This window comes from Haematobacter missouriensis (assembly GCF_000740775.1).
Lineage (GTDB): Bacteria > Pseudomonadota > Alphaproteobacteria > Rhodobacterales > Rhodobacteraceae > Haematobacter > Haematobacter missouriensis.
The window spans coordinates 1-51,078 of sequence record NZ_JFGS01000030.1; the positions used below are offsets into that span (position 1 = coordinate 1).

The window sequence follows — 51,078 nt, forward strand, 5'->3', positions numbered from 1 at the left end:
ACCGTCGCGCGCTTGCGCCACTTCGCAACCGTCTCGGGATTGATGCCCAGTTCCCGGCTCGGCTGCGCGAGCGAAGCTTGCGAGCATTCGGGCCTGCCCTCGGACCGATGGCGGGCTGGCCCCCCTTATTGCTGCTCCGACAGCGTGCGTGGTTGTGGCGTTGCCGTGACGAACTTGTCCCATAGGGCACCGTCCATTCCGAAGAGTGCATCGCACCATCAAACCGGGGGAGCAAACAGATAGGCGTTTTCGGGCCGATTTACCGATTTCCGGCGCATAGGCATGACACTTCAGGACTTTTTCGGCAGCCCGCTCAGGGATTGCGGAGGGCGATCTCCATGGGTTGCGGTTCCCGCGCGGCTCGGCCAATCTCACGCCATTGTCAGGGGAAAAGCGCGTCATGGAAGCCACGGGGACCGATATCGACATCGGCAAGTTCTGGAAAACGCTGGGAGAGCGGGCGACAGGGGCCACGCTGGTCACGGCGGATGGCGCAGAGGGCTGGACCGGTTTTCTCGGGCTGTCAGCCTCCCATGTCTCTGCCGCGCCTCCGGTGATGCTGGTCTCCATCGACCGCAAGACCTCTGCGCTGAGCGGGGTACTGGAAAAGGGACACTTCGCGGTGAACTTCCTGCCTGTGGGGGAGGCGGCGCTGGCGCAGGCCTTCGGCGGCAAGGGGGAGAAGCTTTTCGAGGAGGGCCGCTGGGAAACCTTCGTCACAGGCGCACCCGTGTTCCGTGAGGCGCTCGGCGTGTTCGACTGCCGCGTGTCGCAGGTGGTGGAAGAGGGCGATGTCTCCATCGTGATAGGCAGGGTGCAGGGGGTGCGGGCGCGGGGCGAGGGGGCGCCGCTCCTCTTCTTTCGCGGCAGGTTCGAGGGCTAGCCCGCGAGCCTTGTCAGCGCGGGGCCGACCAGCGCTGCGCCCGAGCAGAACAGCAAGCCCACGGCAAGCTGCCGCATGCGGGCGGGGGTAAGCGGTGGCGGCCAGCGCCGCGCGGCAAAGGTGCCGAGCGCAACCGCGGGGATCGCGCCCGCTGCGACGGCGAGGGTCGGCAGCGCCACCCCGTCCGTCGCAATCACCAGACCGAGCCGGAAGGTCTGGTTCAGCACGAATATCGCGACGAGGGTGGAGCGGATCGCCGTCTGGGCGATCGGCTGACGATAGATGTGGTAGATGATCGGCGGCCCGGCGGTGGAGAACAGCCCGCCCATGATGCCGCCTGCCGCACCGAAGGCGATGAAGCTGGCGGGCGGGGAGCGGTGCTCCTGCGGTCTGGGCCGGAAACCGAGCTGGATGCTCGACCCGACGATGACCAGCCCGAGCAGAAGTTGCAGCAGCCAGAGTGCCGTTCCAGCAAGATAATGGAGCAGCGCATAGCCGATGATGAGCGTCGGCAGCGTCCCGATGAGGAACAGGCGCAAGGCCGCCCCGTCCACTTCCCGCCAGCCGCGGCGGAGCACGATGACACCGTTCGTCACCACGAGGATCGACGTGACCACGGCCGCCTCCGGCAGTGGCATGAGACCGAGGAGACCCACCCCACCCATCAGGATCAGTCCGAGGGCGAAGCCGGTCAGCGTCTGCACCCACGCGGCAAGGCAGGCGATCAGCCAGAAGGCGAGCGTGGCGGTGGTAAGCATCTCAGTCTCGCAGCGACGTCATGCCGCACATTCGTGAATGCGACAATATCCTGCGGGATGAAACCCTGAGCGGCGAATTATTCGGTGTCGTGTAAAATTCAGGACTGATTTCCCACATCTGCGCATCCATGCGGACAGTGGTCCTGCGAAGATGTCGTATCAGCTCGACAGCACGAGAGGCTGCCCAGCCGCCTTCCGGCTGAAGGGGGTCGGCCTGAAGCGCGGTCTCGTGACCCGCGTTGCGGGAAGGCTGGCTCGCGCGCAGAGCGGACCCGGGTGATGCGCGACCAGAACCGCAGGTGAAGGCCAAGCTGTGGCATGCGGGCAGGGGTGTGCGCCAGGGCTGCCAGCGGCAGAGATACTGAGCACAAACTCGGGGACAGCGCCCGCCGCTGCGGTGAGGGTTGCCATCGCCGCCCCCATCCTAACCACCAGCCCTCCGCGCCGGAAGGTCTGTTTCCGCGTGACTATGGCGGCGAGGGCGGGGCGGATCCCCGCCTGCCTGATCGGCTGACGAGGGATGAGCCGGGGGATCCGCGGGCCGTGGAACGTGGAACGTGGCGCTACGCGGCATTGCGCTGGTTTCAGTGATCCGTCCCGGTCTCATCCTCTGGCAATATTGCGCAAGCTCTGCCAGCGCCGGCAACGCCGCGTCTCACCCCTGCGCGGGCCGCGTGGAGGGCCGGTGCGTCGCCGTGGGCGCCCGTCGACGATGGGGCACGATGTTTGATTGGTCGTGAGCGAGTGGACGTGGGGGGAGGCATGACCCTGTCTCCCCGTTGCCAAATCTCTTGCATGGGCCGCGCGTCTCGGCTTCGATGATTCCTCATCGGGAGAATGGGTTGCATGGCAAAACTGACGGGTATGTTCGGCGAAGCGAGCGGGGAGACCCTGTTCGATCTGCCCCGCTGCGACGATTTGGAGCAGATGCCGGAAGCGGCGAGAGTGGTTATTCTGGGAGCGGCCACAGCCACGCCCTATGCCTCCGTGGGCGCCTATTGCGCGGGGGCGCCCCGCGCGATCCGTGAGGCATCGGCGGCCTATGGAACGACGCTGCCGCATGTGAACTTCGACCTTGGTGCACCGACGCTGCCGGACGGGGTTCTGGCGGTGGACGCCGGCGATCTGCCGATAGGGGAGGAAGCCGCTGCCAATCGCGCCTGCATCCGTGCGGCGGTGGAGCGGGTCCGCACGGCAGGGGCCGTGCCACTTCTGATCGGCGGCGACGATTCAGTCCCGCTGCCGATGATCGCGGCGTTCGAGGGTCAGGGGCCGGTCTGGATCCTGCAGATCGACGCGCATATCGACTGGCGCGACAGCGTGGAGGGGGAAAGGTTCGGCCTGTCCTCGACCATGCGGCGGGCGTCCGAGATGGCGCATGTTGCGGGGATCGTTCAGGTGGGCCAGCGTGGTATCGGCTCCGCACGGGCGGCCGACATGGCGGAGGCGATTGCGGCGGGCGTGACGTTCGTGCCCGCGCGGGAGGTGTGCGGCGGCGATGGTATCGCCCGCGCGGTGACGGCGATCCCTGCGGGGGCACGGGTCATCATCTGCTTCGACTGTGACGGGCTCGACCCTGCGATCATGCCGGCGGTGATCGCGCCCACGGCAGGGGGGCTTGGCTACTGGCAGGCGATGGAGTTGATCGCGGGGGTGGCGGAGCGGGCGGAGATCGTCGCCTTCGACCTTGTGGAACTGATGCCGGAGCGGGATATCGACGGCCGGGGGGCGCTTCTCGCGGCGCAGCTTCTGGCGACGGTCATGGGCATCGTCGCCCGGCAGGGCAGGTGATCAGCGCCGCTCGAAATGCTGTGCGGCCTTCACCACCAGATCCGGGAGCGAGCTCGCGCCCAGTTTCGATCTGAGCGCGTGACCCGCGTTGAGGACCGTCTTGTAGCTCAGGAATGACTGCTCCGCGATCTCCCGGTAGGACCTGCCTGCGGCGATGAGGGCGAGGATCTCCGTCTCTCTCCGGCTGAGGCTGGGGAGCGGCGGTGCGTCCGGGTCCAGCATGTCGAGGAAGGCCAGCCGCTGCGCCATGTCGGCCGCGAGGTAGCGTCCACCCCGCAGCACGCTCAGGAAGGCGGTCTGGATTTCCTCCGGGGCAGCGTCCTTGTTGACAAAGCCGTTTGCCCCGGCTTGCAACGCCTGCCGTACAATGACCGGACCGCGGTGCATGGAGAAGACCAGAATCGGCAGGCGCCTGTCATGCCGCCTGACGCGTGAGATGAATTTCACTCCGGCCAGGCGATCCTCGCCGAAGGAGATGTCGGCCACCAGCATCTGCGGCATCGCCTTGCGGCTTTCGCGCAGCGCGGCGAGCGGAGTGGCGGCGAACACGACCTCGCTGCCGGACACGCAACGAACGATGCGGTTCCAACCTTCTGCCACCACGGGATGATCGTCCACGACGAGAATGCGTGTCATGCTGCGGCCTCCTTGCAGTCGCGGTGGGGCAGGGTCAGGGCGGTGCGGGTCATGCAGCCGTCGCGAACGGGACGTTCGTAGGTGCCGCCGAGCGCCTCCGCCCGATCCTGTATCCCCGCCTGCCCATGGCTCGGGCCGCGGTCTGGGTCCGGGCCGCGACCATCGTCGCGCATTTCCACCCGCAGACCGCCGGGCGCCGTGCTCACGTTGAGGTCGATCCGCGCCGCTCCGCCATGACGGACGGCATTCAGCGCGCTTTCCTGCACGAACCGCAGGATCGCCAGCGTCTCGCTCTCCCCAATGGGTACGCGCGCGACCGGCGCCATATCGAGCCGCATGCAGACGCCCGGGGTGAGTTCGGAAAATGCGGCGGCACAGTCGTTCAGCACATCCGCGAGCGAGGTTCCTGCGTCCACCATCGGGCGCAACCGGTAGATGATAGAGCGCAGGATGAGCTGCACGCCCTCCACGTTCCGGCGGATCACTGCCATCTTCGCCGCCATTTCCGCCGTCAGCCCATCCGGCGCCTGCGCCGCGCGTGCCAGCATATCCTCCGCCGTCGCCACCGACATGCGGAGGGAGAAGAGCAGCGGGCCAAGACCGTCATGCAGGTCGCTCGCAACGTCGCGCCGCTCGGATTCGGAAAGGGTCATGAGACGCTGCTGGAGGAGCCGGTTCTCCGCGCGTCGCCGCCCCAGATCGGAGCCGAGCGCATGTATTCCCCTGCGCAGCGTTTCTATCTCCCGCAGCGGTTGAGGTGGAAGATCGCTGTTTAGGTCCCCCTGCCGGATCGCGTCCAGCGTCCTGTTGCAGGCCTTGAGGCGACGCTGCACGAGATGGAGCACGAGGAATGTGGTCAGCACGGCGACGCCGCTCATGGCGAGGATGGCGGCGAGGATCGCGCGGAAATCCTGCCAGACTTCAGCCGCCTCATCCCGCATGTCGCTGCGCAGGATGAGCCTGCCGAGGATGTTGGGATAGTTGGTCACATAGGCGGTCGTTTCCTGCTCCGTCTGCCCAAGCAGCACAAGGAACCAGCCGGGCGGCCCATCACTCTCCGCGCCCTGCGGGGCGCTGAGCAGTTTGCCGTCGGGGGCGCGGACTTCGGCATGGACATGGCGGAGCATGTCGAACTGCCGCGACAGGTTGAGCGCCTCCTCCATCGCCTGCGGGCCGGTGAGCCTGCCGCGGAACTGATCCAGATAAGCTGTGGCGAGTTCATAGGCGGTGTCGATTTCGTTGCGCGTGGCGATGCGGGCATTCACGATCAGGATCGCGGAAACGCTGAGGCTGAGCACGAAGCTCATGGCGAAGGCCAGAAGGACACCCAGCCGCCTGAGCGGGACCGGCTTCATCGGCGGCGGCTTCATTTCCCTTCCGCATAGGCCACGTGCAAGGCCTCCAGCGCCCCGCCATGGTCCATCCCCTGCCGGCGGAGTACCAGATAATGCTGCGCCACGGTGCCGAAGGAGCGGGTCTGCGCCGGATCCCAGGCGAAGTCTCGCAGGAGTTGTCCCGCATCCGCATCCGTCACCTCGGCATCTATCTGTGCGATGCGGTTGGCGATCATGCGTGGCGACTCTTCGTAGTGGCGCGCCGCCTCCGCCAGAAGCCCGGCGTATTCACGGGCATTTCCCGGAGGCTCGGCGCGCGCGGCAAGCCACCCGCCGGGGTCGCGATCATCCTCCATCGCGAGCCAGTCGCCGCCCTTCGGGGCCATCCCGAGCGTCGCTGATACTAAAGTATTGTCGTCCTGCCGATGGTCCCCAAGCAGGGGCCAGATCAGGGCGGTCCCCGTGGAAAACAGGGCAAGCGCGGCAACGGGAAAAACAATTAAATATTTGTTTTTCATAGATCTTTCCTCCTCCTCCGGTCCGATCCATGTGGTCCGGCATTCTGGCAACTGGCGGCTGACGTGGCAATCCCCTGTGACGTTTGCAGCTGAAATTCGGGATATTTATCCCGGTCGTTTGGGGAAGAAGTGCCGCTGACAGAACGCCCGCTCCCGCGCTTAATCGCCCATGTCGGAGCGGCGCCGGGAGCGCGGCCCCGGTATCGGTGAATCGCCGGGAAGGAGGCTGGCCTGCGAGGCAGGACAGACCCGGCGCGCCGCCAGAGGGAGGCTTATATATGATACGCCATACAGGGCTCGCCGGAGCCCCATCGAGACTTGCTCTCATCGTCGCAACGGCGGCAGTGGGATTTGCGGCCGGGCCAGCGCTCTCCAACGACAAGCTCGTGGAGCTTGCAAAGGATCCGGCCAACTGGGTGATGACCGGGCGTGACTACAACGCTCAGAACTACTCCGCCATGACTGAGGTCAACAAGGAGACGGTCAAGCGGCTTCGCCCGGCGTGGTCATTCTCCACCGGGGTGCTGAACGGGCACGAGGGAACGCCGCTCGTAGTCGGGGACGTGATGTATGTGCACGCTCCTTTCCCGAACACGACCTTCGCGCTCGACCTGAACGAGCCGGGGCATATCCTGTGGCAGAACAAGCCCAAGCAGAACCCGACGGCCCGCGCGGTGGCCTGTTGCGACGTGGTGAACCGGGGGCTGGCCTACTGGCCGGGCGACAGCGAGGTCGAGCCTCTGATCCTGCGCACGCAGCTCGACGGCCATATTGTCGCGCTGGACGCAAAGACCGGCGAGACCCGCTGGTCGATGGAGAACTCCGACATCAAGGTCGGCTCCACGCTCACCATCGCGCCCTATGTCGTCAAGGATCTGGTGCTCGTCGGCTCCTCGGGTGCGGAACTCGGGGTGCGGGGCTATGTCACCGCCTATGACGTGAAGACCGGCGAGCAAAAATGGCGCGCCTTCTCCACCGGACCGGACGAGGATGTGCGGCTCGCGGCGGACTTCAACGACGCCAACCCGCATTACGGCCAGAAGGGTCTCGGCATTTCGACCTGGGAGGGCGACGCCTGGAAGATCGGCGGCGGGACGAACTGGGGCTGGTATGCCTATGACCCGACCGTGGACCTGTTCTACTACGGCTCCGGCAACCCGGCCCCGTGGAACGAGACGATGCGCCCGGGCGACAACAAGTGGACCATGACGATCTGGGGCCGCAAGCCCGAGGACGGCATGGCCAAGTTCGGCTACCAGAAGACGCCGCATGACGAATGGGACTATGCGGGCGTCAACGTGATGATGCTCTCCGACCAGAAGGATAAGGACGGCAAGGAGCGCAAGCTTCTCACCCATCCCGACCGGAACGGCATCGTCTATACGCTCGACCGTACGAACGGCGATCTCGTCTCTGCCGACAAGATCGACGACACGGTGAACTGGACGACCGGGGTGCAGCTAGACACCGGCCTGCCTGTCCGCGACCCGGAATTCGGCACGCGGATGGACCACAAGGCCACGGACATCTGCCCCTCCGCCATGGGCTATCACAACCAGGGCCATGACAGCTACGACCCGGAGCGCCGGCTGTTCTTCATGGGCATCAACCACATCTGCATGGACTGGGAACCGTTCATGCTTCCCTATCGCGCGGGCCAGTTCTTCGTCGGCGCGACGCTGTCCATGTATCCGGGCCCGAAGGGCGACCGGGAGAACGCGCTCGGTCTGGGCCAGATGAAGGCCTACGACGCGATCACGGGCGAGTTCAAATGGGAGGTGATGGAGCGCTTCGCGGTCTGGGGCGGGACGATGGCAACGGCGGGCGGCGTGACCTTCTACGGCACGCTCGACGGCTTCATCAAAGCGCGGGACAGCGACACGGGCGATCTGCTGTGGAAGTACAAGCTGCCTTCTGGCGTGATCGGCCATCCGATGACCTACCAGCATGACGGTCGCCAGTATGTCGCCATCTACTACGGCGTCGGCGGCTGGCCGGGTGTGGGTCTAGTCTTCGACCTTGCCGACCCGACGGCCGGTCTCGGCTCCGTGGGCGCGTTCCGGCGGCTGCAGGAGTACACCCAGCAGGGCGGCGGCGTGATGGTGTTCTCCCTCGACGGCCAGAGCCCGTATTCCGACGATGTGCATCTGGGCGAATACGAAGTCATCCAGTCCGGCCAGAAGCTCTGACAGGCGACATCTCCGCGTCCGGCTTCTCCGGGCGCGGGCATCCCGAAAGGAGTGTCACATGAATACCAGATCCGTGATCGCCGGTCTTGCCATCGCCCTCGCCACCGGCGGAATGGGCGCGGCGGAGACGGCAAGTGAGCCGCTTCGCGTCTGCGCTTCCACCAAGGACGCCCCGTTTTCACAGCAGGACGGCAGCGGCTTCGAGAACCGCCTGGCCCAGGTCATGGCCGATGCCATCAAGCGGCCACTTGAACTCGTATGGGTCAACAAGGAGGCGATCTATCTTGTCCGGGACGGAGTGGATACCGGCCAGTGCGACGTGATGATGGGTGTCGATACCGGCGATCCCCGCCTTCTGACGACCCAGCCCTACTACCGGTCCGGCTACGTGTTCGTCACACGTCAGGACACACCGCTGGAGAGCGACCACTGGGAAGCCTTGGGCGACCAGAAGCTCGACACCATCGCCTACCGGCTGCACGGCCCGGCGGAGGTGCTGGTGAAATACGCGGGCAAGTATGAGAACAACCTCATCTACGTCACCAGCCTGACGAATTTCGAGGACAAGCGGAACAAGTACACCAACGTGGAAGCCGCGCGCGTCGTCTCTGAGGTCGCCAAGGGCGATGCGGATGTCGGTGTGGCCTTTGGACCGGAGATCGCGCGATACGTGAAATCGTCTCGCACGCCGCTGAAAGTCACGGTGATCTCCAACCATCTGACGCGGTCGAACGGTGTCGAAGTGCCGCTTCAGTTCAACCAGTCGATGGGCGTCGTCAAGTCGAAGCCTGAACTGCGCGATGCCTTGGACAAGGCCATCGTCGAGAAACGCGCTGAGATCGAGGCCATCCTCACGGATGAGGGCATCCCCCTTCTTCCGCCCAGCAGCTGATACCATCGGAGCCATAGCCCATGCCAAAACCGCTCACCCACGCCCTCTGGCTCGCCGCGGCGCTCGCCGCGCTGGGGACCGCCGCCTCCGCAATAGGGAGCATGACCTTCTACAATACCGTTGAAGGTACGCCCCTCAGTCTGAGCGATGCACCGGAGGAGGGGCGCGATACCGAAGCCGTCAAGACCTTTCTCGACACGGGCGTCAACATCTACAACGAAAACCCGGAAGCGCTGAAGGAAGGCGAGACGCTGTATCTTGGCATGTGCTCTGGCTGCCATGGTCACTACGGAGAAGGCAAGATCGGCCCCGGCCTGAACGACGACTACTGGACCTACGACGTCAACCGCGAGGATACGGGTCTGTTCTCCACGATCTTCGGGGGCGCGCGCGGGCAGATGGGGCCGATGTACGGCGCCCTCAATCTCGACGAGATGCTGCATACGATGGCCTGGGTCCGGCACCTCTATACCGGGCCTGTCGATACAGCGACCTGGTTCACCGAGGAACAGCGGGCCAACTTCAAGCCGTTCACCCACGAAAAGACCAGCAACTGACCTGTCACCGCGGCCTTGCCGGCCGCGGAGGCACATGCCGGGCGGGGAGGCCCGGACATCCCAAGGGGAGGAACCCATGAAGACCATTCTCACAGCCGCCACTTTTGCCGTGATCGCCGCAGGTGCGGCCAACGCCTACGACGGTACCAACTGCCGCGCGCCCGGCAACTGCTGGGAGCCAAAGCCGGGGTATCCAGAAAGGATCGAGGGAACCGAGTTCGACCCGCTGCACGATCCCAAGGAGGTGTCGAAACAGGGCGAGTCGCTTCAGGCCATGGATGAGCGCAATGCCAAGCGGGTCGCGCATTTCAAGAAAACCGGCGAGTTCATCTACGACGTCACCAAGATCCCCGCGGAGTAGCGCCGCGAGGGGCCGGCGCAGGGCGCATGCGCGCGGCCCGGAGTTCCCGGCTTCGGCCGGGGCGTAACCGGCAGGCAGGCTGACAGCGCCTGCCGGTCTCCCCGCGTCCCGTGGCCATCGTGCCGCGGGACGCTCCCGTCTCTGCCGGAAGGCGGGCGGGCACCGAGGTGAGGCGATGACAGACGGACTTGACCAATGGCGGGGGCGCGCACTGGCCGCGGAGGCCGCGCTGAACGAAACGATCATCGGGCAGGCGGTGGCGGTCCGTCTTGTCCTGATCTCCATTCTGGCGCGCGGCCATGTGTTGCTGGAGGGTGACGTGGGGGTGGGCAAGACGACGCTGCTGCGCGCCTTTGCCCGCGCGCTTGGCGGCCCTTTCGCGCGCATGGAGGGTGCGATCGATCTGATGCCTGCCGATCTGCTCTATTCCCCATGGATCGGGGAAGACGGCCGCCCGCGCGTCGATGCCGGTCCGGTCTTGTCGCAGGGGGCCGATCTGGCGGTATTCTTCTTCAACGAGATCAACCGCGCGCGACCGCAGGTGCATTCCCTGCTGCTGCGGCTGATGGCCGAACGGAGCGTGACCGCCTTTCGCGGGGAGCATGCCTTTCCGCATCTGACCGTCTTCGCCGATCGCAATCAGATCGAGCGGGACGAGACGTTCGAGCTGCCCGCCGCCGCACGGGACCGCTTCCTGATGGAAGTCTCCATGAGCGCCCCTACCACGCGGGAGGCGCGGATGGCGCTGGCCTTCGACACGCGGTTCCATGACGCGGATCGTCTGGTCGCCGGCGTGGAAGAGGGCATCATGCCGTTCCGTGAGGTGACGGCGCTGGCGCCCCGGATACAGGAGGCGATCACGGTTTCCCCTCTGCTGCAGGACTTCGTGATGACGCTGTGGGAGGGGTTCCGTGACCCTGCGGCGCTAGGGGTCAGCCTGACGGGTGTTCAGAGGGGTCGGATCGTGCGCGGTGGGGCCAGTCCGCGCGGCACTTCCGCACTGGTCCGGGCCGCGCGGGTGGAGGCCTGGCTTCAGGGCCGGGCGATGGTGCTGCCCGATGATGTGCGCACCGTTCTGGCGCCGGTCATGGCGCACCGCGTGTTCCTCGAACCCGTGTACGAGGCGCGGCGGGATGAGGTCATGCCGGAGCTTGTCGCCGGTGTGCTGGCCCGCGCCCCGGCCCCGGCCGCTGCATGACCGCTTCCCCGCTCATCGAGGAGGAACCTGCTTTCCTGGAGCTTTGCGAGGCGCTGGCCTGGCGGCTTTCACGGCGGGTTTCAGGTGCGCGGCCCGGCCAGCATCGGGGGCGGCATGCGGGGGTGGAGGGCACGTTCAACGACCTATCCCCTCTGTTCCGCCACCCCGACCCGCGCCGCATGGATATCCGGCGGACGGTGGCCGATCCCTTCGGGGAAACGTGGGTACGCCGCTTCGCCATGCCAAGCACGGTGACGCTGCACCTGATCGTCGATCTCTCTTCCTCCATCGCCGCATCGGGGGCGACCGACCGGCACCGCCTTGCGGGGCTGCTGGCCGGCGCCTTTGCCGGGGCTGTGCGGCTTTCAGGCGATGCCTGCGCGCTTGCGATCGCGCAGGGAGATGCGGCGGAGGTCGTGCTTTCGCCAGGGCGCGACAGGGGAAGGGTGCAAGCGGCGCGGGACGCGGTGGAGGCGGCCCGGCCTTCGGGGCGAGGCGTGGAGGGTCTTGTCAGGCTCGCCCATCTGACGCCGCTGCACAGGACGCTGGTCGTGCTCATTTCGGATTTCGAGATCACCGGAGAGGAGGCCGAACGGCTTCTCGCCGCCTTCGGGAGCCATGCGTTGCTGCCGCTCTGGCTGCGAGACAGCGCGCTGGAGGCGGAGGAGTTGCAGCATCCCGGCCGCGTCCCCCGCCTGCTGCGCCTCACCGACCCCGAGACGGGACAGGCCCGCACGTCGGTCGTGACGCCTGCGCGCTGGGACAGATGGCGACGGCAGCGGGAGTTGCAGCGGGAGGAGGTCGCGGTCGCCTTTCATCGCCACGGGAGGGATCCGGTGGAGATCCGCGACAGGATCGCGCCCATCGACCTCGCCGCCGAACTGGCGCGGAGGGCGCTGTGAGGAAGTTCGCACTTCTGTGGGTGCTGTGGCTCTCCGGGCTCCCGGGCATTGCCGGAGCGGCCGTCGATTACAGTGTGGAGCCGCCGCGGGGCTATGGATGGTGGCTGGGCGACAGGCTGGTGCATAGCGCCCTTCTGCTGCCGCCCGACGGGTTCGAGATCGACCGGGCAAGCCTGCCCGCGCCGCGCGCTGCCGACTACTGGCTCGACCTTGTCGATGTGACGGTGGACGAGGTGAGGGTGAACGGTCACGCCGCCTGGCGCGTCACGACGGAATGGCAGAATTTCTACGCGGCGCTCGAGCCGTCGCGGCAGCGGGTTCCGGGCTATCGCTTGCGGTTTCTGGCCCGCGACGGAAGCGGTCGCGTGGAGGAGGCCGAGATCCCGAGCTGGGACTTTGTCACCTCGCCCATCCGGCCGATCCTTGCCCCGTCCGCCATCGCCGCCATGCAGCCGGACGTGGGGGTTCGGCCGCTGGCGACGCTGCCACTCTTCCGCGGCGCGGCGGGATTCGGCCTGTTCGCGCTTCTGGCGCTGAGCGGCATGGCCTGGCAACAGGGGTGGTGGCCCTTCCATCAACGGGCGGAGCGGCCCCTGACGCGTGCACTGCGGCAGGTACGGCGCGCGCGAGACGCGCGAACGCAGGCCCTCGCGCTGCATCGCGGGCTGAATGCCGCGAATGGCGGGCCGCTTCTCGCAAGCGATCTGGACGGGTTTCTGAGCCGTCACCCCGAATTCGACGACTTGCGCGCAGAGTTGCGGGGATTTTTCGACGCCTCCGCTCGGATGTTCTACGGCGACGGCACGGGCGGGGGGGCGGAAGCGCTGCCGCTGGCGCGGCACCTCGCGCGGAGAGAGGGGGGCCGGGCCTGATGGGGTGGGTTCGGTTCAGCCGCGCCATGCAGGGCGCCTTCGCCGTTTCGCAGCGCGCTGAGCGGGGAGGGCGCGGGTCATGATCGGCTTCGTCTCTCCGCTCTGGCTGTTGGCCCTGCCGCTGGCGGCGGTACCGCTTGTGCTGCCGCTGCTGGTTGCGCGGGCGCAACCGGCGCTTGAAGGGGGACCGCCGGGGGGGGCGTGGCTGGAGGCGTTGCTCCGGCTGCTCGGCGCGCTTGCTGTTGCGGGTTTGGTGGTCGGGCTTGCCGGCCCCTATGCCGGCGGCGGAACCCAAGCGCGGATCGGCACAGGAGCGCATCTGGTCCTGCTGATCGACCGGTCCATGAGCATGAACGACAGTTTCGCGGGTCGCAGACCCGATGGCTCGAACGAGGCAAAGGCGGCAGCGGCCAAGCGGCTTCTGGCCGAATTCGCTGCCTCCCGACCGCATGACCGGATCGCGGTCGCCGCCTTTTCCACCGCCCCGATGCTGATCCTGCCCATGACCGACAGCCGCGACGCCGTGGCCGCAGCCATTGCCGCCATCGACGAACCGGGCCTTTCCAAGACGGATGTCGGGCGTGGGCTGGCGCTGGCGTTTTCGCTTTTTGACGACACGGCGGAGAATGCCTCCCGCGCCGTCATCATGGTATCCGACGGGGCGGGGATCATCCCCCGCGAGGTGCAGGACATGCTGACGGCGGAGGCGGTGCGGCAGGGGGCGCGGCTTTACTGGCTCTATCTCCGCACCGCCAACAGCCGCGGCCTGTTCGACAAGCCCTCACCCGGAGAACCGGACACCGCACAGGCGCGGCCCGAACGCCACCTGAACCTGTTTCTGGAACGTCTCGGCATTCCCTATCGCGCCTTCGAGGCGGAGAACCCCGAGGCGGTGGCGCGGGCGATTGCCGAAATCGACCGGCTGGAGGCGCGACCGCTGCTTTATCGCGAACCGGTGCCGCGGCGCGATCTGACCCGTTTCGCATGGGCGGTGGCGTTTGCCGCAACAGCCCTGCTGACGCTGGCGCGGTTGCTGGAAAGAGCAGAGCGGCCACGGCCCGTCGGTCCCTACATTCTGGAACCGGGAGAGGAGCGGAGATGAGACGGCCTGCCAGACTGCGGCGGGTGCCGTTTCTGCTTCTATCGTTTCTGGTGATGCTGGCCTTTGCCGGGGCCGCGGTCTGTGCCTATCGCGGTTGGCAGGCGACGCGGGTCAATGCCGCGCTGACGGCCTTGTCCGAAGGCCGCGATGTGCCTGTTCATCCCGGGGATGCCCTCCGGCTGATCGAGGCGCGGGCCTCCTGGCTTCTCGCACGCGACCGGCTGGAGGAGGCGGAGGCGCTCGGCCCGTTGATCGCGGCGGCGGGCGACCTGCGGGCGGAGGCGGCGTGGCACTACAACCGTGGCAATGCGCGGCTCAGGCAGGCGTTCGAGCTCATCGAGATCCGCAAGCTCGACGATGCCACCCCACAGGTCAATCTGGCCAAGATCGCCTATCGGTCGGCGCTCCGGGCCGATCCCGGCTTCTACGATGCGAAGGTCAATCTCGACCTTGCCATGCGCCTTGTCCGCGATCTGCCGCGCGAGGAGCAGGACGGGGAGGAGCCCGATGTGCCGCCAAAGGCGCTCTGGACCGACCTGCCGGGCATTCCGGGTGGATTGCCGTGACCATGCGCAGGGACAGGCGCGTGGCCTCGGGGTTGCTGGCGCTGGCCTTGCTTCTGACCGGCGTGGCGTTGGCCGATCCAAGGGTGTCACGGCAGGTCGCCTTGCGGGATCTGCTGCTGACGGTGGACATCACCCGCAGCATGAACGCCCGCGACATGGACGGGCAGAGCAGGCTCGACGCGGTGAAGCGAATTCTGCCGGAGGTGCTCGCCCGGCTACCGTGCGGCTCCCGCGCAGGACTTGCGGTGTTCACCGAGCGGCGGACGCTCACCTTTATGGAACCGGTGGAGATCTGCGCGAACTACGCTGCCCTGACCGGGTCCATACATGCGCTGGACTGGCGGATGGCGTGGGAGGGCGACAGCATGATCGCTCGTGGTCTGCTACATGCGCGTGACCGCGCCGAAGCGCTTGGCGCGGATCTCGTTTTCGTGACCGACGGGCAGGAAGCGCCACCGTTGCCCTATGCGGGCCCTCCGCCCTTCCGGGCAGAACCGGGGCGGGTCGGCGGAGTGATCGTCGGGGCGGGAAGGACGACGCCCGTTCCCATACCGCGCTTTGACCGCGACGGGCGGGAGATCGGGTTCTACCGCCCGGAAGACGTTCAGCAGGCGCCAGCGCGCATTGGGGAACCGCCCCCCGATGCAGCGGAACGCCCGGGCTATCACCCGCGCAACAATCCCTATGGCGAGGCCGATCTGACGGGGGAGGAGCATCTTTCCGGCCTACGGGCCGATTATCTCCAGGACCGCGCGAGGATTATGGGCCTGGGCTATGCGGCGCTCACCGATGGTCCGCAGCGACTGACAGAGGAAATCCTGGCATCGACCCACGCAAGGGAGGAGGTGCGCCCGGTATCGGTCGCCGTCGTTCCCGCGGCTCTGGCAGTGATCTGTCTGATCGCGTCGTATCTGACCGGACTGTTAGGGCGGCGATGACAAAAGCGGGGGGCAGAATGCAGAGGACCGGCGCTGATCGCGCCGGTCCCTTTGGTCATGGGTTCGTTCGTCCCGTCAGCGGTTGTAGGACAGACCGCCCCAGATGCGCCCTTCGTCCCGGTGACGACCGCCATGCACGGCACCGATATAGGCAGCGGCACCGGCAACGAGAGAGGCCGCGGCAAGCAGGAAAGCCGTGAGGATGGTGGCTTTACGAGCCTTCTCGGCTGCCTCGGCCGCCTGTTGCTTCGCTTCCTCGAAGCGTTGCTCTGCCTCGGCGCGGAGTTGCTCGGCCTGTTGCTGCGCTTCCTGAAGGCGTTGCTCGGCCTGAGCGCGAATCTCGTTGGCACGATCGACAGCCTGATCGACGCGCGCTTCGACTTCCTGTTCCGACAGACCTGTGCGCGAAGCAACCTGCTGACGCAGGAACGCGCGATCCTGATCCGAAATCTCGCCGGTTTCAACGAGGTTCACGAGGATACGTCCGATCTGACGCTGCATGGCTTCGGGATCGTCGGTTGCTCCAGGCATGCCGGGCATGCCCGGTTGCTGCTGGCCAGGACGGAGCAGCGTATCCGTGATGTAGTCAACCGGGTTGGATTGCAGACCCTCCGGGAGCATGTCCTGCAGCGCCGGAGCTACAGCTTCGCCGGCCCCCTGCACAAGACCGCCGACCGCTTGACCCGCGCCGGAAACGACACCGCCAGCGAGTTGACCCGCGCCTTGGGCAAGACCGCCGACCGCAGTCCCCGCCGCTTCCGTCACGGTGCTGGCCGCGCTGCCCACGGCCTTTGCGCCGCCGGAAATCGCGCCGGCCGCGAGCATGCCCCCGACCAGCATTCCGAGGCCCCATACCGCAAGACCGTGGATGCCGTCGCGCGCGGTTACTTCATCACGCACGGCGCCATCGACCCGCCGCCGCATACGACCGGCGATATAACCGCCGAGCATGTAGATCGCCACCATCGCGATCACGGTGAAGAGAGCGGTGACAACCAGCCACCACAGGCTGATCCCGCCACCATCGCCGTCATCGACGGAGATGGAGCCGAGCCCAAGGCCCGCCGCGAATGTGGTCATCACGACGGTTGCACCGCCTGCGACAACAGTCCCCGCAAAGATCGCAGCCCAGTCCACGTAGCTCCGACCGGGATCGCGGGTGTCCGTCACACGGACCTGTTCCACCGGGGCGGCCATCAGCGCAGCCCCAGGAAGGAAAGGATGAACAACACGATGACCACCAAACCGACAAGATAGACAATGGAATTCATGACCGCCTCCGTAATTTCTGGTACGCCTCACGTACCGCTGCGGTAGAACTTGGCTGCCAACGGGATGTTCCGCAGAAATTAGTCGAATTCATATACGTTGTGGCATGAGACATTTCTGCCGCGCTCTTTCGCGGGTCTTTGCCGGAAAGCAGCGCCGGGCGTAAGGGAAATGCGGAGGGGGTCGACAGCGCTGAGAGAACTATATTACCGCTCGCGACAAGATCATTCGAGGAACCAGACAATGACCGAGACGCTGCCCTTTCCTGCCGCCCTCCCCCGGATCACCGCGGCACTGGTGGCTGCGCTTCTGACCGGGACCGCGCCCGGAGCGTTGCTGGCTGCGGGCGATTCTGCGGCGGTCATCCGGGTGGGGTCGCTCTATGAGCCGCAGAACCTCGACAATACCGCGGGGGCGGGACAGGGGATCAGCGAGGCATTCAACGACAATGTCTATGAGGCGCTCTACCGGCTGGCGGATGACGGCTCGGTGGAGGCGGTTCTGGCGTCCGGCCATGAGGTGAGCGACGACGGCCTGACCCATACCTTCACGTTGCGGGAAGGGGTGCATTTCCATTCCGGCGATCTGATGACTGCGGCGGATGTGAAATATTCCATCGAGCGGGTGAAGGCCGAAGGCTCCCGCAGCTCCCGCAAGTCGAGCCTCGCCACCATCGACAGCGTGGAGGCTCCGGATGACCAGACGGTCGTGGTGCGGCTGAAGTCGAAGTCGATTTCTCTGCCTTACAACCTCAGCTATGTCTGGGTGGTCAACGATGCGGCGGGCGACATCACCCAGAAGGAGGACGGCACCGGCCCCTACCGGCTGGCAGGCTGGCGGCGGGGCACGGCGCTGTCGCTGGAGGCCTTCGACGGCTACTGGGGCAACGCGCCGAAGAACGCGGGTGCGACGTTCAGCTATTTCACCGATGCCTCGGCGCTCAACAACGCGCTGCTGACGGATGCGGTGGACATCATCACCTCCGTTCAAAGCCCGGATGCACTGGCGCTGTTCGCCGATCCGTCGGCCTTCACCATCTCGGAGGGACGCTCCACCACCAAGCAGATCATGGCCTACAACGACCGCGTGGCACCCTTCGACAACGTGAAGGTGAGGAAGGCACTGGCCCGCGCGGTGGACAAGAAGCGGCTTCTGGAAGCGATCTGGGGAGACCGGGGAATGGTCATCGGCTCCTTCGTGCCGCCGACGGATGCGTGGTACGAGGATCTCACCGGCGTGGACCCCTACGACCCGGAAAGCGCGAAAACCCTTCTGGGAGAGGCCGGATTGGCGGACGGATTCACCTTCACGCTGGAGACGCCGAACTACGACCCCCACCCGATCACCGCGGAGTTCCTGAAGGCGGAACTGGCGAAGATCGGGGTGACGGTGAACATCCACCTCATCACGGCGAACGAATGGTACACCAAGGTCTATCAGGCGCATGACTTTCAGGCGACCTTGCAGGAGCATGTGAACCACCGCGACATCGTGTTCTACGGCAATCCGAACTTCTACTGGGGTTATGACAATCCCGAGGTCACACGCCTGATCGCGGAAGCCGAGGCGAGCGACACGGAAGCCGGGCAGGCGGAGAAGCTCCGGCAGGCCAACGAGATAATTGTGGCGGATGCAGCCTCCAACTGGCTTTTCCTCTATCCGCAGATCGTCGTCTCCAACACCCGCACAACGGGCTATCCGGTGAACGGGCTGAACGCGCAGTTCTTCCTCCGCGGGGTCGAGAAGGCGGAGTGACCTAACGGGGCAGGCGGCATGGCACGCTATCTCCTTCGCCGGACGTTGATCCTGTTCGCGTCGCTGCTGGTGGCCGGGCTGGTCCTGTTCGTGCTGCTGCGCCTGCTTCCGGGGGATCCTGCGGCGGCGCTCCTCTCGGTCGGCGCGGATGCGGAGCAGATCGCGGCCGCGCAGGCGGAGGTGGGAAGCGATCAGCCGCTGGTGGTGCAGCTTGGACGTTTTCTGTCGGACATGGCGCGCTTTGACCTGGGCCGGTCCTTTGTGAGTGGGGCGGAGGTTCTGCCCGAAATCCGGGCGCGCCTGGCCGTGACGCTTCCACTGACCTTTGCGGCCTTTGTTCTGGCGCTGGTGCTGGCTGTGCCGCTTGGCATCGTGGCCGCCATGCGCGGGGACCGCTGGTACGGCGCCCTGATCTCCGCCGTGTCGCAGTTCGGGCTGGCTGTGCCGGTGTTCTGGATCGGTATCCTTCTGGTCTGGATTGTGGCGGTGAAGTGGCGCCTGCTTCCGGCCAGCGGCTTTCCCGTGCGTGGCTGGGCTGATCCGCTGGCCGCGATGCGGGCGCTCCTTCTGCCCGTCGTGACCATCGCGGTGGTGATGAGCGCCTCCCTGATCCGCTACGTGCGCTCTGCCACGCTGGATGTGCTGGGATCGGACTATATGCGTAATGCGCGTGCGCTGGGGCAAAGCCTGCCGGAAGCGATGATACGGCACGGTATCCGCAACGCTTCCCTTCCCGTCATCTCCATCCTCGGGATCGAGCTTGCCTCCACCCTGCTCGGCGCGGTGGTGGTTGAGCGGGTATTTGCCCTGCCGGGGCTCGGGTCCATGCTGCTGCTCGGCATCGAGCAGCGCGATTATCCCAGCGTGCAGGGGGTATTGTTCGTCTCCACGCTCCTTGTGCTGCTGATCGGCTTTGCCGCCGACATCCTGCAACGCCTTGTCGATCCGCGGCTGCGCGACACGGGAGCACGGCGTTGAGGCGGGTGGTACTGCTGATCGGATGTCTGCTCGTCGGGCTGCATGTCGCGGTGGCGCTGCTGACGCTCGTCTGGACGCCCTATGATCCGACCGCGATGGTGGGGGGCAGGCTTTCTCCCCCCTCCTGGGCGCATTGGGCGGGGACGGACCGGCTCGGGCGCGACTATTTCACGCAGGTGATGATCGGCTCGCGCATCGCGCTGACGGTGGGGGCCGGCGCGGTGCTGATTGGTGGCCTGATCGGCACGGTGCTGGGTATCCTTGCAGCTTTTGCGCAGGGTGCGGCGGATGACGGGCTGGCCGCGACATTTGACATCCTCATCGCCTTTCCGACACTGCTGCTGGCCATGCTGATCGTCGCCGCGAGTGAGGGGGCGAGCCTTTCGACGGCGATCATCGCCATCGGCATCGCGCTGTCCGCCATCGTGGCGCGCCTGGTGCGCATCCTGACGAAACGGGTGCTGACGCAGGATTACATCACTGCCGCACGCTGCTCCGGCGCAGGCTGGCCGCGCATCGTGCTGGCCCATGTGTTGCCGAACATCCTGCCCACGCTCATGGTGGCGCTGGCCTTGCAGTTCGGGCTGGCGGTGATCGCCGAAGCCTCGCTTTCCTATCTGGGGCTGGGGGCACCGCCGCCGAATGCATCCTGGGGTCAGCTTCTGCAACAGGCGCAGTCCACGGTATTCACGGCTCCCATAGGAGTGATCGTGCCAGGGGTGGCCCTGCTGACGCTGGTGCTCGGGATCAACTTCCTGGCCGATGGACTGCGCGATCTGTTCGACCCGGAACGGGAGGATGGCGAATGACCCTTGTGGAGATCGAAGGGTTGACGGTGGGAACGGCCGGGCGGCAACTGGTTCACGGCATCACGTTCTCGATTGCGCCGGGAGAACGGCTTGGACTGGTGGGAGAGAGCGGCTCGGGCAAGTCGCTGACCGCCATGTCCGTCATGGGCCTGCTGCCACCCGGGCTCCGGGCCGGCGGGTCCATCCGGCTTGGCGGGCAGGAGGTCGTGGGGCAGCCGGAGCGCGTGCTGAACGATCTTCGCGGGCGGGTAGCGGCGGTGGTGTTTCAGGATCCGCGTTCGGCGCTCGACCCGCTGATGCGGCTTGGCGATCAGCTCGCGCTGCCACTGCGCCGCCAGGCGCGCCGCTCTGGGATAACGCTCGACCGCAGAGCGCTTCGGTCGGAGCAGCTCGCCGCGCTGGCGCGTGTCTCCATTGCCGAGCCGGAGCGCATCCTCGCCGCCTGGCCGCATGAGGTGTCGGGCGGACAGCGCCAGCGGGTGGCAATCGCGATGGCGCTGGCCTGCCGGCCGCAGCTCCTCATCGCGGATGAGCCGACGACCGCGCTCGACGTGACGACGCAGGCGGAAGTGCTGGACCTGATCGACCGGCTGGCACGGGAGGAGGGGCTGGCGCTCCTGTTCATCAGCCACGACCTTCCCGTGGTCGCACGCATCACCGACCGGATCGTCGTTATGGAAAAGGGGCGGGCGGTGGAGGAAGGCTCAGTCGATCAGGTTTTCACCCGACCGTCCCATCCTTATACCCGTGGACTGATCGCTGCTGCCCGGCGGCTAGAGGCGGCGCTGGAGGGGCGGACATGACGCTTCTGTCGCTCCGCCATGTGAGCCATGCCTATCATGCGGGTGCGCCCGTGCTGGAGGATGTCTCTCTCGACCTGCGGCAGGGGGAGAACCTCGGCATTCTGGGAGAGAGCGGATCGGGCAAGACCACGCTCATGCGGGTGATGCTGGGGCTGATCGCGCCGGATGCGGGTGTGGTGGAGGCGGAGGGTAGCCTGCTCGACACCCGCTCCGCCGCGCGGATGCGGGCGCATCGCCGGATGGTGCAGCCGGTTTTCCAGGATCCCTACACCTCGCTGGATCCCCGTATGCGGGTGGCGCGGATATTGTCCGAGCCGGTGCAGGGGCTTTCCCTTCCCGTCAATGCGCGGGAGGAGGCTTTGCGTGTGCTGGCCGCCGTCGGCCTGCCCCCCGACAGCCTGGAGCGGTTCCCGCGCGCCTTCTCCGGTGGCCAACGCCAGCGTATCGCCATCGCCCGGGCGCTGATCGCGCGGCCCAAGGTTCTGCTGGCCGATGAGCCGGTGAGTGCGCTCGATCTTTCCACCCGCGTGCGGATCGTCGATCTGCTGCGCGATCTGTCGCGGGAAACCACCATGGTTCTCGTCTCGCACGATATCGCCATCGTCGCGGCGCTTTGTCAGCATATGCTGGTGCTCGAACGCGGGCGGGTGGTCGAGGCGGGCGAGACGCGCGCCATCCTTGACGCCCCCCGCCATCCCTATACCCAGCGGCTGCTCGCGAGCCTGCCGCGTCTGCCGGAAGGAACGACCGATGACCGATGATGCCTATCGTGCCGAGATCGATGCATGGCGCAGCCAGCGTCTTGCCGCGCTGACAGCGCCGGATGGCTGGCTGAACCTGACCGACCGGGTGGAGATCGCGCCGGGCACCTATCAGGTGGGTAGCGGGCCGGAAAGCGACGTGCCTCTCTCCGTCGGGCCGTCGCGGCTCGGAGTTCTGGCGCTTGGCGCGGACGGGACGGCGACCTTTGATGACGGCACGGGTGCGCGCGCTTTCGTTGCCGCTGGGGACAACCCGCCCCGGCTTGAGACCGGCGGCCTGCTGCTCGAGGTGACGGAGATCGAGGGGCAGCACGCCCTGCGGGTCCGTCAGATCGACGCGCCCTCGCGAATGGAATTTGCGGGTATCGAGAGCTTCCCGCTGGATCCCGCGTGGCGTGTGGAGGCGGAGTGGAAGGCGCTTGCCGCGCCGGAGCGTCTGGGGATCGACACGGTGAAGGGTATTCCCACCTCGGTCAGCATCACACATGAGGCGCGGTTCTCTCATGACGGCGCGGAGGTGCTGCTGCTGCCGACACATTGGAAGGGCGGCAAGCCGATGTTCGTGATCCGCGACCGCACCTCGGGGCCGGAAACCTATGGCGCGGCGCGGTTCCTGATCGGTGACGTGCGGGGCGACAGCGTGATCCTCGACTTCAACAAGGCGTTCAACCCGCCCTGTGCCTTCACCGACTTCGCCGTCTGCCCGCTGCCTCCGGCGCAGAATGTGCTGCCGTTTCCGGTCAGGGCGGGAGAAAAGAAGCCGCACTGAGCGAGGGTGATGCCGACTTCGGCCGAGCAGGAAAGTTTGGCGGCAGGCACAGGAATCCGGCGACCGTGTATGCCTTGAGGGCAACACACCGCGCTGGTCCGCGCCGGAATGATGACCGCACCGGATTGCTGTTGGCCCCGTCGTTTTTGATTGCCGGGAGGGGCACGGAGGTTGATGGCTTCGCGCCTTCCGATGACGGGGCGGCCTGCTGAAAAGCTCTGAGCTGTCATGTCCCTGCTCTGGAAGTCGGCACATCAGCCCCGGACTCACCGGAAATGCCTGAATTCCTGCCGGATCTCCCGGATTGCGGACAATTTTCCCTCCCGCGCGGACCTGAAAAGTCTATTCCGGCAACCGGGCAGGGAAAGTCTGCGCCGCACTCCCCGCCGCCCGGGCCAGGCATCTGCCCCGGCGCTGCGGGGGTTGACCCGTGCCGGGCCTGCGGCATCTGTTGGCCTCATGCAGACCACTATCCCGATCGACCCCGATTATCTCACCCGGCAGCTTGCCAGCCTTCTTGCCATACCGAGCCCCACCGGTTTCACGGATGAGGCCGTGCGTCACGTCGCCGAGGAGTTGGAGCGGCTCGGCCTCCATGTGGTTCTTACACGGCGCGGTGCAATCCGGGCGCGACGGCGCGGCGCGGCGCGGCGTCCCGCGCGGAGTATCGTGTCGCATGTCGATACGCTCGGCGCGCAGGTCAAGGCGCTGAAGGCGAACGGGCGGCTGGAACTCGTGCCCATCGGACACTGGTCCGCGCGTTTCGCGGAGGGCGCGCGGGCCTCCATCATGTCGGACCGGGGTGTGTATCGCGGCACCATTCTGCCGCTGAAGGCCTCTGGCCACACGTTCAACGAGGAGGTGGACAGCCAGCCCTCCGGCTGGCCGCATGTCGAGCTGCGGGTGGATGCGCTCTCCCGCAATGCCCATGATCTTGCTGGGCTGGGCATAGATATCGGTGACATCGTCGCCATCGATCCGCAGCCGGAATTCCTCGAAAATGGCTACATCGTCTCTCGCCATCTGGACGACAAGGCGGGCGTGGCCGTCATGCTGGCCGCGCTGGAGGCGATGCAGCGGGAGCGGGTGGAAACGCCGGTGGACAGCTACTGGCTCTTCACTATCGGAGAGGAAGTGGGTGTCGGCGCCTCTGCCGTGCTGACACCGGAGATCGCGTCGCTGGTCGCGGTGGACAACGGCACGACGGCGCCGGGGCAGAATTCCTCCGAGTTCGGTGTGACGCTGGCGATGGCGGACCAGACCGGCCCCTTCGATTATCACCTGAGCCGCAAGCTCCATGCGCTCTGCCTCGATCACGGCGTCCGGGTTCAAAAGGACGTGTTCCGCTACTATCGGTCGGATGCGGCCTCTGCTGTGGAGGCCGGACACGACGTTCGGACCGCTCTCCTTACCTTCGGGGTGGATGCGTCGCATGGCTATGAGCGGATCCACCTCAATGCGCTCGTTTCGCTGTCCCGGCTTCTGGTGATCTATGCCGCAAGCGAGGTGCTGATAGAGCGGGATGCGGAGGAGGTGACGCCCGGTCTGGAAGGGTTCACCCACCAGGATCTCCCTGAAGCGGAGCAGGCGCAGAGCAGCAAAGATCAGGCCTGAGGGCGATCCATCCGATTTTCTTATGGAACCAATCGGAGATACATCGGTTCACCTTATGAAAGTGCCGCGCCTGCGGCCTTGTTTTGCGGGCGCTGGCACCTTTTGGCGTAACGACAAAGGAGGCCTAGGCCCAGTTCATGTGTGGTATTTGCGGAGAAATTCGGTTCGACGGCGCACAGCCCTCGGTCACGGCGGTTTCGATGATGGCGGACGCTCTCGCGCCGCGCGGACCGGATGGGGCGGGGGTCGTGGTGCGGGGCAATGTCGGGCTGGGACATCGGCGGCTGCGCATTCTGGATCTGTCCGACAAGTCGCAGCAACCGATGATCGATGCGGACCTTGGCCTCACCATCGTGTTCAATGGCTGCATCTACAACTTCCGTGAACTGCGCGCCGAACTGGAAGGCAAGGGATATCGCTTTTTCTCCGATGGCGACACGGAAGTCATCCTGAAGGCTTGGCACGCCTGGGGTGAGCGTTGCGTGGAGCGGTTCCACGGCATGTTCGCCTTCGTCATCCACGAGCGCGACACGGGCCGGGTGGTGATGGCGCGCGACCGGTTCGGGATCAAGCCGCTCTATCTTTCGGAGCGCGGGAAGCAGGTTCGCTTTGCCTCGGCGCTGCCCGCGCTGCTTCGCGCCGGTGACGTGGATACGTCGATCGACCGGGTGGCGTTGCAGTTCTACATGAGCTTCCATGCGGTGGTGCCCGCCCCGCGTACCATACTCGCCGGGATCGGGAAGCTGCCGCCCGCGACGATCCGGATTTATGAGCGCGACGGCACCTTCGCCGACCGGCGCTACTGGGATCCGGCCTATGAGCGGCGTGCCGAGGATGGCGGCATGACCCGCGAAGACTGGCAGGAGGAACTGCTGGCCGCGCTCCGCCTTGCCGTCAAGCGGCGCATGGTCTCTGACGTGCCGGTGGGCGTGCTTCTGTCCGGCGGAGTCGACTCCAGCCTGATCGTCGGCCTGCTGGCGGAAGCGGGTCAGACCGGGCTGATGAGCTTTTCCGTGGGGTTCGAGGAGGCGAATGGCGAGAAGGGCGACGAGTTCGTCTATTCCGATCTCATCGCGCAGCATTTCGGGACCGATCACCGCAAGATCTTCGTCCCCTCCGGCGAGTTGATGTCGGCCCTGCCGGGTACGATCGCCGCCATGTCGGAGCCGATGGTGTCATACGACAATGTGGGCTTCTACCTGCTGTCCAAGGAGGTTTCCAAGCATATCAAGGTAGTGCAGTCGGGCCAGGGCGCGGACGAGGTTTTCGGCGGCTATCACTGGTATCCTCCGCTGGTGGAATCGAATGATGTCGTGCGCGATTATGCGAAGGGTTTCCGCGACCGGGCCCATGACGTGCTGGCCCGGCAGATCCAGTCGCGCTGGATGGCGGACCGGGATGTGGCTGGCGAGTTTCTCGCCGGTGAACTCCTGCGCTCCGGTGCGGATACGCCGGTGGATGCGGCGCTGCGGCTCGACAGCAACGTGATGCTCGTCGATGACCCGGTGAAGCGGGTGGACAACATGACCATGGCCTGGGGGTTGGAGGCGCGGGTGCCGTTCCTTGACCATGAACTGGTGGAACTGGCCGCGCGTATTCCGGTGGAAGAGAAGCTCCGGGAGGGCGGCAAGGGCATCCTGAAGGATGTCGCGCGCCGGATCATTCCCAGCGAGGTGATCGACCGCAAGAAGGGTTACTTCCCTGTCCCGCAACTGAAATACATCGACGGCCCCTATCTCGACATGCTGAAGGACACGCTGAATTCGCAAGCGGCGCGGGAGCGGGGCATCTTCCAGCCGGCCTATCTCGAGACGCTGTTCGATGCGCCGTCGGAGCATATCACGCCGCTTCGCGGCTCGGAGCTTTGGCAGGCGGGCCTTCTGGAACTGTGGCTTCAGGAGCAGGGCGTATGACGATGGAGCGGTCGGGGCTTCGTCCCCGCGGCAAGGGGACGCGCGCCGTCTCGCACCGGCTGACCCGCCTGCGCACACCGGCGACGATAGACGAGCAACGTGACCGCCTGCGCCGGGATGCGGTGCCGGGGGAAAGCGCGGTGCTGGACTGCGGCTGGGGGCGGCTGCTGTTCGGCGCCACATTCCCCAGCCACACGGCCCTGCTGGACGAGCTGCGCAAGGAGGCAGCCGGCGCACGGGACATCGCTTTTCACATTCGCGATCCGCATGTGCTCCTGTCGCTCGCGCCACAGGAAGTGTTTCTCGATCCGTCGCATACCTATCGGTTGGAACTGTCCACCTATCGCTCCGGCGGGCGAAAGCCCAAGGGCATCGCGATCCGCAGGATGACCGCGGAGGCAGATGCCGAGGGCGTGAATGCCGTCTACGCCGCCGCGGGAATGGTGCAGATTCGGCAGGATTATCTGGAAGGGGAACGCAACAACCGCTCCGTCACGCATTTCGTCGCGCAGGAGGAGGAGACGGGCCGGATCGTGGGCACGGTGACGGGCATAGATCACGAACGTCTCTTTGCTGACCCGGAGCGGGGGGCTTCGCTCTGGTGCCTTGCGGTTCATCCTCAGGCGCGGCAACCCGGGATCGGGGAGCGGCTTGTTCGCACGCTGGCCGAGCATTTCCAGGCCCGCGGGCTAAGCTATATCGACCTTTCGGTGCTGCACGACAATGAAGGCGCGATCGGACTTTATCGAAAACTCGGTTTTCGCAGAGTGCCTTTCTTTTCAGTGAAGCTCAAGAATGCGATCAACGAACGCTTCTTCGCGCAACCTCCGGCGGAGTATGCAGCGCTGAACCCCTATGCGAGGCTCATCGTGGATGAGGCGATGCGGCGTGGCATCCGGGTGGATGTCACGGATGCTGAAGGCGGGTTCTTCCATCTCACCCACGGCGGCCGGTCCATCCGCTGCCGCGAAAGCCTGACGGACCTCACGTCTGCGGTCGCCATGTCGATTTGCGACGACAAGTCCGTGACGCGCCGGGTGGTCAGCGCTGCCGGTGTCATCGTACCCGAGCAGATCGACGCCGATGCGGAGGAAGAGGCGCTGGAGCAATTCCTTGTCACCCATGGAAAGCTGGTGGTGAAACCGGCTCGCGGGGAGCAGGGGCGCGGCATTTCAATCGGCATTTCGACGATTAAGGATCTGAAAGCCGCCATCCGTGCAGCGCGGAGCGTATCGGAGCGGGTGCTTCTTGAGGCGTTCCACGAGGGAGAGGATCTGCGGCTCGTCATCATCGATGGCGCGCTTGTGGCAGCGGCGCTTCGCCGTCCACCGCGGGTAACGGGGGATGGGCGCACGCCGCTCCGCCGATTGATCGAGGCGCAATCCCGCCGCCGGTCGGCCGCCACGGGCGGGGAGAGCCGGATACCGATAGACGCCGAGACGCGCCGTTGTCTGGAGGGACAGGGCCTCGACCTGGACAGCGTGCCGGGTGAAGGGGAGGAGATCACGGTTCGCAAGGCCGCGAACCTGCACACAGGCGGCACCATTCATGATGTCACTGCGGATGTGCATCCGGAGTTGGTGGATGCGGGCCTCAGGGCGGCGCGGGCCATCGGTATTCCTGTCGTAGGTATCGATCTGATGGTGAGCGATCCGACCGTACCCGAATATATCTTCATCGAAGCCAACGAAAGGCCCGGGCTTGCCAATCACGAACCACGACCCACCGCGGAACGGTTCATGGATCTGCTCTTTCCCGCGACCCGCGGCGCGCGCTAGCTTGGGCTGACCGCTTCCGCCATCTTGCTGTCAATCACGACCCTCAGACGGAGATCGCCCTTGGGATCCTTCAACCGTATCCTTGTGACGGTCGGCGCGACGATCATAGGCATCAGTATCGTCCAGCTCGCCAATGGCTATCTCGGTACGCTCGTTTCCATGCGAACGGCGAGCGAGGGGTTCGCGCCGCTGATGGCCGGTCTGGTGCTCGCGGCCTATTATGGCGGCTATACCATCGGCGCAGCCACCGTCAGCGGCGTGTTGCAGCGGGTAGGCCATATCCGCATGTTCGCCGCTCTTGCGGGGCTGGTCGCGGCTTCGGTTTCGCTCCAGCCGGTATTCACGTCGCCAGAGGCGTGGATCGCCATCCGACTCCTTACCGGCATTGGCTGTGCGGGACTGTTCGTGACGGCGGAAAGCTGGCTCAACGCCTCCACGACTCAACAGAACCGCGGGACGATCTTTGCCATCTACATGGTGGCGACCTATGCGACATTCGGACTGGGACAGTTCGTTCTGACCCTGCCCGCGCCGGGGGGGTACGAGCTGTTCTCGCTCGCCGCAGCCCTGTTCTGCATCGCTCTCCTTCCGGTGAGCCTGACACGTCGCATTCCGCCCACGCTGACACCCGGTCCACGGCTGAGCCTGCGAGAGTTGCAGCACGTGGCCCCCGTGGCTTTCGTGGGCTGCGCGGTATCGGGCCTCATCAGCGCGTCGTTCTTCAGTCTGATGCCTGCCGAGGCGCAGGCCGCGGGAGCGACGACGGAACAGGTGTCGCGGCTGATGGCAACGGCGATCTTTGGAGGTCTGGCCTTTCAGATCCCCGTGGGCGCCGTATCCGACCGGTTCGACAGGAGGATCGTGGCTGCAGTGCTGGCGGGGGTGCTGGCGATCCTGTGTCTGGGCATGATCCTGGTCCCGCCGGGGGGCTGGCCGCGGCTGGTGCTCACGTTCCTGTTCGGTGGCTTCATGGCGACGATCTATCCGGTTTCCGTCTCTCACGCGAATGACCGGGTCGATCCCGACAAGGTGGTATCGGTGAGCGGGCAGCTCATCCTCATCAACGGAACGGCATCGTTCGTCGGGCCGCTGCTGGGCGCATGGTTGCGGGGGATCGGCGGGATCACATTCGTCTTTGCCTATATGGCGACGGCGGCGGTGCTGTTCATCGCCTTCACCCTCTGGCGCGTGCGCAATGTTGCGCCTGCGGAGCGGCGGGAGCGGCCCTTCGTCATCCTTACCGAACGGGTGGGCCAGCAGTTCGCTCATGCGCCTGACAGTGACGCGCTGCCGGACGGTGTTGCCGCAGAGGCAGCTCTGGCGGAGACGGACGCGGAGGAGGCAGCACGGGAACCTGAGCCTTCGCAGAAGGAGCAGTCCGAAAGCTAACGTGCTGTCATGGTGAGCTGAAATGGGCTGTTGACCGGCGGCGCAGGCAATATGTAAGCTGAAGACATATCGCCTTGGAGCCTTCCTTGACTGCCATCACCTCCGCTGTCTCGCTTGCCGTACCTCATCTCGCTCCCGCAGGGATCGAACATGTCCGGTTGCTGGAGGCGATCGGGCGGGAAGGCAGCATCTCCGCCGCCGCCCGTTCCATCGGGCTGAGCTACAAGGCTGCCTGGAGCAGGGTGTCAGCTCTCAACACGCTGGCGGGACGGCCATTGGTCGCGTCGCAGCGCGGGGGCGCGGAGGGGGGTGGTGCCTCCCTCACCCCGGAAGGGATCGGGTTCGTGGAGGCGTTCCGCCGGCTGGAAGCGGAAACCGCAGATGCAGTCCGGCGTTTGTTCAGCGACCCCGCAAGCCCGGTTCTGGAGAAGGGGCACGTGCACGGCGGGTTCTTCCGCACCAGCGCCCGCAACGCCTTGCCGGGTGTGGTGATCGACGTGGAGGATGGGCCTCTCAATGCGCTTGTCCGTCTTCGTATCGCCGGAGGGCAAGTGGTGGAGGCGGCGATCACACGCGCGAGCCTTCTTGAGCTTGGGTTGTTTCCGGGTCGCCGCGCTCTCACCCTCATCAAGGCGCCTCTCGTCCATCTGCTTTCACCGGGGGAAAGCGGTAGCAACCGCTTGCTGGGCCGGGTTGTCAACGTTGAGATGGAGGAAGGTCGCGGCGCCGATGCCAAGGGGGAGGTCACGCTGGATATTGGCCCTCCCGACGGGCCGGACATCGGCGCGCGACTGGTTGCCGTCGCGCCTGTCTCCCGGTTCCTCACACTTGGCCTTGCGCCCGGAACGACGGTTATGGCGCGTTTCGAGCCGTCACAGATCATCCTCGCAACAGATTGAAACCAACATGAAACACACGATCTTTGCTGCCGTCGTTGCCGTGCTTCCGGCGCTGCCTGCCTTCGCTGGGCAGACAAATGTCGCGGTCGCCGCCAACTTCACCGAACCCGCGACGGAGATCGCCAAGCTGTTCGAGCAGCAGACCGGCCACAAGGCGGTGCTGAGTTTCGGCGCGACCGGGCAGTTCTACACTCAGATCACGCAAGGCGCGCCCTTTGAGGTTTTCCTCGCCGCTGACAACATCCGGCCGGAGAAAGCGGTGCAGGACGGATACGGCGTGTCCGGGACGGTGTTCACCTATGCCATCGGGCAACTCGTGCTGTGGAGCAAGGATCCGGCCCTCGTCACCGGGCCGGAGGTTCTGAAATCGGATGCGTTCCACAAGATCGCCATCGCCGATCCCGCCACGGCGCCCTATGGTCTCGCCGCGGTTCAGACGATGACCGCGCTTGGCGTGGAGGAGATGCTCCGCCCGAAGATCGTTCAGGGAACGAGCATCGGGCAGACGCTGCAATTCGTGGAAACCGCCAATGCGGAACTGGGCTTCGTGGCGCTTTCGCAGGTGATCGCGAAGGAGGAGGGATCACGCTGGATCGTGCCGGCGGGGGATCATGAGCCGATCCTACAGGACGCGGTGCTGCTGAAGACCGGCGAGTCCAATGAGGCCGCCCGCGCCTTTCTCGACTTCCTGAAGGGGCCGGAGGCGACGGCGGTGATCGAGCGGTTCGGCTATGCCCTGGCCAAGGACGGCGTATCGGCCAACTGATGTCGCCCGAACTCTGGCAGCCCATCCGGCTGACGCTTGAGCTGGCGACGATCACCACGGTCATCCTGCTGTTCATCGGCACTCCGCTCGCCTGGTGGCTGGCGCGGTCGCGCGCGCGGTGGAAGGAGGCGGTCGCCACCGTGGTGGCGCTGCCGCTCGTGCTGCCGCCGACGGTGCTGGGATTTTACCTCCTGATCGCGCTCGGACCTTCCGGTCCGGGCGGGTGGATTGCGGGCCTGTGGGGCGGGCGGACGCTGGCTTTCACCTTTCCCGGGTTGGTGATCGGTTCGGTTCTCTATTCCATGCCCTTTGTCGTCCAGCCGATCCGCAATGCGTTTGAGGCGATGGGCGAACGGCCCATGGAAGTGGCCGCGACGCTCCGTGCCTCGCCGCTCGCCGCCTTCCTGAGTGTTGCGCTGCCTCTGGCGCGACCGGGTCTCATGACCGGTGCGGTGCTGGGTTTTGCACATACGATAGGGGAATTCGGCGTGGTGCTGATGATCGGCGGCAACATTCCCGGCACGACCAAAGTGCTCTCCGTCGCGATCTACGATTTCGTGGAAACGTTGCGCTGGCGGGAGGCGCACTTGCTCGCGGGCGGAATGCTGGCGTTCTCCTTCGTCGTCATTCTCGCCATGTTTCTTTTGGAACGCCGGATGGCACGGGCCGGACGATGAGCGACAGGATGCAGGCCGTGTTCAAGGGGCGCCTGGGCGCTTTCGCGCTGGATGCTTCGTTCGAGGCGCCTCTCACCGGCATCACCGCGCTTTTCGGCCCGTCCGGCTCAGGCAAGACATCTGTGCTGCGCGCGATCGCAGGATTGAACCGGCTAGACGGGCGCTTTGCATTGGGGGATGATGTCTGGCAGGACGGCAGGACGTTTCTGCCCGTGCACCGCAGGCCCATCGGCTATGTCTTTCAGGAGGCGAGCCTTTTTCCGCATCTCGATGTGCGGGCCAACCTTGACTACGGGCGCCGGCGGGCGCTGGCAGGCGGCGCGCGGGAGGAGATACGCCTTGACGAAGCCGTCTCTCTGCTCGGGCTCGCGACCCTGCTCAACCGTGGGCCCTCCGCCCTTTCGGGGGGAGAGCGGCAGCGGGTGGCCATCGGGCGCGCCCTTCTGTCGCAACCGCGATTGCTGTTGATGGACGAACCGTTAGCAGCGTTGGACCGGGCGGCGAAGGCGGAGATCCTGCCCTATCTGGAAAGCCTGCGCGACCGGCTGGACATTCCGATCCTCTATGTCAGCCATGATATCGCCGAGGTTGAGCGTCTCGCCTCCCACATGGTGTTGCTGGGGGAGGGTAGGGTGCGCGCATCCGGCCCGCTTGTGGAGCTGGAGGCCGATCCCTCATTGCCTCTGCTGCGGATGCCGGAGGCGGGCGTGACGCTTGCCGGGCGGGTGATCGGGCAGGACGCCGCCTATGGGCTGATCCGTATCGCCGTTGATGGCGGGGAACTGGTGGCACCCGGGGACGGCGCGGGCACGGTCCGGCTGCGTATCTCGGCGGCCGATGTCAGTCTTTCCACACGGCAGCCGGAGGGAAGTTCCATCCTCAACATTCTGCCCGCGCGCATTGTCGCGGCGGAAGCGGAGGGCGCGGCAATGGTCGTAGTGCTGGCGCTGGGAGCGCGGGGAGAAGGCGCGCGACTTCTTTCGCGGGTGACCAGAAAATCGTGGGATGATCTCCACCTGGCGACCGGTGCCAAGGTCTTCGCGCAAGTCAAAGGGCTTGCCTTCGCGCCCCGCTAGAAGCGAATTTCGACGGTGACACGACCACGGTGATCCTCGAAATCATCGCCGAATCGACCGCCGTATCCCATCTGGACAGTTCCGTTTCTGAGCGCGGCAATGCTGACCGAAGCTTCGATATCGAGAAGATTTTCGGGCAGCTCGATGCCCCGCGCGCGGAACGCAGTACTGCCTGCGAAGGCAGCGGTGAGAGGCGTGGACCGGTCACCCATGTTGCCCTCCCAGCCGGCCCCGAGCCGCGCGGTTACCGGATAGGGGCCGATATCGACATTCCATATGCCGCGCGCGCCAAGCCGGAGCGTGGTCAGCGATGCATCTGCATCATCCACGCCGAGGGCAGCGACAGCACCGCGCTCACGAAAGCGGTCCGCGTGGAAAAATGTCTGCGTAATGCCCAACACCGGCTCCAATTCCACTACCTCGAGCTGAACAGGGCGGGTCGCTTCGGCAAAGAGCCGATGGGCGCTGGCGGATGAACTGCCACGAACGCGCATCGTTTCCTCCATCGGCACGGCACGGTCGTCATCCAGATCGTAGCGCGCATACGTCCAGCCACCGCTCAGGTTCCATCCGCCTCGCTCCCCCAGCGCATAAACCCCGGCGTGCAGGCCGTCAGCGGTGGCGGAGGTGTGACGGTCGCGGCTGTTGAAGCTTCCATCGTTATAACCAATTGCAACGCCCGCCCGAAGACCATCCCAGTCACTGTCCGCACCCAGCCGGATGCCGCTGGAACGGAAGCCCGAAGTGGCGAAATTACCGTCACCCGAACCGTGCAACCTGCGCGATTCCCCGTCCAGCCAGAAAAGCCCGGTGTCGCCGAAGGCCGAAGTCTCCACCGCTCCCGAACCACGTCGAAGTATGCCGCGTGAAAGAAAGGCGCTGTCATCGAGGAGCATGGTCCGGGCGCTCGCGATACCCTCCCCCGCGAGCGAGGAATAAGCGAGACGGGTGCCAGAAGAGTTCAGTTCCGCCAATGCGGCGGGGAGCGCGCTCTCCGGGTCCATGCCGCCGATCGCACGCGCCACCGCTGCCTGGTTCGGGCGGAGGAGTGCGCCGTTCACATCGTCTCCCAGTGGCTCGGCGACAGCTATGCCGCCTGCAAGAAGCAGGCCAGCGAACGGCAGGGCGGTTGTAAATACGGCACGGATCATTGAGACCCCCGGCTTCTGAAGGTGGTTCAGCACTCTTGCAGGCAGTCTGGGGTGAAATCCCGCGAGTGGGAGAGCAAAATTAACAATCTCTGGCCTGCGTCGCATATTGCGACGCGTTTGCATCACCCGTCTTTTGCGTCCCGCGGCCCCATATCAGGGTCTATCGCACTGAAATTGCCGAGCATCTTGTCCAGATAATGGATCATGTGAATCTTGTCGGAGGTGGAGAAGTCGGCAAGAGCCTGCTCATAGTAGTCGGCGATCACGGGGCGCATGTTTTCATCCCAGAGGCTCCGCCCCTTGGTCGTAAGCCGAATCAGCCGGGAGCGATTATCGCGGGCGTGGATCGCACGTTCCACATAATCCAGCGCCTCCAACCTGGAGAGAACGCCTGCCAGATTCTGCCTGCTGACCATCAGGAAAGCGGCAAGATCGCCTACCGCCACACCCTCTGAGAACCCTGTCCGTGTCAGGGCACCGAGCACAGCCCATTGCTGGGTGGTGATGCCGTGATCTTCCAGCGCCCGCGTGCCCGTTTTGTGCAACATGTTGGCGCATTGATACAGGCGGAAGAACAGCCGGTTGCTCAAGCCGAGCGACATATCCCTGAACTGATCACTGTCCTTTGCCATAAGGCAACATGTTCCTTCGGGGGGCTTCCGTCAAGCCGTGATGAAGCATGAACGTAAATATATTGACATATATTATGGAGACGTGTTTCCTGTCTTCAGGGAGGCGGCACGGGATTCGAGAGAAAAGGCGCTTAAAATCGCTTTTGTTATGGAAAACCTGCTGCCGGAAAGAAATCGAGGAGGCGAAGATGCGCGGCCTGAAAGGTAAAGTAGTTGTCATAACGGGTGGGGGCGGAGGTATCGGTTCCGCGACCTGCCGGCGCTTTGCGGGGGAGGGCGCGCGCGTGGTCGTGGCCGATATCGGCGAAGCTGCTGCGAACCGCGTGGTGGATGAAATCCGGGCAGAGGGCGGTGAGGCCACGGCGATGATCGTCGATCTGACTGATTATCAGGCGACGGGCGCCGCAGTGTCGCGGGTTGAGGCGGAGTTCGGCCCTATCGACATCCTCGTGAACAACGCGGGCTGGGATCTGTTCGTGCCGTTCCTGAAGCAGGAACCGGATTTCTGGAGCAAGATCATAGACATCAACCTTCGGGCGGTACTGAACATCACCAAGCCGGTCCTCGCCTCAATGGTTGCGCGCGGCGTGGCGGGGCGGGTGGTGTCCATCGGCTCCGATGCCGGCCGGGGAGGCTCTTCGGGCGAGTCGGTCTATTCCGCGTGCAAGGCCGGGGTGATCGCGCTGTCGAAAACGCTGGCACGGGAGCATGCGCGGCACGGGATCACCTTCAATACCGTCTGTCCTGGCGTGACCGAAACGGCGATGCTGGAGCAGTTCATGGAGGCAGCCGGCGACAAGGAGAAGCTGCGTGGCGCCTTTGCCAAAGCGGTGCCGATGGGGCGCCTGGGCCAGCCCGACGACCTTCCGGGCGCCATCCTGTTCTTCGCGAGCGACGACGCGGGCTTCATCACCGGTCAGGTGATTTCGGTCTCCGGCGGTCTGACGATGCATGGTTGAGGGGAAATCATGGCGTATGAGGGGGAGACGATGACCTACGAAGACATCCTGTATGACATTCGCGGCGGTGCCGCCTGGATCACGATCAACCGGCCCGACAAGTACAACGCCTTCCGTGGACAGACGGTGGATGAGCTCATCCACGCCTTCCAGACAGCAGGCTGGAACCGGTCCGTCGGGGTGATCGTCTTGACCGGCGCGGGCGACAAGGCCTTCTGCACCGGGGGGGATCAGTCAGCCCATGACGGGCAATACGACGGGCGCGGCGTCATCGGCCTGCCGATCGACGAATTCCAGTCGCTGATCCGTGACGTGCCGAAGCCGGTGATCGCGCGGGTCAACGGATTTGCGATTGGCGGCGGCAACGTGCTGGCCACGATATGTGATCTGACCATCGCGTCTGAGAAGGCCCAGTTCGGGCAGGTCGGCCCCAAGGTCGGCTCGGTCGATCCGGGGTTCGGGACCGCCTATCTCGCCCGCGTGGTGGGCGAGAAAAAGGCGCGCGAGATCTGGTATCTCAACAAGCGCTACACTGCCCAGGAGGCGCTGGCCATGGGGCTGGTGAACGCTGTTGTTCCGCATGAGGAGCTGGATGCGGAAGTGGACCGCTGGGTCGCCGAACTGATGGAGCGTTCCCCGACAGCGCTGGCGCTGGCGAAGGTATCGTTCAATGCCGACAGCGAGAATATCCGGGGTATCTCGGCTCTCGGGATGCGGGCGCTGTCGCTTTACTACGATACCGACGAAAGCAAGGAAGGCGGGGTCGCGTTCCGCGAAAAGCGCAAGCCGGATTTCCGCAAGCACGCGAAATAGGCATGGATTCCGGGTGGCCGGAGCGCCACCCGCACCGGTTTGGGAGGACAGGGTGCAACCGACGATTTTCGACACAGATGAGCTCAGTGCGCTCCGCGATCTCGCGCGCAAGTTCGCGGGTGAAAAGCTGGCCCCCGGCTATCGTGCGCGGGAGAAGTCGGGCAGCTTCGGCCCGGAGCTGGTGCGGGAGATGGGCAGCCTCGGCCTTATCGCGCCGGAACTGCCGGAAGAGGTGGGCGGCCTGGGAGCGGGGAGTATCTATTCCGGCGTGATCATCGAAGAGATCGCGCGCGCCGATTTCAATTTTGGCTATATCAACGTCCTCGCTTCCCTGAACGGTCAGATCCTCGCGAACTTTGCGAACCCGGAAATCCGCCGCGACTGGCTTCCGCGGCTCACGGCAGGCGAGATCATGCTGGCCATCGCGCTGACCGAGCCGCGGGGCGGATCGGACGCGGCGAACCTCGGTCTGAAGATGGAGCGGTCGGGCAACCACTATGTTCTGAATGGCGAGAAGACCTCCATCTCTGCGGCCGATCAGGCGGCAGGAACGGTTGTGTTCGCGCGGACGGGCAGCCCCGAAGACAGAGCGCGGGGGGTTTCCGCCGTCTTCGTGCCGATGGACACGCCCGGTATTTCCACTACACGGTTCACCGATGTCGGTCAGCACGCCATTGGACGCGGGTCCATTTTCTTCGACAATGTGAGGGTGCCGACGGATCACCTTCTGGGTAATGAGGGACAAGGCTTTGTGCAGGTCATGCAGGGCTTCGACTTCTCCCGTTCGCTGATCGGGCTGCAATGTCTTGGCACCGCGCGGCAATCGCTGGATGAAGCATGGGCCTACATCGGCGAGCGGAAGGCGTTCGGCAAACCGCTTGCGGCGTTTCAGGGGGTGACCCATCAGCTTGCCGATTTCGACACGAAGGTGGAGGCGGCGCGGCTTCTATGCCTGAACGCGCTGTGGCTGAAGGATACGGGCCGTCCCCATGTGGCGGAAGCCGCGATGGCGAAGTGGTGGCCGCCGCTTCTGGCTTATGAGGCGATCCATGCTTGTCTGCTGATCCATGGCCATGCGGCCTATTCGAACGAATTGCCGTTCGAGCAGCGGCTCCGCGATGTGCTCGGCCTGCAGATCGGGGACGGCACCGCGCATATCATGAAGAATATCATCGCCCGGGAGCGGGCGGGACGCGCCGCCGTCGGCGCTTGACCGGACCGAAAGGAGGGGGGAGGAAACCATGCACTTCGATGCCGTTCTGATCGAGCCACGCCGCGCCCGTATGGAGGCAGAGGGTCTCTGGCCGGGCAAGACGCTGCTCGATTATTTTGAGGAAGTGCTGGCGGAAGCACCGCAAGCGCGGGCGTTGACCAGCGTCAACGTGGGCACGGGGGAGACGCGACATCTGACATGGGCGGAGATAGAACATCTGTCCTGGCGCGCGGCGGAGGGGCTGCGGCGGCTCGGCCTCGTTCGGGATGACGTCTTGGCCTGCCAGCTGCCCAACTCCTGGGAGTTCGTGGTGCTCTATATCGCCTGTCGGCGGCTTGGCATCGTGTTCAATCCCGTGATGCCCATCTTCCGGGAACGGGAGCTCCGCTTCATGCTCCGCCATGGCGAGGCCAAGGTGCTGGTTGTGCCCAAGACCTTCCGCGGCTTCGACCATGAGAGGATGGCGGACGCGTTGCGCCCCGATCTGCCGGACCTCTCGCATGTCGTCGTCGCGGGACGCGAGGGGGAGGGCAGCTTCGAGGCGCTGCTGCTGGACCCCATGCTCGACGATGCGCCAGATCTGCGAGAGGTGAGCCTGCGGGACAGGGGCGATGCGAACGCCGTCTGCCAGCTCATCTACACCTCCGGCACGACCGGCGAGCCGAAGGGCGTGATGCACACGGCCAATACCATGTATTCCAACCTCGTCGCCTATGCGGAGCGGCTACGGCTGGACGGATCGGACGTGATCCTGATGGCGTCTCCGATGGCGCATCAGACCGGGTTCATGTACGGCTTCCTGCTTCCCGTGATGCTGAAGGCGCGGATGGTGCTGATGGACAGCTGGGACAGGACGCTGGCCGCGGGCCTGATCGCGAGCGAGGGTGTGACCTTCACCATGGCCTCCACCCCCTTCCTGATGGACCTGACCAATGCGGTGGAAGAGGAAGCGAGCGACAGCCGGAGCCTTCGGATCTTCCTTTGCGCGGGAACCGCCATCCCCGGCCCGCTGGTGGAGCGCGCTGGTCGGGTGCTGGGCGCGCGGATCGTTTCTGCCTGGGGCATGACGGAGAACGGGGCGGTGACGGTGGTACCGCTTGACGACGTACCGGACCGCTCCGCCCGATCGGACGGCGCGCCGCTCCGGGGCATGGAGGTGCAGGTGCGGGGGGCCGACGGCAAGCCGGTTCAACCCGGGCAGGAGGGCGAATTGTTCGTGCGCGGCTGCTCCAACTTCGCGGGCTATCTCAGGCGGCCCGATCTGAACGCCACCGATGCGGAGGGCTGGTTCGAGACGGGCGATATCGCCCGACTGGAGAGGGACGGCCATATCCGCATCGTCGGCCGGTCCAAGGATGTCATAATCCGCGGCGCGGAGAACATTCCCGTGGTGGAGGTCGAGGCTCTGCTCTACAAACATCCCGCCGTTTTGCAGGTCGCCATCGTCGCCTACCCGGACGACCGGCTGGGGGAGCGGGCCTGCGCCTTTATAGTGCCGAAGGAAGGAAAGGGCATCGACTTTGCCGAAATGAGCGCATTCCTTGCGGGTGAACAACTCGCCCGGCAGTATGTGCCGGAGCGGCTGGAGATCCGCGAGCGACTGCCCGCCACCGCCTCCGGGAAGATCCAGAAATTCGCCCTGAGAAACGAGCTTAAGATGGAGTACGAGCAGAGGCGATCGGCAACGGCCTGACAACGGTACCGATCACGATGATCCGAGTGTGTAGCGAGTGATTTGGTTTTCCGTAATCAGGAACGCGCGGGGATGGTCAGTCCCCGCTCAACCGCCGGCCGTGCGAGGCAGGTTTCGAGCCAGCGGGGCACCGCTTCCAGCTCGGCGTAGTTCACCAGCTCGCCCGCATCGTAAAACCCGATGAGGTTCCGCACCCAGCCCAGCGTTGCGATATCCGCAATAGTGTAATCCGGTCCGGCGAGGAAGGCCGTCTTCCGAAGCTGTCCTTCCAGTACCCGGAGCAGGCGCGCTGACTCCCCGGCGTAGCGATCACGGGGGCGCTTGTCTTCATACTCGCGCCCCGCGAAACGGTGGAAGAAGCCCAACTGGCCGAACATCGGTCCGATGCCGCCCATTTGGAAGAACACCCATTGGAGCACCTCGTAGCGCTCGGTGCCTTCAGGCAGGAACATCCCGGTCTTTTCGGCCAGGTAGACAAGAATCGCCCCCGATTCGAACAGGCCGAGCGGCTGTCCTCCCGGACCGGACGGGTCGAGGATCGCGGGTATCTTGCCGTTGGGGTTCAGCGACAGAAAGGCTTCGGTCCACGTCTCGTCCTTGCCGATATCGATGAAATGCGGTTCGTAGGGCAGACCCGTCTCCTCCAGCATGATCGACACTTTCACCCCGTTCGGTGTGGGCGTCGAATAGAGCTGCAACCGCTCAGGATGCTTCGCTGGCCACCGGTTCGTGATGGGAAAACGGGAAAGGTCCGGCATGTTCGCCTCCATATCAAAGGTTTGCGAGCAGCGGATACAGGCTGCGGTAGCGCTGACGGGCCGTGTCGAATGCCGGGCGAAGTGCTGCATCGGGGAAAATGACGTGATCCACGGGCGGCGCGGTGCAGATGCTCAGCGGATCGGCCCCGGTGGCGGCAATCAGCCCCAGCCGGGCTGCGCCAAATGCTGCGCCGAAGTCGCCGCGTGCGGGAAGCTCCACGGGGATGTCCAGCGCCGTCGCGATGGCCTGCAACCAATAGGAAGATCGTGAGCCGCCACCGATCGCCGTCACCCGCGCAACTTCCGCCCCCGCGGATCGCAGCGCGGCGAGATTGTCGGCCAGCGCGAAGGCCACCCCTTCCATGACAGCCTGCGTCATCTCCGCCCGGCCCGTCTCATGGCCAAGCCCTGTAAACGCACCGCGGATGCGCGCGTCGTTATGCGGCGTCCGTTCCCCCGAGAGATAGGGCAGGAAGGTGATCGGCCCCGGTGCGCGCAACTTCTCCCCCAGTTCGGCCGAAAGATCCCCGGCGGTCGCGCCGGAAGTGCGTGCGTGCCAGTTCAGGGCATCTGCGGCAGACAGGATCACGCCCATCTGGTGCCAGCGGTTCGGCAATGCGTGGCAAAAGGCATGCACCGCGCTTTCCGGCTGCGGACGCCACACGTCGTTCGCGGCAAAGAGCACGCCGGATGTCCCGAGCGAGACAAACGCCTGCCCCTCGGACACCATACCCATTCCGACAGCGGAGGCGGCATTGTCTCCGGCTCCTCCCGCGACCGTCACCGCGCCTTCGATCTTCCATTCACGGCGTAGCCGTTCGCGGAGCATCCCGCCCGGTTCGGTTCCTTCCACCAGCCGGGGCATGTGGGCGCGGGTGAGGCCCGTCGCGGCCAGCAGTTCGTCCGACCAGTCACGCGCCCCGATATCGAGCCAGCTCGTGCCGGAAGCATCGGACATCTCCGAGACGTAGTCTCCCGTAAGCCAGAGCCGGAGCGCATCCTTGGGCAGCAGAACCTTGGCCACGCGAGCGAAGGCCTCCGGCTCATGCCGGGCGATCCAGCGCAGTTTCGGCGCAGTGAATCCGGGAAAGACGATGTTGCCGGTGATGCGGCGAAAGGCCGGAGTCGCGTCCATCTCTGCGGCCTCCTCCGCCGCGCGCGTATCATTCCAGAGGATCGACGGACGTATAGGCCTGTCTTCGGCGTCATAGAGCGTCGCGCCATGCATCTGACCGGAAAGGCCGATCCCCTTCAGCGCAGAGAATTCGGTCGGATGCGCATCCCGGACGCTTGCGATGGCCATTTCAGCGGCGGCGATCCAGTCCTCGGGAGCCTGCTCCGACCAGCTGGGGCGCGGGCGCGATACGTGAAGATCGGCTGTCGCGGAGCCGAGGATATGTTGGTTTTCGTCCATCAGGAGCGCCCTGATACCTGAAGTGCCCAGATCGAGGCCGAGGAACATGCTTCTCTCCCAGTCGCAAGTGCCGCCCCGTTTTGGCAGGCGTGCCGGTCAGCGTCCAGCCCCTCAACCACGGGGTCTGCCCCTCTCTCGCGCGCGCTGGTGGACCCGCTCCGCACGGCGCCTTATGGTTATTGGCATGACCCCCGCGCTCATCATATTCGATTGCGACGGCGTGCTGATCGACAGTGAGACGATCAGCCGTCGCATATTGACCGAAGAACTGGCCCGGGAAGGTGTGTTCATCGACCTGTCCGCCTTCCGGAGACACTTCCTTGGCCGCAGCTTTTCGGCCGTAGAGGCGGAGGTGAGCCGGGTCTGGTCGCGCCGGCTGCCCAGCGATTTCCAGCAGCGCTACATGGATCGCCTGCTCCCGCTGTTCGCCGAGGAACTTCTGGCGATGGAAGGCGCGGCGGAGATGCTTCGTGACCTTGCCGTGCCCTATTGTCTGGCGACCTCCTCCAGCCCCGATCGGCTTCGCCGGTCGCTTGCGACAGCCGGTCTGGATCGGTTTTTCGACGGACGCTGCTTCACGGTGGCGGATGTCGCCCGTGGCAAGCCGGAGCCTGATCTTTTCCTGCATGCGGCGCGGGTGATGGGCGTGGTGCCCGCCGATGTCGTGGTGCTGGAAGACAGTGAGCCGGGGCTGACGGCTGCGGCACGTGCCGGCATGACAGGCTGGCAGTTCACCGGGGGTGGACATATGAGCGAAGAGCCCCCTTCGCTTCTTGCTGCGCAGCATTTCTCCAGCTTCGCCGAGATTCGCGCTGCTTTCCCCACCTTTTTCCAACGGGTTGACCTATGAGCCTGCCTTCCGATTCCGATGCTTCCGTGGATGATGATGCGGCCCGCGCGGCTTGGCTCTACTATGTCGGCGGGATGACGCAGGATCAGATCGCGCGCGAGATGGATATCTCGCGTCAGCGTGCGCAGCGGCTCGTCAGCCGCGCGATGGCGGCGGGCATGATCCACGTCCGGCTCAATCACCGGCTGGCTCCCTGTCTCGCGCTGGAGGCGGCGCTGACGGATCGGTTCGGCCTCTGGCGCTGCCGTGTGGCGCCCGGGCTCGGCGGGGGAGGCGATCCTGTTCAGGCCATTGCTCCGGCCGCGGCGGCAGAGATGGAGCGCATGCTCCGTCGCCCGGAGCCCTTGGTGATCGCCGTGGGCACGGGGCGGGCGATGCGGGCAATGGTGGATGCGATGGGAAGGGTGGATGCGCCGCGGCATCGCTTCGTCTCGTTGATCGGCAATATCGCACCGGACGGCTCGGCATCCTATTTTGATGTCATCATGCATCTGGCCGAGAAGGTACACGCCCGCCATTACCCCATGCCGGTGCCTGTCCTTTCCTCCACCGCGGAAGAAAACGCAGCGTTCCAGTCCCTCCCCGCCGTGCGTGTCGTCAGGGAGCTGGCGAGCGCGGCAAACGTTACGTTCGTGGGCGTCGGCCAAATGACGGACGATGCCCCCTTGCTCACCGATGGCTTCCTCACGAGGGAGGAATTGGGGCAGGTACAGCGCAGCGGCGCGACGGGTGAGGTCGCCGGATGGATCTACGATCGCGAAGGTCGTTACATGGATCTCTCTCTCAATTCCCGAGTCGGGGGAGTGCGGGTGCGCGCGTCGGCAGAACGCCCTGTGATAGCGGCATCCGCCGGACCGCAGAAGGTGGCGGCCATTCGCGCTGCGCTCACATCCGGGATCATCAACGGACTGATTACAGACGAAAACACCGCACGCGGGATTCTTTCCACCTGATCTTGCCGTCAGGCGGACTTTGCAAGTGCAGCGGAGAGAGGGGGTTGACCGGCTCTGCGCTTAAGTGAATATCTGCTCAAAGTGAGATGATTTGCTCAAGCAGCACTATCGCGATCCTAGGGGAGGAGAAAAATGACTTTTACGTTGCGCGCCCTGCTTGGCGCATCCGTGGCCATTGGAATCACAGGGGCCGCGATGGCGGAGACGACGATCACCGTCGCCACGGTGAACAACGGTGACATGATCCGCATGCAGGGCCTCATGTCGGATTTCAACGCCAAGCATCCAGACATCAAGGTCAATTGGGTCACACTGGAGGAGAACACGCTCCGCCAGAGGGTAACCACCGATATCGCCACGAAAGGCGGCCAGTACGACGTGCTGACCATCGGCAACTACGAGGTACCGATCTGGGCCAAGCAGGGCTGGCTCACGTCGCTAGACGATCTGGGCGAGGGCTTCGCGGCAGACGACCTGCTTCCCCAGGTGGCCGCCGGCCTGAAGGAGGAGGGCAAGCTCTACGCCGCGCCCTTCTATGCGGAAAGCTCCATGCTGATGTATCGCACGGACCTGCTGGAAAAGGCCGGGCTGACGATGCCTGCCGCGCCCGACTGGGACTTCATCAAGGATGCGGCCCAGAAGATGACCGACAAGTCGGCCGAGGTCTATGGCATCTGTCTTCGCGGTAAGGCTGGATGGGGCGAGAACATGGCCTTCGTTACCTCCATGGCCAATTCCATGGGTGCCCGCTGGTTCGACACGGAGTGGAAGCCGCAGTTCGACAGCCCCGAATGGAAGGCGACGCTCGACACCTATCTGGACCTGATGAAGAACTACGGCCCGCCCGGCGCTTCCTCCAACGGGTTCAACGAGAACCTCGCGCTGTTCCAGCAGGGCAAGTGCGGCATGTGGATCGACGCGACAGTGGCCGCCTCCTTCGTGTCGAACCCGAAGGATTCCAAGGTGGCCGATCACGTGGGCTATGCTGTCTCTCCCACGCGTCCGGGTGGGGAGAACCATGGCAACTGGCTGTGGTCGTGGAACCTCGCCATTCCGGCAAGCTCCACGAAGGCGGAGGCGGCGAAAGCATTCGTCGCATGGGCAACCTCTCCTGCCTATACTCTGCTGGTGGCGGAGCATGAGGGGATTGCCAACGTGCCGCCCGGCACGCGTACCTCTCTTTATGAGAATGCCGACTACCTGAAAGCCGCGCCTTTTGCAGAGATGACCTTGAAGGCCATCCAGTCTGCGAATACCGCGCATCCGTCGGAGAAGGACGTACCTTATACGGGTGGACAGTTCGTTTCCATTCCAGAGTTTCAGGCGATCGGCACGGCAGTTGGCCAGCAGGTCGCCGCGGCGCTGGCCGGAAGTGCGACGGCGGAACAGGCCCTGGCCAATGCGCAAACGCTCACCCAACGCGAAATGTCGCGCGCCGGCTATCCCAAGTGATCGTCGATTGACAAGCGAGGCGGCTCATCTGTGAGCCGCCTTTTCGGTCGGACCCGCGAGGGCCGTTAGGAAGAGAGGACGACATCCTTCATGGCGACGCAAGCCTCACGTTCCGCAGGGCGGCTCATGCTGTCACCCGCGGTCATCCTGCTGCTGCTGTGGATGATTGTGCCCCTCGCGATGACGCTCTACTTTTCCACCCTTCGTTACAATCTGCTGATGCCGGGAATGGAGACATTCGCCGGCTTCGAGAACTACCAGTATTTCTTCACCGATCCCGCCTTCTGGCCCGCGCTCCTCAATACCTTGACGCTGGTGCTTGGTGTGCTGGCGATAACGACACTTGGCGGTATTGCCCTGGCATTGTTGCTGGATCAGCCGATGTGGGGACAGGGCATTGTCCGCATCCTTGTTATTGCGCCGTTCTTCGTCATGCCCACCGTTTCCGCGTTGGTCTGGAAGAACATGATGATGAACCCGGTGAACGGGCTGTTCGCCTGGATCGCGCGGACGCTCGGTTTTCAGCCGTTTGACTTTTTCGCGCAGGCCCCGCTGTTTTCCATCATTCTGATCGTTGCATGGCAATGGCTTCCCTTTGCGACGCTCATTCTTCTCACTGCGTTGCAAAGCCTCGACAGCGAGCAGATGGAGGCGGCGGAGATGGATGGCGCTGGCTGGGGATCGCGGTTCTGGCATCTGGTACTGCCACACCTGAGCCGAGCGATCACGGTGGTCATCCTGATACAGACGATCTTCATCCTGTCGGTTTTCGCAGAGATCCTTGTCACCACGAATGGCGGCCCGGGTACGGCTTCGACCACGTTGACCTTCCTCGTGTACGTTCAGTCGATGCTGCAATTCGATGTGGGCCTCGGGTCCGCGGGCGGGATCGTCGCGGTCATCCTCGCCAATATTGTCGCCATCTTCCTGATGCGCGCCATCGGCAAGAACCTGGAGACCTGACATGGCGCGCAATGTCACGAACGGGCGGAAGGCCCTTGTCACCGCGGTGGCCTGGGTCATTGGGCTCGCGATCTTCTTTCCGATCCTCTGGACGGTGCTGACATCCTTCAAGACGGAAGGGGAGGCTGTGGCTACTCCGCCGAGCTTCCTGTTCTTCGACTGGACCTTGGAGAATTACCACGCAGTCAACGAGCGGTCCGACTATCTGGGGCATTTCTGGAACTCGGTCGTCATTTCGCTCGGCTCAACGTTGATTGGCCTGGCGATTGCCCTTCCGGCGGCATGGTCCATGGCCTTCGTTCCCGGCAAGCGGACCAAGGATCTGCTGATGTGGATGCTCTCGACCAAGATGCTGCCAGCGGTCGGTGTACTCGTGCCGATCTACATGCTCTTCCGCGACACGGGGCTTCTGGATACCCGGATCGGGCTGGTCATCGTGCTCACGCTTATCAACCTGCCGATCATTGTTTGGATGCTTTATACCTATTTCAAGGAAATCCCGGCGGAGATCCTGGAAGCTGCGCGGATGGACGGAGCGGGACTGTGGTCGGAAGTGGTCCACGTTCTAACTCCCATGGCGGTTCCGGGCATTGCCTCGACCCTGCTGCTGAACGTGATCCTCGCCTGGAACGAAAGTTTCTGGACACTGAATCTCACGGCCTCGCAGGCTGCGCCGCTGACCGCCTTCATCGCGAGTTATTCCAGCCCCGAGGGTCTGTTCTACGCCAAGCTTTCGGCGGCAAGCACCATGGCCATCGCGCCGATCCTCATCCTCGGCTGGTTCAGTCAGAAGCAACTTGTGCGCGGATTGACTTTCGGCGCGGTGAAGTAAGGAGACGCCGATGGGCGAGATCGTTCTCAAGGATGTGCTGAAATCCTTCGGCGGCGTGGATGTCATCAAGGGCATCGATCTGCGAGTGGAGGAAGGCGAGTTCGTGGTTTTCGTCGGGCCGTCCGGCTGCGGCAAATCCACTCTGCTGCGATTGATTGCGGGGCTGGAGGACGTGACCTCCGGCACCATCACCATCGACGGCAACACCGCCACCGACCTGCCGCCGGCGCGGCGCGGGCTCGCGATGGTGTTTCAGTCCTATGCCCTCTACCCGCACATGACGGTGCGCAAGAACATCGCCTTCCCGCTGAGGATGGCCGGGATGTCCTCCGCCGATCAGGCCCGGAAAGTCGAGGAGGCTGCCAAGATCCTCAACCTCTCACCCTATCTCGACCGTCGGCCGGGGCAGCTTTCCGGCGGTCAGCGGCAGCGTGTGGCGATCGGGCGCGCCATCGTCCGCGAACCGAAGGCGTTTCTCTTCGATGAGCCGCTCTCCAACCTCGACGCTGCGCTGCGGGTCTCCATGCGGCAGGAGATCTCGGAGCTTCACCAGTCGTTGGGAACCACGATGATCTATGTCACGCACGATCAGGTGGAGGCGATGACGATGGCCGACAAGATCGTGGTGATGAACGCCGGCCGGATCGAGCAAGTGGGCACCCCGCTGGAACTGTACCGTACCCCCGCAAATCTTTTTGTGGCGGGCTTCATCGGCAGTCCGAAGATGAACTTTATCGAAGGGGCCGCCGCTGAACAGCATGGCGCGCATACAATCGGGGTTCGACCCGAGCATGTCACGCTTGCCGATGACGGCCCATGGAAAGGCAAGGTCACCCTTTCCGAGCACCTCGGGTCGGACACGTTCCTGCATGTTGATGTGGCAGGGGTCGGCCCGCTTACAGTCCGCGCACATGGCGAGGTGGGTCTTGGGAGCGGCACCCCCGTCAGCCTCGCCCCACAGGCGGGCAAGGTTTATCGCTTCGATCAGGCTGGAAAGGCGATCGCATGAGACTGGAAGGGAAGCGCGCGCTGATTACAGGGGCCGCGCGGGGTATCGGGCTGGAGTTCGCCCGTGCCTATCTGTCGGAGGGCGCATCGGTCGCCCTGGCCGATATCAATGCAGCGGCTGTCGAGGAGGCTGCGGGTTCGCTCGGTACGGGCGCCCATGCAGTCACGATGGATGTGACACTGCAAGAGAGCATCGAAGCGGGTGTGGAGGCGGCGGTGGCCGCGATGGGGGGGATCGACATCCTCGTCAACAATGCGGCGCTCTTCGATGCGGCTCCCATCGAGGAGATCACGCGGGAGAGCTATGACCGGCTCTTCTCGGTCAACGTTGCGGGTACGCTCTTCACGCTTCAGGCCGTTGCGCGGCACATGATCGCGCGGGGAGAGGGTGGCAAGATCATCAACATGGCGAGCCAGGCGGGGCGTCGGGGCGAACCGCTGGTCGCGGTCTATTGCGCAACGAAGGCCGCCGTCATCTCTCTTACCCAGTCGGCGGGCCTGAACCTTATCCGCCATGGAATCAACGTCAATGCCATCGCCCCCGGCGTGGTGGACGGAGAGCATTGGGATGGCGTCGACAGCCTGTTCGCGAAATACGAAAACCGGCAGCGTGGCGAGAAGAAGCGCCTTGTCGGAGAGGCTGTGCCCTTCGGACGGATGGGCACAGCGCAGGACCTGACCGGCATGGCGATCTTTCTTGCCACGCCGGAGGCGGATTACATCGTCGCCCAATGCTTCGGCGTGGACGGCGGTAACTGGATGGCGTGAGCCATGATTGCGGGCGCGCGTCAAGGACCCTCCCTCCGCTGACGCGCGCCCCTTCCCCTCGGCGAAGCGGTGGTCTGACATGACACATACTGATACTTCCGTGGCCCTTCCCGCCTATGACCGCAGCCGGTTGACCCCCGGTATTGTGCATATCGGGCTTGGCAATTTTCATCGCGCGCACCAGGCCGTCTATCTCGATGACCTGTTTGCGCTCGGAGATGACCATGACTGGGCGATCATCGGGGCGGGCGTGAGGGCGCCAGACGCTGCCATGAGGGCGGCGTTGAAGGCGCAGGACTGCCTTTCGACGGTGATCGAGCTTGATCCTTCTGGCAAACGGGCACGCCGTGTGGGGTCGATGATCGACTACATCCCGGTGGAGCCGGACAATGTCACGCTCATCGCCACCATGTCCCGGCCGGAAATCCGCATCGTCAGCCTGACAGTGACGGAGGGCGGCTACTTCACGGATGCCAACGGGGATTTCGACCCCGGAGCCTCGGATATTCTGGCCGATGCCGCAAACCCGGAGGCGCCCGCAACCGCATTCGGCGCTATTCTGGCAGCGTTGAGCGTCCGGCGGTCGCAGGGTATCCAACCTTTCACCGTCATGTCCTGTGACAACCTCCCCGGCAACGGAGAGGTCACGCGCAATGCGGTGGTGGGTCTGGCGCGGCTTTTCGATCCCGAACTTGCAGACTGGGTGCATGAGAATGTCGCCTTTCCGAACGGGATGGTGGACCGTATCACGCCCGCCACCGGCGAGAGGGAGCGGGCGATGGCGCGGGATTTCGGTCTCGACGACCCTGTTCCCGTCACCTGCGAGCCGTTCCGCCAGTGGGTTCTGGAGGACAATTTTCCCGCAGGTCGCCCGGCGCTGGAGAAAGTGGGTGTGACCTTCACGCCGCATGTTCATCTCTACGAGACGATGAAGATCCGCATCCTGAACGGCGGTCACGCGATCATCGCCTATCCGTCCGGGCTGATGGATGTGGAGCTTGTCCATGACGCGATGACCGAGCCGTTGGTCTCCCGCTTTCTCGACCGGGTGGAGGAGGAGGAGATCCTGCCCATCGTTCCGCCGGTGCCTGCTACCGATTTGAAGGACTACTACCGCGTGATCCGCGAGCGGTTTTCCAACCCCGAGGTTGCGGATACGGTACGGCGGCTTTGCCTTGACGGTTCGGGGCGTCAACCGAAGTTCATCGTGCCCTCGATCCGGGACAATCTCGCGCGGGGGGTGTTGCCGCGGGGGCTGCTGCTCGAATCGGCCCTGTGGTGCCGTTATTGCGCCGGAGAGAGTGACAGCGGGGCCGAGATCGCGCCGAATGATCCGCGCTGGGAGGCGCTCACTCTCCGGGCCAGGAACGCGCGGCGGGATCCGGCGATCTGGCTGGGAATGACCGACATCTACGGGGATCTCGGTCAGCACCCTGAGGTCGCGGACGCTTTCGCCAAGGCGCTTGAAGCCCTCTGGGCGAAGGGGACCCGGGCGGTGCTGGAAGAGTATCTGGCTTGAGAGGAAGGGCGCGCGTCGAGCCGCGCGCCCGCCTGCAAATCATGTACGGGCGGCCATCTGCTCCCGGTCGAACGTATCGCTCGTCACGCCGTCGGCTCGGAGCACATGCTTCTGGATCTTGCCGCTCGCCGTCTTGGGAAGGTCAGCCATTACCCTGACGTAGCGGGGCACCATGAATTTCGGCAATTGCTGTGCGAGATGGGCCACCAGCACTTCTGCGTCGATTATCCGACCGGCGACCGGCGTGACCACGATCAACACCTCATCTTCGCTGAAAGCACTCGGGACCGCGACGGCAGCGCATTCCCTAACATCGGGATGGGCGGTCACTTCGGCTTCCAAGGCGAATGAGGAGATGTTTTCCCCCCGCCGCCGGATCACGTCCTTAAGACGGTCCACGAAAAAGAACTGCCCAGCTTCATCGCGCCGAAAGCCGTCGCCGGTGTGAAACCAGCCGTTCCGCATTGCCTCCACCGTCGCCGCCGGCGCGTTGTGGTAACCTTTCATCAGTGCCCAAGGACGGCTGGAGCGGATGATGAGTTCCCCCGTGGCACCCTCCGGCACCTCGATATCGTTGGCGTCCACGATCCGCAGATCAAACCAGGGGCGCGGTCGTCCGGTAATACCCTTCAGGCCGGCGCTTCCCCGCAGGGGGCCCGCGTGCAGCGGACTGGCGATCTCTGTCATGTTGTATATCGTCCAGGCTTCCACTCCGAACCGCTCGGCAAAGAGCGGGCCGTCCTCCCCGAAGGGGGTGATGAAGGCCCGTCGTAGGGGATGGTCCCGATCATCGGGCTGGCTTGGCTCTTTCAGAAGAAAGCTCGCCATCACGCCCAGCAGGAGGCAATAGGTCGATCCTGTGCCCCGCACGGCTTGCCAGAACTCCCGCGTCTTGAACTCCCGCATCATGCCGATGGACAGTCCGCGCGCCAGTTGCGCGTAAACGTAAAGCGTTGAACCGCAGTGGAAAATAGGTCCACAGATGAGGCAGCGATCATCCGGCGCCACCTCGAACGCATCCGGCCCCATCGTATAGAGTTGCGCGTAAGAGGTCACGACACCCTTGGGGTTTCCGGTGGTGCCGGAGGTGTACATGATCGCCAGAGTGTCCCATGGCTCTATCGGCGTTTCCAGCGTGAAGATCGTGGGATCGACGTGATCCACGTCGTGAAGTGGCAGGATCTCGATACCTGTGCGGGCCGGTATTTCGCCCGTGCCGACAGCAAGCACCTTACGCAGTTTGCCCGGTGCGACATCGGTCAGCCGGTCCAGCAGCCCCGCTTCCGCGACCATGAGCGGCGCGTCCGCATCGCTTAGACCCACATTCCCCAAGTAAATCGCTGATTT

48 protein-coding genes and 1 pseudogene are annotated in these 51,078 nt (G+C 64.9%); 38 read left to right on the plus strand and 11 right to left on the minus strand.

Going from position 1 to position 51,078, the window contains the following annotated elements:
• Window positions 1–183, minus strand: a pseudogene (locus CG51_RS21175) (hypothetical protein); the annotation flags it as partial.
• A gap of 217 nt (window positions 184–400) precedes the next feature.
• Here CG51_RS21175 and CG51_RS14995 point away from each other — a divergent pair.
• The gene (locus CG51_RS14995; protein WP_035746368.1) at window positions 401–883 is read left to right on the plus strand and encodes a flavin reductase family protein; all 483 of its coding nucleotides are present in this window, start codon (window positions 401–403) and stop codon (window positions 881–883) included.
• On the opposite strand, the gene CG51_RS15000 is transcribed toward CG51_RS14995, so the two are convergent.
• A complete protein-coding gene (locus tag CG51_RS15000; RefSeq protein ID WP_035746370.1) occupies window positions 880–1,641 on the minus strand; it encodes a TSUP family transporter in 762 nt (253 codons plus the stop codon). The two genes, CG51_RS14995 and CG51_RS15000, sit on opposite strands and share 4 nt — an antisense overlap.
• A gap of 846 nt (window positions 1,642–2,487) precedes the next feature.
• Between CG51_RS15000 and CG51_RS15005 the strand changes: the two genes are divergently transcribed.
• Window positions 2,488–3,432: an arginase family protein gene (locus CG51_RS15005; protein WP_084695220.1), complete on the plus strand. Its 945-nt coding sequence runs from the start codon at window positions 2,488–2,490 to the stop codon at window positions 3,430–3,432.
• Here the strand turns inward: CG51_RS15005 and CG51_RS15010 are convergent, their stop codons facing one another.
• The 3 genes from CG51_RS15010 to CG51_RS19260 are packed head-to-tail and all read right to left on the minus strand — an operon-like array spanning window position 3,433 to window position 5,920.
• Window positions 3,433–4,068: a response regulator transcription factor gene (locus tag CG51_RS15010; protein WP_035746371.1), complete on the minus strand. Its 636-nt coding sequence runs from the start codon at window positions 4,066–4,068 to the stop codon at window positions 3,433–3,435.
• Complete coding sequence (locus tag CG51_RS15015) at window positions 4,065–5,438, minus strand: sensor histidine kinase (protein WP_035746372.1); 1,374 nt, start codon at window positions 5,436–5,438, stop codon at window positions 4,065–4,067. Before CG51_RS15015 ends, CG51_RS15010 begins: the two co-directional genes overlap by 4 nt.
• On the minus strand, window positions 5,435–5,920 hold the full coding sequence (locus CG51_RS19260; RefSeq protein WP_051930681.1) for a hypothetical protein: 486 nt from the start codon (window positions 5,918–5,920) through the stop codon (window positions 5,435–5,437). The genes CG51_RS15015 and CG51_RS19260 overlap by 4 nt, the downstream gene beginning before the upstream one ends.
• Window positions 5,921–6,198: 278 nt before the next feature.
• Between CG51_RS19260 and CG51_RS15025 the strand changes: the two genes are divergently transcribed.
• The 10 genes from CG51_RS15025 to CG51_RS15070 all read left to right on the plus strand — a co-directional run bounded on the left by CG51_RS15025 (window position 6,199) and on the right by CG51_RS15070 (window position 15,497).
• Complete coding sequence (locus tag CG51_RS15025; protein ID WP_035746373.1) at window positions 6,199–8,109, plus strand: methanol/ethanol family PQQ-dependent dehydrogenase; 1,911 nt, start codon at window positions 6,199–6,201, stop codon at window positions 8,107–8,109.
• Window positions 8,110–8,167: 58 nt separating this feature from the next.
• Window positions 8,168–9,001, plus strand: a complete 834-nt coding sequence (gene moxJ / locus CG51_RS15030; RefSeq protein WP_035746374.1) for a methanol oxidation system protein MoxJ — start codon at window positions 8,168–8,170, stop codon at window positions 8,999–9,001.
• A gap of 20 nt (window positions 9,002–9,021) precedes the next feature.
• Window positions 9,022–9,558, plus strand: coding sequence for a cytochrome c(L), periplasmic (moxG, locus tag CG51_RS15035; protein WP_035746375.1), 537 nt, complete (start codon window positions 9,022–9,024; stop codon window positions 9,556–9,558).
• Window positions 9,559–9,634: 76 nt separating this feature from the next.
• The gene (locus CG51_RS15040; RefSeq protein ID WP_035746376.1) at window positions 9,635–9,919 is read left to right on the plus strand and encodes a methanol dehydrogenase [cytochrome c] subunit; all 285 of its coding nucleotides are present in this window, start codon (window positions 9,635–9,637) and stop codon (window positions 9,917–9,919) included.
• A gap of 175 nt (window positions 9,920–10,094) precedes the next feature.
• Complete coding sequence (locus CG51_RS15045; protein WP_035746377.1) at window positions 10,095–11,117, plus strand: AAA family ATPase; 1,023 nt, start codon at window positions 10,095–10,097, stop codon at window positions 11,115–11,117.
• Complete coding sequence (locus CG51_RS15050) at window positions 11,114–12,019, plus strand: DUF58 domain-containing protein (protein ID WP_035746378.1); 906 nt, start codon at window positions 11,114–11,116, stop codon at window positions 12,017–12,019. The genes CG51_RS15045 and CG51_RS15050 overlap by 4 nt, the downstream gene beginning before the upstream one ends.
• Complete coding sequence (locus CG51_RS15055) at window positions 12,016–12,891, plus strand: hypothetical protein (RefSeq protein WP_051930683.1); 876 nt, start codon at window positions 12,016–12,018, stop codon at window positions 12,889–12,891. Before CG51_RS15050 ends, CG51_RS15055 begins: the two co-directional genes overlap by 4 nt.
• A 79-nt stretch (window positions 12,892–12,970) precedes the next feature.
• A complete protein-coding gene (locus CG51_RS15060; RefSeq protein ID WP_035746379.1) occupies window positions 12,971–13,993 on the plus strand; it encodes a vWA domain-containing protein in 1,023 nt (340 codons plus the stop codon).
• Entirely contained in the window at window positions 13,990–14,559 is a 570-nt protein-coding gene (locus CG51_RS15065; protein ID WP_233141335.1) for a hypothetical protein, read from the plus strand. Before CG51_RS15060 ends, CG51_RS15065 begins: the two co-directional genes overlap by 4 nt.
• 2 nt (window positions 14,560–14,561) lie before the next feature.
• Entirely contained in the window at window positions 14,562–15,497 is a 936-nt protein-coding gene (locus CG51_RS15070; protein ID WP_035746380.1) for a vWA domain-containing protein, read from the plus strand.
• A 75-nt stretch (window positions 15,498–15,572) separates the two neighbouring features.
• Here CG51_RS15070 and CG51_RS15075 read toward each other — a convergent pair whose 3' ends face one another.
• Entirely contained in the window at window positions 15,573–16,694 is a 1,122-nt protein-coding gene (locus tag CG51_RS15075) for a hypothetical protein (protein ID WP_051930685.1), read from the minus strand.
• Between the two features lie 315 nt (window positions 16,695–17,009).
• On the opposite strand from CG51_RS15075, the gene CG51_RS15080 reads away from it, so the two are divergent.
• The 14 genes from CG51_RS15080 to modC all read left to right on the plus strand — a co-directional run bounded on the left by CG51_RS15080 (window position 17,010) and on the right by modC (window position 32,753).
• Complete coding sequence (locus CG51_RS15080) at window positions 17,010–18,521, plus strand: ABC transporter substrate-binding protein (RefSeq protein ID WP_051930687.1); 1,512 nt, start codon at window positions 17,010–17,012, stop codon at window positions 18,519–18,521.
• 18 nt (window positions 18,522–18,539) lie between these two features.
• On the plus strand, window positions 18,540–19,499 hold the full coding sequence (locus CG51_RS15085) for an ABC transporter permease (RefSeq protein WP_035746381.1): 960 nt from the start codon (window positions 18,540–18,542) through the stop codon (window positions 19,497–19,499).
• A 5-nt stretch (window positions 19,500–19,504) separates the two neighbouring features.
• Window positions 19,505–20,308, plus strand: a complete 804-nt coding sequence (locus tag CG51_RS15090; protein ID WP_233141337.1) for an ABC transporter permease — start codon at window positions 19,505–19,507, stop codon at window positions 20,306–20,308.
• Window positions 20,305–21,111: an ATP-binding cassette domain-containing protein gene (locus tag CG51_RS15095; protein WP_035746383.1), complete on the plus strand. Its 807-nt coding sequence runs from the start codon at window positions 20,305–20,307 to the stop codon at window positions 21,109–21,111. Before CG51_RS15090 ends, CG51_RS15095 begins: the two co-directional genes overlap by 4 nt.
• The gene (locus CG51_RS15100; RefSeq protein ID WP_035746384.1) at window positions 21,108–21,872 is read left to right on the plus strand and encodes an ABC transporter ATP-binding protein; all 765 of its coding nucleotides are present in this window, start codon (window positions 21,108–21,110) and stop codon (window positions 21,870–21,872) included. Before CG51_RS15095 ends, CG51_RS15100 begins: the two co-directional genes overlap by 4 nt.
• Entirely contained in the window at window positions 21,862–22,641 is a 780-nt protein-coding gene (locus CG51_RS15105; RefSeq protein WP_035746385.1) for a DUF1684 domain-containing protein, read from the plus strand. Before CG51_RS15100 ends, CG51_RS15105 begins: the two co-directional genes overlap by 11 nt.
• Window positions 22,642–23,100: 459 nt before the next feature.
• Window positions 23,101–24,255, plus strand: coding sequence for an osmoprotectant NAGGN system M42 family peptidase (locus CG51_RS15110; protein WP_035746415.1), 1,155 nt, complete (start codon window positions 23,101–23,103; stop codon window positions 24,253–24,255).
• A 137-nt stretch (window positions 24,256–24,392) separates the two neighbouring features.
• Window positions 24,393–26,168 carry an N-acetylglutaminylglutamine amidotransferase gene (locus CG51_RS15115; RefSeq protein ID WP_035746386.1) on the plus strand — a complete coding sequence of 592 codons (1,776 nt, stop codon included), beginning with the start codon at window positions 24,393–24,395 and terminating at the stop codon, window positions 26,166–26,168.
• Entirely contained in the window at window positions 26,165–27,946 is a 1,782-nt protein-coding gene (gene ngg, locus CG51_RS15120; RefSeq protein ID WP_233141334.1) for an N-acetylglutaminylglutamine synthetase, read from the plus strand. Before CG51_RS15115 ends, ngg begins: the two co-directional genes overlap by 4 nt.
• Before the next feature lie 60 nt (window positions 27,947–28,006).
• Complete coding sequence (locus CG51_RS15125) at window positions 28,007–29,335, plus strand: MFS transporter (protein ID WP_051930689.1); 1,329 nt, start codon at window positions 28,007–28,009, stop codon at window positions 29,333–29,335.
• A gap of 86 nt (window positions 29,336–29,421) precedes the next feature.
• A complete protein-coding gene (locus CG51_RS15130; protein ID WP_035746387.1) occupies window positions 29,422–30,234 on the plus strand; it encodes a TOBE domain-containing protein in 813 nt (270 codons plus the stop codon).
• Between the two features lie 7 nt (window positions 30,235–30,241).
• Window positions 30,242–31,000, plus strand: coding sequence for a molybdate ABC transporter substrate-binding protein (modA, locus tag CG51_RS15135; RefSeq protein ID WP_035746389.1), 759 nt, complete (start codon window positions 30,242–30,244; stop codon window positions 30,998–31,000).
• Window positions 31,000–31,677 carry a molybdate ABC transporter permease subunit gene (gene modB / locus CG51_RS15140; RefSeq protein WP_035746390.1) on the plus strand — a complete coding sequence of 226 codons (678 nt, stop codon included), beginning with the start codon at window positions 31,000–31,002 and terminating at the stop codon, window positions 31,675–31,677. The genes modA and modB overlap by 1 nt, the downstream gene beginning before the upstream one ends.
• The gene (gene modC, locus CG51_RS15145; protein ID WP_035746391.1) at window positions 31,674–32,753 is read left to right on the plus strand and encodes a molybdenum ABC transporter ATP-binding protein; all 1,080 of its coding nucleotides are present in this window, start codon (window positions 31,674–31,676) and stop codon (window positions 32,751–32,753) included. Before modB ends, modC begins: the two co-directional genes overlap by 4 nt.
• Here the strand turns inward: modC and CG51_RS15150 are convergent.
• Window positions 32,750–33,904, minus strand: coding sequence for an autotransporter outer membrane beta-barrel domain-containing protein (locus tag CG51_RS15150; RefSeq protein ID WP_035746392.1), 1,155 nt, complete (start codon window positions 33,902–33,904; stop codon window positions 32,750–32,752). The genes modC and CG51_RS15150 overlap by 4 nt on opposite strands.
• 122 nt (window positions 33,905–34,026) lie before the next feature.
• On the minus strand, window positions 34,027–34,536 hold the full coding sequence (locus CG51_RS15155) for a MarR family winged helix-turn-helix transcriptional regulator (RefSeq protein WP_035746394.1): 510 nt from the start codon (window positions 34,534–34,536) through the stop codon (window positions 34,027–34,029).
• A gap of 188 nt (window positions 34,537–34,724) precedes the next feature.
• Between CG51_RS15155 and CG51_RS15160 the strand changes: the two genes are divergently transcribed.
• The 4 genes from CG51_RS15160 to aliA are packed head-to-tail and all read left to right on the plus strand — an operon-like array spanning window position 34,725 to window position 39,214.
• On the plus strand, window positions 34,725–35,495 hold the full coding sequence (locus CG51_RS15160) for an SDR family NAD(P)-dependent oxidoreductase (protein ID WP_035746395.1): 771 nt from the start codon (window positions 34,725–34,727) through the stop codon (window positions 35,493–35,495).
• Window positions 35,496–35,525: 30 nt separating this feature from the next.
• Window positions 35,526–36,308 (plus strand): 2-ketocyclohexanecarboxyl-CoA hydrolase, encoded by a 783-nt coding sequence (badI, locus tag CG51_RS15165; protein WP_035746418.1) that lies wholly within the window; start codon window positions 35,526–35,528, stop codon window positions 36,306–36,308.
• Between the two features lie 52 nt (window positions 36,309–36,360).
• Window positions 36,361–37,521: a cyclohexanecarboxyl-CoA dehydrogenase gene (aliB, locus tag CG51_RS15170; RefSeq protein WP_035746396.1), complete on the plus strand. Its 1,161-nt coding sequence runs from the start codon at window positions 36,361–36,363 to the stop codon at window positions 37,519–37,521.
• Window positions 37,522–37,549: 28 nt separating this feature from the next.
• Entirely contained in the window at window positions 37,550–39,214 is a 1,665-nt protein-coding gene (gene aliA, locus CG51_RS15175) for a cyclohexanecarboxylate-CoA ligase (RefSeq protein WP_035746398.1), read from the plus strand.
• Window positions 39,215–39,270: 56 nt separating this feature from the next.
• Here aliA and CG51_RS15180 read toward each other — a convergent pair whose 3' ends face one another.
• Window positions 39,271–39,972, minus strand: coding sequence for a glutathione S-transferase N-terminal domain-containing protein (locus tag CG51_RS15180; protein ID WP_035746419.1), 702 nt, complete (start codon window positions 39,970–39,972; stop codon window positions 39,271–39,273).
• A 13-nt stretch (window positions 39,973–39,985) separates the two neighbouring features.
• Complete coding sequence (gene xylB, locus CG51_RS15185; RefSeq protein ID WP_035746399.1) at window positions 39,986–41,434, minus strand: xylulokinase; 1,449 nt, start codon at window positions 41,432–41,434, stop codon at window positions 39,986–39,988.
• Between the two features lie 136 nt (window positions 41,435–41,570).
• On the opposite strand from xylB, the gene CG51_RS15190 reads away from it, so the two are divergent.
• From CG51_RS15190 to CG51_RS15225, 8 genes are all read left to right on the plus strand, one after another.
• On the plus strand, window positions 41,571–42,236 hold the full coding sequence (locus CG51_RS15190; protein WP_035746421.1) for an HAD family hydrolase: 666 nt from the start codon (window positions 41,571–41,573) through the stop codon (window positions 42,234–42,236).
• Window positions 42,233–43,189 (plus strand): sugar-binding transcriptional regulator, encoded by a 957-nt coding sequence (locus CG51_RS15195; protein ID WP_035746401.1) that lies wholly within the window; start codon window positions 42,233–42,235, stop codon window positions 43,187–43,189. The genes CG51_RS15190 and CG51_RS15195 overlap by 4 nt, the downstream gene beginning before the upstream one ends.
• 132 nt (window positions 43,190–43,321) lie before the next feature.
• The gene (locus tag CG51_RS15200; RefSeq protein WP_035746403.1) at window positions 43,322–44,641 is read left to right on the plus strand and encodes an ABC transporter substrate-binding protein; all 1,320 of its coding nucleotides are present in this window, start codon (window positions 43,322–43,324) and stop codon (window positions 44,639–44,641) included.
• Window positions 44,642–44,731: 90 nt separating this feature from the next.
• The gene (locus tag CG51_RS15205; protein ID WP_035746404.1) at window positions 44,732–45,604 is read left to right on the plus strand and encodes a carbohydrate ABC transporter permease; all 873 of its coding nucleotides are present in this window, start codon (window positions 44,732–44,734) and stop codon (window positions 45,602–45,604) included.
• A gap of 1 nt (window position 45,605) precedes the next feature.
• Window positions 45,606–46,436: a carbohydrate ABC transporter permease gene (locus CG51_RS15210; protein ID WP_035746405.1), complete on the plus strand. Its 831-nt coding sequence runs from the start codon at window positions 45,606–45,608 to the stop codon at window positions 46,434–46,436.
• 10 nt (window positions 46,437–46,446) lie between these two features.
• The gene (locus CG51_RS15215) at window positions 46,447–47,445 is read left to right on the plus strand and encodes an ABC transporter ATP-binding protein (protein ID WP_035746406.1); all 999 of its coding nucleotides are present in this window, start codon (window positions 46,447–46,449) and stop codon (window positions 47,443–47,445) included.
• Window positions 47,442–48,212, plus strand: coding sequence for an L-iditol 2-dehydrogenase (locus tag CG51_RS15220; protein WP_035746407.1), 771 nt, complete (start codon window positions 47,442–47,444; stop codon window positions 48,210–48,212). The genes CG51_RS15215 and CG51_RS15220 overlap by 4 nt, the downstream gene beginning before the upstream one ends.
• Window positions 48,213–48,291: 79 nt before the next feature.
• Window positions 48,292–49,731 carry a mannitol dehydrogenase family protein gene (locus CG51_RS15225; RefSeq protein WP_035746408.1) on the plus strand — a complete coding sequence of 480 codons (1,440 nt, stop codon included), beginning with the start codon at window positions 48,292–48,294 and terminating at the stop codon, window positions 49,729–49,731.
• Between the two features lie 39 nt (window positions 49,732–49,770).
• Here the strand turns inward: CG51_RS15225 and CG51_RS15230 are convergent.
• Window positions 49,771–51,078 (minus strand): AMP-binding protein (locus tag CG51_RS15230; RefSeq protein ID WP_035746422.1); only part of this gene is annotated, 1,308 nt, incomplete at its 5' end.

What these genes read in the sequence shown, in the direction of transcription:
- CG51_RS15190 (WP_035746421.1), top strand. Translation starts at nt 41,571, where the DNA reads ATGACCCCCGCGCTCATCATATTCGATTGCGACGGCGTGCTGATCGAC.
- CG51_RS15210 (WP_035746405.1), top strand. Translation starts at nt 45,606, where the DNA reads ATGGCGCGCAATGTCACGAACGGGCGGAAGGCCCTTGTCACCGCGGTG.
- modC (WP_035746391.1), top strand. Translation starts at nt 31,674, where the DNA reads ATGAGCGACAGGATGCAGGCCGTGTTCAAGGGGCGCCTGGGCGCTTTC.
- CG51_RS15060 (WP_035746379.1), top strand. Translation starts at nt 12,971, where the DNA reads ATGATCGGCTTCGTCTCTCCGCTCTGGCTGTTGGCCCTGCCGCTGGCG.
- CG51_RS15095 (WP_035746383.1), top strand. Translation starts at nt 20,305, where the DNA reads ATGACCCTTGTGGAGATCGAAGGGTTGACGGTGGGAACGGCCGGGCGG.
- ngg (WP_233141334.1), top strand. Translation starts at nt 26,165, where the DNA reads ATGACGATGGAGCGGTCGGGGCTTCGTCCCCGCGGCAAGGGGACGCGC.
- CG51_RS15220 (WP_035746407.1), top strand. Translation starts at nt 47,442, where the DNA reads ATGAGACTGGAAGGGAAGCGCGCGCTGATTACAGGGGCCGCGCGGGGT.
- modB (WP_035746390.1), top strand. Translation starts at nt 31,000, where the DNA reads ATGTCGCCCGAACTCTGGCAGCCCATCCGGCTGACGCTTGAGCTGGCG.
- CG51_RS15200 (WP_035746403.1), top strand. Translation starts at nt 43,322, where the DNA reads ATGACTTTTACGTTGCGCGCCCTGCTTGGCGCATCCGTGGCCATTGGA.
- aliA (WP_035746398.1), top strand. Translation starts at nt 37,550, where the DNA reads ATGCACTTCGATGCCGTTCTGATCGAGCCACGCCGCGCCCGTATGGAG.
- xylB (WP_035746399.1), bottom strand. Translation starts at nt 41,434, where the DNA reads ATGTTCCTCGGCCTCGATCTGGGCACTTCAGGTATCAGGGCGCTCCTG.
- CG51_RS15045 (WP_035746377.1), top strand. Translation starts at nt 10,095, where the DNA reads ATGACAGACGGACTTGACCAATGGCGGGGGCGCGCACTGGCCGCGGAG.
- CG51_RS15100 (WP_035746384.1), top strand. Translation starts at nt 21,108, where the DNA reads ATGACGCTTCTGTCGCTCCGCCATGTGAGCCATGCCTATCATGCGGGT.
- CG51_RS15085 (WP_035746381.1), top strand. Translation starts at nt 18,540, where the DNA reads ATGGCACGCTATCTCCTTCGCCGGACGTTGATCCTGTTCGCGTCGCTG.
- CG51_RS15015 (WP_035746372.1), bottom strand. Translation starts at nt 5,438, where the DNA reads ATGAAGCCGCCGCCGATGAAGCCGGTCCCGCTCAGGCGGCTGGGTGTC.
- CG51_RS15080 (WP_051930687.1), top strand. Translation starts at nt 17,010, where the DNA reads ATGACCGAGACGCTGCCCTTTCCTGCCGCCCTCCCCCGGATCACCGCG.
- CG51_RS15010 (WP_035746371.1), bottom strand. Translation starts at nt 4,068, where the DNA reads ATGACACGCATTCTCGTCGTGGACGATCATCCCGTGGTGGCAGAAGGT.
- CG51_RS15195 (WP_035746401.1), top strand. Translation starts at nt 42,233, where the DNA reads ATGAGCCTGCCTTCCGATTCCGATGCTTCCGTGGATGATGATGCGGCC.
- CG51_RS15180 (WP_035746419.1), bottom strand. Translation starts at nt 39,972, where the DNA reads ATGCCGGACCTTTCCCGTTTTCCCATCACGAACCGGTGGCCAGCGAAG.
- CG51_RS15205 (WP_035746404.1), top strand. Translation starts at nt 44,732, where the DNA reads ATGGCGACGCAAGCCTCACGTTCCGCAGGGCGGCTCATGCTGTCACCC.
- CG51_RS15075 (WP_051930685.1), bottom strand. Translation starts at nt 16,694, where the DNA reads ATGGCCGCCCCGGTGGAACAGGTCCGTGTGACGGACACCCGCGATCCC.
- CG51_RS14995 (WP_035746368.1), top strand. Translation starts at nt 401, where the DNA reads ATGGAAGCCACGGGGACCGATATCGACATCGGCAAGTTCTGGAAAACG.
- moxG (WP_035746375.1), top strand. Translation starts at nt 9,022, where the DNA reads ATGCCAAAACCGCTCACCCACGCCCTCTGGCTCGCCGCGGCGCTCGCC.
- modA (WP_035746389.1), top strand. Translation starts at nt 30,242, where the DNA reads ATGAAACACACGATCTTTGCTGCCGTCGTTGCCGTGCTTCCGGCGCTG.
- CG51_RS15040 (WP_035746376.1), top strand. Translation starts at nt 9,635, where the DNA reads ATGAAGACCATTCTCACAGCCGCCACTTTTGCCGTGATCGCCGCAGGT.
- CG51_RS15160 (WP_035746395.1), top strand. Translation starts at nt 34,725, where the DNA reads ATGCGCGGCCTGAAAGGTAAAGTAGTTGTCATAACGGGTGGGGGCGGA.
- CG51_RS15105 (WP_035746385.1), top strand. Translation starts at nt 21,862, where the DNA reads ATGACCGATGATGCCTATCGTGCCGAGATCGATGCATGGCGCAGCCAG.
- CG51_RS15000 (WP_035746370.1), bottom strand. Translation starts at nt 1,641, where the DNA reads ATGCTTACCACCGCCACGCTCGCCTTCTGGCTGATCGCCTGCCTTGCC.
- CG51_RS15110 (WP_035746415.1), top strand. Translation starts at nt 23,101, where the DNA reads ATGCAGACCACTATCCCGATCGACCCCGATTATCTCACCCGGCAGCTT.
- CG51_RS15150 (WP_035746392.1), bottom strand. Translation starts at nt 33,904, where the DNA reads ATGATCCGTGCCGTATTTACAACCGCCCTGCCGTTCGCTGGCCTGCTT.
- CG51_RS15155 (WP_035746394.1), bottom strand. Translation starts at nt 34,536, where the DNA reads ATGGCAAAGGACAGTGATCAGTTCAGGGATATGTCGCTCGGCTTGAGC.
- moxJ (WP_035746374.1), top strand. Translation starts at nt 8,168, where the DNA reads ATGAATACCAGATCCGTGATCGCCGGTCTTGCCATCGCCCTCGCCACC.
- CG51_RS15115 (WP_035746386.1), top strand. Translation starts at nt 24,393, where the DNA reads ATGTGTGGTATTTGCGGAGAAATTCGGTTCGACGGCGCACAGCCCTCG.
- CG51_RS15225 (WP_035746408.1), top strand. Translation starts at nt 48,292, where the DNA reads ATGACACATACTGATACTTCCGTGGCCCTTCCCGCCTATGACCGCAGC.
- CG51_RS15070 (WP_035746380.1), top strand. Translation starts at nt 14,562, where the DNA reads ATGCGCAGGGACAGGCGCGTGGCCTCGGGGTTGCTGGCGCTGGCCTTG.
- CG51_RS15215 (WP_035746406.1), top strand. Translation starts at nt 46,447, where the DNA reads ATGGGCGAGATCGTTCTCAAGGATGTGCTGAAATCCTTCGGCGGCGTG.
- badI (WP_035746418.1), top strand. Translation starts at nt 35,526, where the DNA reads ATGACCTACGAAGACATCCTGTATGACATTCGCGGCGGTGCCGCCTGG.
- CG51_RS15025 (WP_035746373.1), top strand. Translation starts at nt 6,199, where the DNA reads ATGATACGCCATACAGGGCTCGCCGGAGCCCCATCGAGACTTGCTCTC.
- CG51_RS15065 (WP_233141335.1), top strand. Translation starts at nt 13,990, where the DNA reads ATGAGACGGCCTGCCAGACTGCGGCGGGTGCCGTTTCTGCTTCTATCG.
- CG51_RS15005 (WP_084695220.1), top strand. Translation starts at nt 2,488, where the DNA reads ATGGCAAAACTGACGGGTATGTTCGGCGAAGCGAGCGGGGAGACCCTG.
- CG51_RS19260 (WP_051930681.1), bottom strand. Translation starts at nt 5,920, where the DNA reads ATGAAAAACAAATATTTAATTGTTTTTCCCGTTGCCGCGCTTGCCCTG.
- CG51_RS15050 (WP_035746378.1), top strand. Translation starts at nt 11,114, where the DNA reads ATGACCGCTTCCCCGCTCATCGAGGAGGAACCTGCTTTCCTGGAGCTT.